We start from the raw sequence: 57671 nt of genomic DNA, 5'->3' as shown, positions 1-57671 counted from the left end.
TGGCTGCCGGCGATCCGGTCGCGTAGTGCGCCGGCCCGTGACCCGTCGCGGACCAGGGCCCAGCGGGGGCCGCGGGCCACGGTCCTGGCCGAGCGGGTCAGGACCTGTCGTTCCTGGAGGAAGTCCAGCCAGCCGGCGAACAGTCGGCGGCCTGTCTCCGCCACGGGCAGCGCGCTCACCTCGACGGGCCGCTCACCGGGGCCGAGCAGGGAGTCCAACAGCGCGGCGAGAAGCGTCTCGGTCAGCTCCGCTTCCCGCTCGGGGACTTCCCGCCCGTCGGCGCCTCGCGGCGTCCGGGCCTCGCCCGGGGCGGGTGCGGAGGCCGGGGCGGGCAGGAAGGCCGCCGCGATCTCCCGCGTACGGTCACCGACGACGGCGGCGAGGGCGTGCGAGACCGCGGGGTGGGCCTGGAGCACGGACTCGATCTCGCCCAGCTCTACCCGGAAGCCGTTGATCTTGACCTGGTGGTCGATGCGGCCCAGGAACTCGAGCGTGCCGTCCGGCCAGTAGCGTCCCTGGTCGCCGGTGCGGTACCAACGCCCGTCCGATGCCCGGGGGAAACGTTCCCTCGTCAGCTCGGGGTCGCCTCGGTATCCCTGCGCCACGCCGGTTCCGCCGATCCACAGCTCTCCGGGCACCCAGTCAGGGCAGTCCCGGCCGTGCGGGTCGACGACCCGGAACCGCTGGTTGGCCAGCGGCCTGCCGTACGGGATGGAGCGCCAGTGCGCGGACACGACGGTCACCTCGTGGGCGTTGGACCAGATCGCGGCCTCGGTGGCGCCGCCAAGGGCGACCAGCCGGCATCGGCCGTCCGTCGCGCGGTCCAGCCGCCCGGGCAGGTCGAGGCCGATCCAGTCGCCCGAGAGCAGCGCGAGGCGCAGAGGCGCCGGAAGACGCGCCCCGTCGGACGCGGTGAGGAGCATGTCCATCAGCGCGGGCACGGAGTTCCACACGGTGACGGCGTGGCGCTCGCAGAGCGCGAGCCACCGGTGGGCGTCGCGTCGGTCGGTCTCGTCGACCAGCACGAGGGCGCCACCCTCGGCGAGCGGGCCGAAGACGTCCCACACGGAGAGGTCGAAGTCCAGGGCGGAGACGGCCAAGACGCGGTCCGCCGGCCCCAGACCGTACCGCTCGTCGATGTCCTCGACGGTGTTGACCGCGGCACGATGGCTGACCTCGACGCCCTTGGGCGTGCCGGTGGAACCGGAGGTGAAGATCACGTACGCGGTCTCGTCGACGGACACCTCCACGGTGGCGTCCAGCGGCGCCGCCCGGAGGGCCTCGGCGAGGGACAGGAAGGGGGCCGCGGACCTCGCCGGCGGCGTCGCCCCGGTGCCGTCCAGGACGAGCACACAGCGACTCAGTGCGTGGATGCGGTCCCGGCGCTCGGCGGGCTGGTCGACGCCGACGGGTACGTACGTGCCGCCCGCCGCGAGGATGCCGAGCACCGCCGCGATCTGGTCGGGACCCTTGGGCGCGGTGACGACGACCGGGCTGCCCGGCCCGACTCCCCGTGCGGCGAGCGCACCGGCCACGCGCAGAGCGCGGTCCGCCAGGTCGCCGTGGCTGAGACGGCCGTCCTCCCCCCACAGCAGCGCGGGGTCCCCGGCCCGGTCGGCCGCCCGCTCGAAGAACGCCTGGTGCAGCAGACGACCGCTCTCCCGCCGGGTCACGGAGTTCACCTCGGTGCGACATCGCAGCTGGGACTCGGGCAGGGGTATGTCCGGCGGGAGGTTCCAGTCGGTGGTCGCCAGGCGCCGCACCAGGCTGGTGTACGCCGCGAACATGGTGGCGGTCACGCCCTCCGGGAAGAGCGCCTCGACGACGTCCCAGGCCAGCAGCAGACCGCCCTCGCGGGTGCCGTACACCTGGTGGTCGAGCCAGACCTGGGGGGTCTGGGAGATCATCCAGGACAGCTCGCCGAAGCGGGCGGCGAAGTCGTCGGGCACCAGCGGGGCGCCGAGGTTGCAGGCGAAGACCACGGGCGCCGTACGCGGGGTCCCGGTGTCGGTGCGGACGAAGTCGCGCAGCACGTCGACGCCGGTGTACGCGGCGTGGCCGACGTCGTCGTGCAGGCGCAGCTGGATCGCGCGGGCCCGGTCGGCGAAGCCGGCGTCCGCGGGCAGGTCGACCTCGAGGAGCAGCAGGCTGGTGAAGTCGGCCACGATGCGCTCGATGTCGGGATGGAGGTCCTGGTCGCGGTCGAACAACGGGATGTTGAGCAGGAACCGCTGCTGTCCGCTCCATCGCACGAGGATCTCGGAGAAGGCGGTGACCAGTAACACGGCCGGGGTCAGGCCGTGTTCGGCGGCCCGGCGCTGAAGGACCCGCCACTCCTCGGGAGTCAGGGTGTGGCTCCGCCGTGCGAAACGCGGCACGCCGATCTCGCCGGGGTCCACCGCCAGCGGGAGGGCGGGCCCACCGGGGAGTTCCGGCAGGCGCCGCTGCCAGTACTCCCGCGCCCGCTCACGCCTGGCCGCCCGGGACGCGGCGGTGTCGGCGAGATACTGGGGGAAGGTGTACCGCGGTTCGGCGGTGCTCGCGGGGTCGGCGTAGAGCGCTGCCAGGTCGGAGAGCAGCACTCGGATGCTGTGCACGTCGGCGACCAGCAGATCGGCGTTGACGTGGATGCGCTGCGTCCCGCCGGGGTGGAGGCTCAGCTGGACGTCGAGCACCTCGCCCGCGGCGACGTCGAGCACCCGGTGGGAGAGACGTTTCCGCAGATCCAGCAGGGCGTCTTCGGCGGTCCCGGCCGGGAGCTTCGTGAGATCGTGGACCGTCAGGCCCGGCCAGGTGACGCTCTCGGCGATCCGCTGTGTTCCGTCGTCCGTGAACGAGGCGCGCAGCATGGGGTGCCGGCGGACGAGAGCGGCAACGGCCCGCTCGAGGCGGTCCGCCACCACGTCCCGGGTGTCGATCTCCAGGTAGGCGTGGCACCCGACACCGCCGAGGGGCCGGTCGGCGCCGCGGCCGATCCAGTAGGCCTGCTGCACGGCGGTCAGCGGGAACGGCGCGCGCTCGTCGACGGGGGCGACCGAGCCGGGCGCGGGCTCCGGCTCCGCCCCCGGTTCCGGCTCGCCCGCCGCCCCGCGCGAGGCGAGCAGTCCGTACCAGGCCCGGAGCCGCGGGTCCTGGGCCATCTCGGTGAAGTCGACGCCCGCGCCGGACCGGTTCATCCGGTTCACCAGGGACATCAACTGGAGTGATTGTAAGCCCAGTTCGAAGAGGTTCGCGTCATCGTCCTCGGGGCCCAGTTCGACCCCGAGGAGCGCGGCGACCTCCTTGCGGAGATCCACCTGCTGCCCTGCCGTACTGCGTGACATCCCTACCCCCGTGTGTCGGACGGTGTGTGACGGACGAGCACTCGCCATCGTGCCTTCAGGCCGCCACATGCGCGGCGATTGTCCAGAATTCGGCGTACCGGCCGCCGCGCCGGACGAGTTCCTCGTGCGTGCCCTGCTCGGCGATCCGGCCGTCCTCCAGGAAGGCGATCAGATCGGCGCTCTCGACGGTGCTGAGGCGGTGGGCGACCATGATGGTCGTACGGCCCGCCATGAGCCGGTCGAGACCCTCCTGAACGGCCGCCTCGCTCTCCGGGTCGAGGGCCGAGGTGGCCTCGTCGAGCAGCAGCACGGGGGCGTCCTTCAGCAGGGCGCGGGCGATCGAGACCCGCTGCCGCTCGCCTCCGGACAGCGCGGCGCCGCCCTCGCCGACCTGGGTGGCCCAGCCGTCGGGGAGCCGACCCACCACCTCGTCCAGGGACGCCGCCGCGGCCGCCGCCCGCACCTCCTCGGGGGTGGCGTCGGACCGGCCAATGCGGACGTTGTCCTCGATGGTGCCCTCGAAGAGGTAGACGTCCTGGAAGACCATGGAGAGCCGGGACATCAGCTCCTCGCTGTCGATGTCGCGTACGTCCACCCCGCCGAGGCGCACCACGCCCGAGTCGACGTCGTGGAACCGGGCGACGAGCTGGAGCAGGGTGCTCTTGCCGGCGCCCGAGGCCCCGACGACGGCTACCCGCCGGCCCGGCTCGACGTTCAGGGAGAGCCCGTCGAGGACCTGGCGGTCACCGCGCCGGAAGCTGACCGACTCCAGCTGGACGCCGTCGTGGGCCGGAACCGCCGGCCGCTCGGCGCGCGGCAGCGGGGGCTCGGTCAGGACCGCGTCGATGCGCTCCAGCTCGCCCCGGGAGACCCGCATGATGCCGCCCAAATCGGCGAGGGACAGCAGGGGTTCGACACAGCGTGCCGCCAGGACCATGATCGCCAGCAGCTCGGGGGCGCCGAGGCCGCCGTCCAGCGTCAGATACACGCCCAGCGCGAGGACGGCGGTGAAGACGGCCTGGACGGAGAAGGTCAGGCCGAGCATGCCGGGCACGCCGCTGAGGGCCGCGCGCCGGCCGCTGCGCCACTGCTCGTGCAGTGCGTCGTCCAGGAGGCCGAAGCGCTCGCCCGTCCGGCCGCCGGCGCGCAGCACCGGCTGGGCGCGGACGAACTCGACGACTCGGCCGGCGGCCTCGTCGCTGCTGCGCGCCCGCTCGGCGTCCTGGCGGGCGGTCGCCTTCGACGTCCAGCGCTGCACTCCGGCGATCAGCGGGGCGGCGACGAGGCCGGCGAGGGCGAGGCGCCAGTCGAAGAAGAAGAGCACCACGACCACGGACAGCGGGATCAGGGTGGCGTTGATCAGGGGCCGCAGCCGGTGGGCCGGTACCGACATGACCTCCATCACGCTGCGGCTGGTGAGCCCGGAGACGTCCCCGATCCGGCCGGGGGTGAACCAGCCCAGCGGCAGTCTGGCGAGGTGGTCGCCGAGGCGGTGGTGCAGGCCTCGGGAGAGCTCACCGCCGGTGCGGAACCCGGACTTGTCACTGAAGTAGCCGAGCACGGAGGTCACGAGGACGGCCACGGCGAAGGCGGCCAGCCACGGCCAGGCGTCCTGCGCGTCGCCGTCGAGCAGGGCCCGGAGCAGCGGGATGAGCAGCGCGTAGGACAGGCCCTCCACGACGGCGCAGACGGACATGAGCGCCACGGCGCGACGCAGGGGGCCCGAGTGCCGCTCGCCCAGGACCCTCAGCAGCAGCCTGATCATCGGTGGATCTCCCTCTTCTGGCCGGCACGCGCGCGCCGGGCACGCCACATGGCGGTGAACTTCCCGTTCAGGGCCAGCAGTTCGTGGTAGGTACCGCTCTCCACGATCCGCCCCTCCTCCATGACCACGATCCGGTCGGCCCGGGCGACGGTCTCCAGCCGGTGGGCGATCACCAGTTGCGTACGGCCCTGGACGAGGTTCTCGAGGGCGGCGCGGATCTCGGCCTCGGTCTTGGCGTCGGCGAAGGACATCGCCTCGTCGAGGACCAGCACCGGGGCGTCGACGAGCAGGGCCCGGGCGATGGAGAGGCGCTGCGCCTCGCCGCCGGAGAGTCCCACGTCCTCGCCAATCACGGAGTCGTATCCGCGGGGCATCGCCTGGATGCGCTCATGGATGCCCGCCACGCGTGCCACCCGCTCGACGGCGGCGCGGTCGGCCTCCGGGACGGCGAGGGCGATGTTCTCGGCGATGCTGGCGCGCAGCAGCCGGACGTCCTGGAAGACGAACGAGACGTGGCGGTACAGCCGCTCGCTGGGGATGTCGCGAAGGTCGACGCCGCCGAGGAGCACGGACCCGCTGGTCGGGTCGGAGAACCGCGGGACCAGTTGGGCCAGCGTGGACTTTCCGGCGCCCGAAGGGCCGACGAGTGCGGTGGTGGTGCCCGGTTCGAGGACCAGGTCGATCCCCTGGAGCACCGGGCGGCCGGAGTCGTAGGCGAAGTCGACGCCGCGGAACTCCACGCGGTCGCCGCGCGGTTCGGCCGGCGTGACCGGCTCCGACAGCGGCGGTACGTTCAGCATGTCCCGGATCCGCTCGGCGGACCGTTCGGCGGCGTGCACGTTGTCCAGGCCGTGGCCGAGCGCGGCGATGGGCGCGGTCAGTGCGACGGCGAGCAGCGGGAACGGCAGCAGATCGGCGGGGGGCATGGCGTCGGCCGCGATCAGTGCCGTACCGCCGGCGAAGACGAGCAGCAGGACGAACGGCGGGGAGAGCACCAGGGCCGCCAGCGAGGCGAGGCCCGCGGCGTCCGCCACGTAGGTGAGGAAGAAGTCGGCGAAGTCGTCCGCGGCCTTGCGGTAGCGCCGGTGGGCCTGCCCGCCACCGCCGAACGTCTTGACGACCGAGATGCCCTCGACGAACTCCACGGAGGCGGCGCCGATGCGCCCCATGGCCTCGCCCATTCTGCGGCCCTCGCGCTGTCGGTCCTCGCTCTGCAGCAGGCGCTGCAGCAGCAGGCCCAGGAGCACCGGCACGAGTGCGACGAGCGTCAGCCGCCAGTCCACCCAGGCGAGATACCCGAACGAGGCGAGCGGGACGACAACGGCGGAGGTCGCCTCGACGGGTGTGTGGGCGATCAGGTGGTGCAGTTGGTCGACGTCGCCCTGCACCACACCGTTGATCTCGCCCGAGCTGCGGCGGGAGTACCAGCCGAGCGGCACCTTGCCGAGGCGCTGGGCGAGCAGCCGCCGCAGTGACAGCTGGAGCCGGCCGTCGACGAGATGGGCGATGCCGCCGGACGCGGCGGCGAGTACGACGCGGACGAGCAGGCCGGCGACGCCGAGCCAGACGGCGAGCCAGGCGGCGCCGTGGTCCACCGGTCCGGGGGCGAGCAGCACACGGCCGAGTTCGACCACCGCGATCAGCGGTGCGAGGCCGGCGAGGGAGCTGACGATCTGGAGGACGAAGACGGCGACGAGGCTGGTGCGGTAGGGGCGGAGTAGGCGCAGGAGCACCTGTCGGGAGGTCGCGGCCGGACCTCCCGGGTCGTTCTCCGGACCGCCGCCGTCGACCACCTCCCCACCATCGACACGGCTGTGCAGACCCTCTGCCGTGGCCATGGGATTCCCCACCTTTCAGGCACGACCGTCCGATCAGGGAGCGGGCAGCGCTGTCACGACCGGACGGCAAGATCCATGAAGACAGCAATAACTTTACAAGTATAAGAACCGGCCTCGCAAGCGGACCGAGAAACGCCGCCGGGCCGCTTCCGGGGTCCTTGGCGCCCGCGCCGGCAGGCGAATCGCGGCGCGGAGATTCCATCCAGAAGATGCCCAGAAGTGGCCTGAAATGATCGTGTGAACCCCTGTCCGGGGCGGCCATCACCCTCACCACAGGAGAGCTGGGACGCGTGCGCTTTCTACTGCTGAGCGGGCTCGGGCCCGCAAACCTCAATTCGCCGTATCTGGAGGGATCGCTTTTCACGGCGAACCCCTCCGACGCGGCCCGGGAGATGCTCCGGAGGGCCGGAAGCGCGGACCTCGATCTGCGGCGGCTCGCCTTCACCCAGCACGGGCGCGAGTACGCCCTGCTCAGGCCGCGCTCGGCCACGACACCCCACCTGACGACGGTTACCCTCCTGTCGATCCTCGAGAGCAGCGGCCACAGTTTCGAGCGCCTGGACCTAGGGGACGTCTGGGAGGGTCACGCGAAGGCGCCGGAGGGCGACGTCGACGTGGTGCTCCTGTCGACCACGTACATCTGGAACGGCCCGATCCTGGGCTCGGCCGTGCGGTGGGTCCGGGAAAACCTCCCCGGCACGCCGATCGTGGCCGGCGGGCAGTTCACCAACCTCAAGTTCACGGCGGCCATGCGGGACTTCCCGGAGATCCTCGCGGTGGTCCGCGGCGACGGCGAGATCGCCCTGCCCAAGACCCTGGACGCGCTGGCGGGCCGGGGCGAGCTGAGCGCCGTGCCGAATCTCGTGTGGCGCGACGGGGACACCATCCGCGTCAATCCGGTCGAGTACGTCGACATCGACGACTTCCCGTCGCCGCAGGTCCTCGGCGATCAGGCGATCGTCCCCTACGAGTCCATGCGGGGCTGTCCATTCGACTGCAAATTCTGTTCGTTCCCCGCGGCTTCACCCAAATGGCGATACAAATCCGCCGAGAAGATACGCGACGACTGGATCTCCTATGCCGACCGGAACGGCGCGGACGTCATTTCGGCGATGGATTCGACCTTCACCATTCCACCGACCCGGCTGCGTCGCCTCCTGGAGATCCTCCCGAATTCAGGTGTACCGAGGTGGGAGGGGTTCAGCCGCGCCAACACGCTCAATTCGGCGGACGTGGTGGCCGGTCTCGCGGCCTCGCACTGCTTCCAGTTGCACATCGGTTTCGAGTCGATGAACGACCGCACGCTGAAGCGGATGAGCAAGCGGGTCTCGGTCAAGCAGAACCGTCGGGCCGTCGAGCTGCTCAGCCAGAGCGGGATGTCGTACTACGGCCTCTTCATCGTCGGTTACCCGGGCGAGGACCCGGAGATGTTCCAGGACACGCAGGACTACCTCCTGCGGGAGTACTCCGGGCACTACGCGCTCTCCAAGTTCTCCATCACCGACGAGACCATGCCGCTGTGGCAGGACCGGGAGGAACTGCAGATCGTGGCGGACGATCCCACCGATCCCGCCTCGCCCTGGTCCCACATCGGCATGGACAGCGCGCAGGCGGCCCGGCTGCAGAAGGAGACCCTCGACAAGGTACGGCTCACCAACGACAAGACCGTGCTCAGTCTCTGGCAGCACGACTACCAGCACTGGCTGATGCCCCGTCACGACCACGCCACCAACATCGCCGTGGAGAAGTGCCTGGAGCGGATGGCCATGGCGCCCCTCGACTACACCGACCCGGACGAGGGGGCCGCCGTCATCCGTGACAGCCTCCACCGGCTGACGGACTTCGGTGTCGAACTCGCCCCACCGGGTCGGCGGTTGGCCTGCGATCCGGTCTGACACCGGCACCTCGGACACGACGCGCGGCGGGCTCCCGGCCCGCCGCGCGTCGTGTCTGTCCCGGGGCGCGTCACAGCACGCCTACCTCCATGACCGGGTCCGCGGAGACCACGCCCGCGGCGGGTACGTCGTCGGAGAAGGTGACGACCGTGTCGGGCAGATGCCGCCCCAGCGCGTCCATGACGCCTCGGGTGGGCAGCACCTGCGCGGCCCGGTGCACGCCCCGGGGCACACGTCCCCGGGCTACCTCCCGGGCCGCGACCGCGCCCACCACGCCGGTCATCGCCGAGCCGTCCGCGCCGCGGATCACCGCTCGGCGCACCGGGGCGCCCTCGGGGCCGGGCCGTTCCAGGACGCCGCACAGCACGTGGTACGGCGAACGCCCCAGGGCGTCCAGCGTGCTGGCCCGCACCACGCCGGCCGCCTGCGCCTCCAGACCGCCCGCCCGGTCGTCGCCGGACCGATAGCGGTTCAGCGCGTCGAGCAGGTGGTGACCGTCGAAGCCGTTGTACCAGCGGGCCTCGGCGAGGCCCAGGGCGCGGGCCTGGCCCACCAGCTCCTGGGTGAGATAGGGGTACACGGTGACCGGATGCGGCACACCCGCCACCACGCGCTCCTCAGCGCCGCGCAGCACGCCGCGCACCACGTGCCCGTCGCGCCACTGGGCGCGCGGTGTGCCGTAACCGCGGTCCAGGCTCAGCAGGTAGTCCATGGCACCGGTCCGGGTGAACGCGCCGAGCGACACGTAATATCCGGTGAACCGGGCGGCCCCCAGCGGGGCCCGCCCGTCCGTCAGGAGCCGGGGCAGCAGCCCGGACAGGCCCGGCGAGAGACCGGCCGACAGGACCGCCGTACGCTCGCCCGCCGGGGCGGGAGCGGGGCCGCAGCCGTCCATCACGTCCACGTAGTCGGCCCCCGCGGCGGCCGCCGCCCGGCGCGGACGGTCGGCCAGCTCGTAGGCGGGCCCCGCACAGTGGAGCACCACGTCACAGCCCTGGGCGAACCGTTCGAGGCTCGCGTCGGACCGGGCGTCGGCCTCCCTCGCCTCGGCGGCCCCGCCGAGGGAGGCCGCGCAGCGCTCCGCCGCCTCGGGGTCCCGCCCGCCGATCCTCAGCCGGAACTCTCCCTCGGCCGCGAGCACCCGGGCGGCGGCCGCGCCGACCGCTCCGTACCCGCCCAGGACGCCGATCAGGGGCGCCTCACCGCTCACCGGCCGTCCTCCGCGAGCAGCGCGCGCGCCACGGCCTCGGCGTTCGGGAGCTGGACGCAGCTGAAGTGGTCACCGGGCACGTCCACGACGCGCAGTCCCGCGCCGCACACCTGCTGCCAGTAGTCCGTCATGTCACGGTGCATGCCGGGGAAGATCTCCGCCTCGCCCGTCTGGCGGACGAACGTCGCAGGCAGCTCGCAGGGCGTCGCCTCGTGCGAGGCGACGGACACGAGGCTGTGCTTGACGATGCGGTACAGCCTCGACAGCCGCTCCTCGGAACGGAGTTCGGCGTTCCCCACCGGCATCGACGCGCCGATGGCGCGCAGCCGCTCCTCCTGGGACCGCTCGGCGAGCGCCCGGAAGACCCGCAGCGCCTCCCGTCCGGGCCCGGTCAGGGCCGACTCCGGCCGGTCGACGAGGCTGCCCTGCGGGACTGTGTTCGCGAAGTGCTCGGTGGTGGCCCGCACGAGCTCGCGCGTCGCCGACTCGTCCCGGGGGTAACCGAGTCCGACCGGGTCCGCCCGCATCAGCCGGGCGAAGATGTACTCGGCCAGCAGGTCGTCCTCCACGAGGTACGGCACCCGGTAGCTGCTGATGACGGTGAGGCCGGTCACCTCGGCGCCGGCGGCGGTCAGCCGGCGGGCGAGTTCGGGCACCAGCAGACCGCCCATGCAGTAGCCGACGAGGTGGATCCGCCCGAGCCCTTCGGCGAGCAGGGCCCCGGCGTGCCGGTCGGCCAGCTCCGCCACCTGAGTGCGCGGATCCGCCTTCAGGAACGCCTCGATGTCGTCGACGACGAGACCGGCCAGGGGGAGCCGGTCCCTCAGTGCGCCGATCACCGCGCGGTAGGGGATGAGGGTGCCCGTCCCGTCGTGCACCAGGACCCGGGTGGCGGTGTCCGCCGCACCGGCGGCACCGTCGCTGACCCGGACCAGCGGTGAGGCGGAGGCCGCCCCGGCGAGGCCCGGGACACCGCCGCGCGTGGCGCCGAGGTGCTCGGCCAGCGCCGCCACGGTCGGCCGGTTCATCACCAGGCGCAGCAGGTCGTCCCATTCCAGGTCGGCGGCCTCGGGAAGCCGTTCGCGCATCTTGGTGACGAGCCGCGCCACGAGGAGCGAGTCGCCGCCGAGATCGAAGAAGTTGGCGTCGCGGCCCACGAAGGTGACCGGCAGCACGTCCGCCCAGAGCGCGGCCAGGGTCCGCTCCATGCCGGCGCGCGGCGCGTCGCCGCCCTCGTCGACCCGCCCCCGTGCCGCGGAGGCGGTCCACGCGTCGAGGCGGGCGCGGTCGACCTTGCCGTTGCCGGTGAGGGGTATGCGGTCCACGACCTGGAGCTCGGCCGGAATCATGTACGAGGGAAGCCGGTCGCGCAGATGGCCGACGAGCGCCTCGGGCCGGAGCCGGGTCCGGTCGGCCTTGAAGCGGGACGCGAAGACGTGCTGGCCGATACGGGACAGCGGGCTGTCCTCCTCGGGCAGGCAGAGGGCGACCTCGGCGCCGGCCTCGCGGAGCATCCGCAGCCACTGCTCGCGTCCGAAGAAGGTCTGCCCCGTCTCCCGGCGCTCGTCCTCGAAGCCGTGGAGACCCGCGTTGAACTCCATGGAGGTCATGACGTGGTACGCGTCGCGGGTCGCCTCGATGAAGACCAGCCAGCCGCCGGGCGCGAGGAGTTCCCGCAGCCGGGCGAGGACGTGCTCGGCGTGCACGGAGTTGTGCAGGACGTTGGCCAGCAGGATCACGTCGAACGAGTTCGGCGTGAGGCCCTGGGCACGGTAGTCGCGGTTGAGGTCGAACAGCCCGTAGCGGACCCAGGGATGGTCCCGGAACTTCTCCTGGGCGGCGGCGAGGAAGAAGTGGGACAGGTCGGTGAACAGGTAGTCGACGTTCAGACCGTCGAGCGCGGGCACCAGGACCGTGCTCGTGCCACCCACCCCGGCGCCGATCTCCAGGAGCCGGAGCGGGTCGGGGCCGTTGTGCCGCTGGGCGATCTCGCGCATCGCGGCCACCACGACCGCGTTGTTGTGGCGGCTGATCAGGTTGTCGCGGTACGCCGCCTCGGCGGTCTCCAGGCGGCCCTCCGGGAAGAGCAGCGTCTTGAGGTCGATCTCGTTGCGCACGAGCGGGGCGAGGTTCTGCTCGGAGACCCGGTGGTAGCGGACGAGTTCGGCGCCCCAGCGGATCCGGGGTTCGAGCGCGTCGATCCGGTCCAGGACGGCCTCGTGCTCCCCCGGTGCGTCCTCCCGCAGTCCGCGGTAACGGCCGGTGTCCGGGTCCTGGAGCACCCTGCCTTCCCTCTCCAGGGCGGTCAGCCAGCGCCGTACGAGGTAGTGGTTCTCGGGGGCCGCGCCGACGGCCTCGATGACCTCCTCGGCGGTGTGCTCCGCCGTGGCGTCGGGGAACAGCCCGCAGGACCGGAAGAGGACCGCCATCGACTGGAGGGCGGAGAGATCGAGCAGTTCGACCATCTCGGCCACCTCGTCCGCCTCCACGGCGCGGACGGCTTCGGTGACGCTCGTGGCCGCCTTGTCCCGGAGCGCGGCGGGGAGCGCGGGCGCGTCGGTCCGCACGGGCTCGGCGAAGGCGACGAGCCGGCGGGCGGTGCCCTCGCCCTGGACGATGGCCGCGGCGGTCTCCACGGCGGGAGAGGTCTGGAGCGCCGCCTCGACCTCGGCGAGCTCGACACGGTGGCCGTTCAGCTTCACCTGGCGGTCCACACGGCCGAGGAACTCGATCGCACCGTCGTCCAGGCGCCGGCCCATGTCGCCGGTGCGGTACAGCCGTTCGCCGGTGACGGGGTGCGTCACGAACCGCTCGGCGGTGCGCTCGGGGTCACCGAGGTAGCCGAGGGCGAGGCCGGCCCCGGCGATGTACAGCTCGCCGGTGACGTGGGCGGGGCACTCGCGCAGCAGCGTGTCGAGGACATGGAAGCGCTGGTTGGCGAGGGGCTTCCCGTACGGGATGCTGCGCGCTCCGGGGTCGACCGTGGTGACCGGATGACAGATCGACCAGATGGCCGCCTCCGTGGCCCCGCCGAGGCTCACCACGTTCAGCCCAGGAACACGGCGCCGAACGGCGTCAGGAAGGGTGACGGGTATCCAGTCGCCCGACAGCATCGCCAGCCGCAGCCGGGAGACGTCCACACCGGGTTCGGTACGGAGGTACTCCTCCAGCATCTGCATCTGCGCGGGCACGGAGTTCCAGACGGTGACGGCGTGGTCCGCGAGCAGCTCCGCCCAGTGTCCGGGATCGCCACGGCGCCCGGCGTCGGGCAGGACCAGCGCACCACCGGTCGACAGGGGGCCGAAGATGTCGTAGACCGACAGGTCGAAGCCGAGCTGGGCCAGTCCGAGCACGCGGTCGTCGGCGGTCACCGAGAAGCGGGAGTTGATGTCGTCGACGGTGTTGAGCGCGGCGGCGTGACTGATCATCACGCCCTTGGGGGTGCCGGTGGACCCCGAGGTGTAGATGACGTACGCGAGGTCATCGGGCGCCGCCCGGTGCCCGCGGGCCGCCCGGTCCCGCGGGTCGACGGGATCGAGGGTGTCGACGGTGACCTCCCGCGTGCCCGCGGGGAGGTCCAGGGAGGGCAGCAGCGCGGACTGGGTGAGCACGAGGTGTGCCTCGGCGTCGGTCAGTACGGCGTTCCGGCGCAGGGCCGGCTGTGTGGTGTCCACGGGCAGGTAGGCGCAGTCGGCGAGCAGCACGCCGAGGACGGCGACGACCTGTTCCCAGCCCTTCTCCATCACGATACCCACGCGTTGTCCCGGCCGGCCGCCGGCGTCGAGGACGGCGTCGGCCACGGCCCGCGCTCTGCCGAGGAGTTCGGCGTAGCCGAGGCTGCGCGAGGAGGTCACCACCGCGGTCCGGTCGGGGGTGCGCTCCGCCTGGTCGACGACCGCGGTGTGCAGGAGCTGGTGGCGGCGTGCGGCGGTGGTGTCGTTGGCCTCGGCCACGCGCTGCGCCTGCCGGGCGGGGAGGGCCAGCGGGTCGGCGTCCTCCCAGACGGCGGAGGTGTCGAGGAGCCGCGCCACGAGATCGGCGAAGGCGGCGAACATGTCGTCGACCATGCCCTCGGGGAAGACGCCCTCGCGGACGTCCCAGTGGGCGAGGAGGCCACCGGCGTCGTTCATGACCTGGCAGTCGATCCATACCTGGGGGGTCTGGGTGATGCCGTGGACCAGCTCGCCTCCGGGCATCAGCGAGGAGGCGGACTCCTCCCCCGCGGAGCCGCTGACGGTGCTGGTGAAGGTGACCGGCAGCAGTGCTTCGGCACGCCCGCGGCGGCGGGCCAGCTCCCGCAGCACCTCGACGCCCGAGCAGAGCCGGTGGTCCATGTCCTCCCAGAGGCGGCCCTGCACGGTCCGCATGCGGTCGGCCAGCGTCGTGCCTTCGGCGAGGTCCACGGCGAGCAGGCTCGTGGAGCTGAAGTCGCCGACGACGCGGTCGACATCGGGCAGCAGCGGGAGCCGGTTCTGCACGGTGAGGCTGAGGGTGAAGCGGGGGTGGCGGCTCCAGCGGCCGACCGTCTCGGCGAAGGCCTGCAGGAGGACAGTGGAGGCGGTCACTCCGGCCTCGGTGGAGCGTCGGGTCAGGGTCTCCCACTGCGCGGGCGTCAGCCGCAGCCCGTGCCGGGTGAAGCGCGGCGGGGCGCTGAGCGAGTCGGTGCGCAGCGGCAGGTCGGGGGCGGCCGGCAGGTCGTCGATCCGGGACCACCAGTAGTCGCGGTCGCGCCGGTAGCGGGTGCCCTCACGCGCCGCGCCCGCGGCGAGCACGTAGTCGCGGAACGTGCCGCCCCGAGGCTCGAGCCGCGGGGTACCCGTACACAGGTCCGCCAGCTCGGCGAGCAGCAGCCGGATACTGCTGTAGTCGCAGATGAGCAGGTCGACGGCCACGTGCAGGACCAGGGCCTCGTCGGTCTCGGTGGCACGCAGGTCGAACAGGGGCCACTGCTCGGTCGGCCGCACCTGGTGCGACATCTCGCTCCGAGTCGCCTCCAGCGCACGCTCCCGGACCTCGGCGGCAGCGCCGCGCAGATCCTCGCGACGGACCTGGTAGTACGGAACCTCCGGCAGCACACGCTGGTACCCCTCGGCGGCGACCACCGCGCGCAGCATGGGGTGACGCCGAATCAGCTGGTTCCAGGCCTCCTCGATCCGATCGGCCCCCCAGTGCGGGAGAGCGATCTCCAGGTAGCCGTGGCAGGCCACACCGCCGTAATCGAACGCCCCGCTCCGCCCGAGCAGGTACGCAGCCTGGACATCCGTGAGCGGGAAGGGTTCGTGCGCCGCCGCGGGATCGGCGACGACGGCGGGCCCGTACTCCTCGACGCGCAGCAGAGCGAGGACGGCGTCGCGGTGGGTGCGGAGCGTCTCCAGTCGCTCTGACGTCATCACCCCCTGTGGGGCGCGATAGCGGAGCTTCCCTCCCTCCTCGTACATCACCACTCCGGCCGTTTCCAGTTCGGCCACGAACTCCCCGACATTCATGATCCGTCGCCCCTCCTCGCCCCTTGAGCGCGCACTCTGCTGAAACAGCCACGCGAGGATGTCAGCTTGGTGCATCGGCACTGGCGAAGTTCTGGATGTCCGTCTGGCCCGTAGTCGTCGGTCAGCCGCATCAGGAACGACTCCAGGCCGTCGGCGTCGATCTGTCAGTCCATGCCGGTGCGGGGCACGTCGGGCAGACGGACCTCGCGGGCGTACGGGACGGGGCCGGCCGGGTCATCGGCGACCGTGACCGGGAAGTCGTAGTTGAGGCCGTGCCAGTCGAGCGGGACGGCCATCGTCTCCAGGTCGCCCGGGCGCTCCGGCAGTTGGACGCCGTAGAGCTTACGCATGTCGGCGGGGAAGCCCCGGCCGTAGACCGGGTCGAGCCACCAGCGGTTGGTGTGGCCGTCCATACGGACGGCCGCCGCGAGGTCCTCCGGGCGGGTGGAGGCGGCCTCCACGGTCGAGTGGTTGGTCACGAGCCCGACCCGGGCGCCCGGCGCCGCCGCACGGATCGCCTGCGCGGCCAGTCCGTGGCCGAGGAGCAGGTGGTAGGAGGCGTGCACGGCGGCGGTGAAGTCGGTGAGGCCGGGGGCCATCCGCCCTTCGAGGTGGCCGATCCAGCCCGAGCACAGGGGTTCGTTCAAGGTGACCCAACGGGTGACCCGGCCGCCCAGCCGTCCGGCGACGACGGAGGCGTAGGCGGCGAGGTGTTCGGCCGTGTCGCGGCTGGTCCAGCCGCCGCGGGCCTGGAGGGCCTGGGGAAAATCCCAGTGGTAGAGGGTGATGTTGGGGGGTGATGCCGGCGTCGAGGAGGCCGTCGACGAGCCGGTCGTAGAAGTCGAGGCCGGCCGCGTTTGACCGGCCCGTCGCCGGCGGGCAGGACGCGGGGCCAGGCGATGGACATGCGGTAGGCGTACGGAGGCGAAGAGGACCTCGCCCCAGGCGGTCATGAAGGCGCAGACCGCGACTGCCACGATGCCCGGGACGGCCGCCAGGACGACGACCCTGAAGAGAGCGCCGAGCGACCCGCAGCCGTCCACCTTGGCCGCCTCGGCAGGGAGAAGGTGAGGTAGGTGAGGATCAGGCCGAGGCGGGAGCCGAGGAGGGCGATGCCGGTGGCCTTGCCGATGTTGACGTAGATGAGGAACAGCGGCAGCAGGAACAGGATGCCGGGGAACATCTGGGTCGAGAGCACCGTGACGGTGAAGACCCGCTTGTGGAGCACGTGGCCGGGATGAGCGATCCCGGCCACTGCGCAGGGAGATCCGATGGCCGACGGCCCGCGGTGGGCGCCGCCGGTGGGTCGCCCCCGGTCAGCGCGCGTCTCCTGTCGTCGAGAACGTGATGATGTCCCCGTGCGCGAAGTCGCCCGGTGGAATGCCCGGGTGGTGGCTCTCCGGGCGTGAGTGCGGGGCGGTGACGCCCAGGGCGAGCCGGGAGACGATGCGGTAGCGGTCGCCCCGGTAGACCGAGTGGACGTACTCGACCGGATGACCGGCGGTGTCAGTGGTCAGGCGCTCGATCAGCAGGGCGGGTGAGAGAACCGGGACGTCGAGCACGCCGGCTTCGGCCTCGTTGACGACGGTCGGCTCGATGGACTGCACCGCCTGGTCGACGTGGACCTGGTGGTGCTCCCGCAGGTGGTCGTACAGGTCTCCTGCCTCCAGCTCCTGCGGAGTGAGGGAGGGGACCAGGTCGGCGGGGATGTGCAGGTGCTCTATGGCCATCGGCGTTCCGTCGACCAGCCGCAGCCGGGCGATGTAGACCACCTCGGCAGCCGGGGAGACACGCAGCTTGCGGCCGATGCGGGCGCCCGCGCGGATGGTGTCCAGTCTCAGCAGCCTGCTGGACCAGGTGCCCCCGGCCCTGGGGACGGCGAAGGCGGCGTCGTCCGAGACCAGTTCTTGGGTGATCTTGGCGGGGGCGACGAACATGCCTCGGCCGTGTTCGCGTACGAGCTGGCCGGTGGCGACGAGTTCGTCGACGGCGGCGCGCAGGGTGGGGCGGGAGACGCCCAGTTCGGCGCTGAGCGTGCGTTCCGAGGGGATGGCGTCGCCGGGTCGGCGTACCTCGATCAGGCCGAGGAGGAACTCCCGGACCCGCTCCCGCTTGAGTACGGCACCTGAGGGGTTGCTCTCCATGACTCCGACCTCTCTGCCTCGCCGCCCACAACTGGTCTGGTGGTAAACGGCAGTTTAGGCGTTCACCGTTACCCCGCCTACCGAAAAACCCTTGTTTCCCGGGGGGTTGACGCCCAGATTGGTCTATGCCACCTTCGAGCCACACCGTTGCCCAGTTGACCAACTGGTCAACTCTCCCTTGAGGTGAATCCAGTGAAGATCCGCTTCATCCCCACTGCCGCGGCACTCGCGGCCGCTTGTGCGCTCACCGCCTGCAGTACCTCCTCGTCCGGCTCCGACCGGGCGGCCGGCCCGGACACACTGACCGTATGGATCATGAAGGACAGCGTCACCGACGCCTTCCTCCAGCGATTCGAGAAGGACTTCGAGCGGCAGCACAAGGACACGGTCCTGGACGTCCAGATACAGGAGTGGGACGGAATCGGCGAGAGGATCACCGCCGCGCTCGCGAGCAAGGACGCCCCCGACGTGATCGAGGTGGGGAACACCCAGGTCGCGCAGTACGCGCAGAGCGGCGGCGTCCTCGACCTGAGTGACAAGGTCGGGGAACTGCGGGGCGGTGACTGGCTCCCCGGCCTCGCCGAGCCGGGGAAGATCGACGGCAAGCAGTACGGCGTTCCCTGGTACGCGGCCAACCGCGTCGTGATCTACAACAAGGATCTCTTCACCAAGGCCGGGATCACCTCCCCGCCCAGGACCCGTGACGAGTGGCTGCGGATCACCGGAAAGCTGAACCGGGGCAAGACGCAGGGCATCTATCTGCCCGGTCAGAACTGGTACACCCTCGCCGGCTTCATCTGGGAGGAGGGTGGAGAACTCGCCGAGAAGAACGGTGACCGGTGGAAGGGCTCGCTCGACAGCCCGGAAGCTCTCCGGGGCATGGATTTCTACCAGCGGCTCCAGGCGCTGGGCCAGGGCCCCAGGGATTCCGACGAGGCCAAGCCGCCGCAGGCGGACGTATTCGCCAAGGGGGACGTCGCCCAGATCATCGCCGTTCCCGGCGGCGCCAAGATCATCGAGCAGGCCAACCCGGCCCTCGCGGGCAAGCTCGGCTTCTTCCCGATCCCCGGCCGCACGGCGGGCAGACCGGGAACCACCTTCACCGGCGGTTCGGATCTGATCATCCCCGCCGCCTCCGCCCACCCCGACGCGGCCTACCAAGTGGTCAAATCGCTCGCCGGGGAGAAGTGGCAGAGGGATCTGGCCAAAACCATGAGCTACGTGCCCAACCGGACGTCGCTGGCCGACGCCCTGGAGGACGACGAGGGCACCGCCGCCATGGCCGCGGCAGCCGCGCGCGGGCGCGCGACGCCCAACTCCCCGCAGTGGGCCGCCGTCGAGGCCACCAACCCGATCAAGGAGTACATGACCGCGGTGCTGACCGGAAGCGACCCGCGGAAGGCCGCGACGGACGCCTCGGACGCCATCAGCAAGACGCTCAACTCATGAGCGGCGCCTGGTCGGGGAAGAGAGCATGACGCGCCCCGCCACCCGTCCCGGCACGGCAGCCGGCCCGGTCGCAGAAGCGACAGCTCATGCTGCCGCGCCCGCGTCGGCTTCCGCGTCGGCCGGACGCAGACGCGCCGTTCCCGGCGCCCTGTGGCCCTACCTGCTCATCGCCCCCACGGTCGTCGGCATCGCCTTCCTCCTCGCCTACCCCCTCGCCCGCAATCTGCTGATCTCCCTCCAGCACTACGGGATGGCCGAACTGATCCGGGGAGGCGCGGACTTCGCCGGCCTGGAGAACTACCGGGAGATCCTGCGCGACGGCGAGTTCTGGCAGGTCGCCCGGCGCACGCTGTGGTGGACCGGGATCAACGTCGTACTCATCATGGTGATCGGCACGGTCGTCGCGCTCATGCTCCAGCGGTTGGGCAAGCGGATGCGGACCCTGGTCCTGAGCGGACTGGTGCTCGCCTGGGCCAGCCCCGTCATCGCCACGACCACCGTCTTCCAGTGGCTCTTCTCCTCCCGCCTGGGAGTGGTCAACTGGCTGCTGGTCCGGCTGGGGTTCGACTCCTTCCAGGACTACTCCTGGCTGGCACACGGGCCGGCGGCCTTCACCGTCCTGGTCCTGCTCGTCGTGTGGCAGTCCGTGCCGTTCGTCGCCATCACCCTGCACTCCGCACTGACCACGGTTCCCGCCGAACTCTTCGAATCGGCCCGCATCGACGGCGCCGGCGGCTGGCGCACCTTCCGCTCGATCACCCTGCCTCTCCTCAGGCCGATCTTCGGACTCCTCCTGAGCCTCGAAGTCATCTGGGTCTTCCGGTGCTTCGCCCAGATCTGGGCCGTCACCGGGGGCGGTCCCGGTGGAGCGACCACCACCCTGCCGGTCTACTCCTACCAGGTGGCCCGGTCACTGCACCGCTACGACCTCGGAGCCGCCGCGGCGACCCTCACCGTACTCATCCTGATCGCCGTGCTGATCCTCTACTTCCGTCAGATGTTCCGGCAGGAGGCCGAGCTGTGAGCCCCGTCCCCGCATCCAGGTCCGGCACGCTGCGGCGGCTGCCCCTGAACGCCGGCGCGCTGGTCGTCTTCGTGCTCTGCGTCTTTCCCGTGTACTGGATGGTCCTCACCGCCTTCAAGCCCACCCCCGACATCCAGGCCGAGACGCCCGTCTTCCTGCCCACCTCGCTGACGCTGGAGCACTTCTCCGCAGCGGTGAACGCCGACGGGTTCTGGTCGTTCTGGCGCAACAGCCTCATCGTCACGGCCGGCTGTGTGCTGCTGGCCCTCGTGGTCGCCCTCGCCTCGGCCTTCGCGGTGGCGCGGCTGCGCTGGAAAGGCCGCCGCGGCTTCGTCCTGATGGTGTTCATCGCGCAGGTCGCGCCCTGGGAGGCGCTCCTCGTCCCGATGTACGTCATCGCACGCGACACCGACATGCTCGACCGGCTCGCCACCCTCACCCTCGTCTACTTCGTGATCACCCTGCCGTTCACCATCGTCACCCTGCGAAGCTTCCTCACCGCCATACCCAAGGAACTGGAGGAGGCCGCCCAGGTCGACGGCTGCACCCGCGCGGCCGCGTTCCGCCGGGTCACCTTCCCGCTCCTCGCGCCCGGTCTGCTCGCCACTTCGCTCTTCGGGTTCATCACCGCCTGGAACGAGTTCGCCTTCGCCAACATGCTGATCATCAAGAACCAGGACGACCGCACCCTCCCGGTCTGGCTCTCCTCGTTCTCGAACGTCTTCGGCACCGACTGGGGCGCCACCATGGCCGCCTCCACGCTCTTCGCGCTGCCCGTCCTCATCCTCTTCCTGGTGCTCCAGCGCCGGGTCGCCACCGGCTTGGCCGGCGGCGCGGTCAAGGGATAGGAGGCACCGTGTTCCCACCGACCGCAGACCCCGGACTCGTCCCGAGCCCTTCGAAACTCAGCCGGTCCGCCGGGGCTTTCACCCTCGACGACACGACGGCGATCCGCGTCACCCCAGGGGCCGGGCCCGCCGCCGCCCTCCTGCGCACCCTGCTGGCCCCCGCGACCGGTCTGCCGCTGCCCCTCGCCCCGGACGGCCGGATCGTCCTCGTCCTCGACCCCGGGCTCACCGACCTCGGCGCGGAAGGCTACGGCCTGACCGTCAGCGGCGAAGCAGTGCTGCTCCGTGCCGCGGGTGCCGCCGGGCTGCGTCACGGGGTCCAGACCATCCGGCAACTCCTGCCGGTCGCCGCCCTCAAGACGGAACCGGTACGCGGGGTACGGTGGTCCGTCCCCGCCGTCGAGATCACGGATGCCCCCCGGTACGCCTGGCGCGGCGCGATGCTCGACGTGGCCCGCCACTTCCAGCCCGTCTCCTTCCTGCGGCGCTTCACCGACCTGCTGGCCCTGCACAAACTCAACGTGCTGCACCTGCACCTGACGGACGACCAGGGCTGGCGGATGCCCATCACCGCGTACCCCCGGCTCACGGAGGTCGCGGGCGCGCCTCATGGCGGCGCGTACAGCCGCGAGGAGTTGCGCGATCTGGTGGTGTACGCCGCCGACCGGGGCGTCACCGTCGTACCGGAGATCGAGATGCCGGGCCACGCGCGTGCCGCCCTGGCCGCCTACCCGCACCTCGGCAACTTCCCCGAGCGGCGACTGGACGTCTGGAAGAGCTGGGGCGTGTGCGACACCGTCCTCGGTGTCACCGACGAGGTCCTCGACTTCTGTCGGACCGTACTGGACGAGGTCATGGACCTCTTCCCCTCGCCCTACATCCACGTCGGTGGTGACGAGTGCCCGACCACCGAATGGCACCGCTCACCCACCGCCCTGCGGCGCGTGGCGGACGAAGGGCTGGACGGCCCCGACGCGCTCCACGGGTGGTTCATGGCGCGCGTCGGAACCTTCCTGACCGGGCGCGGGAGGCGGCCGCTGGGGTGGACCGAGACCGGCCGCGACCTGCCCGAGTCCTTCGCCGCCCTGGTTTGGCGTGACGAGGAGCACGGGCTCGCGGCGGCCTGCCGCGGCCAGCCCGTGATCATGGCGCCGCACCGCTCCACGTACCTCGACTACCCGCAGTCCGCCCACCCCGACGAACCGCCCGGCCAGGTGGGCGACGCGGTCGACCTGCGGGCCGTGTACGCCATCGAACCCGCCCCCGCCCACTGGGAGGCGGCGGCCGCCGCCCGGGTGCTCGGCACCCAGGCGCAGCTGTGGACCGAGTACGTGGCCACCGCCGCGCACGCCGAGTACCTCGCCTTCCCCCGGCTGTGCGCGCTGGCCGACACCGCCTGGTCCGGCGGCCGCGACTGGCCCGGATTCCAGGCACGGCTGCACCACCACAGAACCCGGCTCGACGCTCTCGGAGTGCCGAGCCGCCCCTCCGCGATCCTTCGTCCTGAGAGGACCACCAGGTGACCAGCATCAGCACGAGCAAGAGAGCGCGCACCACACGGATCCGCGCGGCCCTGGCCGCCGCCCTCGTGACCGGCCTCGGCTGCGCCACCCTGTCGGCGGCGCCCGCTGCCGCCGCCGGCGAGTCACTGACAGTCCAGTACCGGCAGAGCGCCACCGGCAGCGACCAGGCCGAGCCCTGGTTCAAGGCGGTCAACACCGGCACCTCGCCGGTCTCCCTCAGCCAGGTCAAGATCCGGTACTACTTCAAGGCCGACGCCGGCGCCTCGTACACCTTCGCCTGTTCCTGGGCGGTCAAGGGCTGCGGGAACATCACGGGCACCTTCGGCACCCTCGCCCGGCCGACCGCCACCGCCGACCGCTACCTGGAAATCGGTTTCACCGCCAGCGCCGGCACCCTCGCGCCCGGTGCGAGCACCGGCGACATGCAGCTGCGCTTCCACCGCTCCAACTGGCAGCCGCTGAACCAGAACGACGACTACTCCTTCGGGCCCACCCAGACGTCGTACGGCAACTGGTCCAAGGTCACCGCCAGCGTCGGCGGTACGCCGGTGTGGGGGACGGCGCCCGAGGGCAACGACCCGGGGCCCGGTCCGGACCCGACCGATCCGCCGACCGGGGGCGCCACGCTCTTCGACGACTTCAACTACACCTCGCACACCGATCCCGCGATCGGCGCCCACGGCTGGAGCGTACGGTCCAACGCGGGCGGGCCGGGGGTGCCGGGCGCGACCTGGGCGGCGCAGAACGTCACCTTCGCCAAGGAGGGGACCAACTCGATCATGAACCTGGAGACCTCGACAGCCGGGACGCCCGAGTCCACGAAGCACACCGAAGTCCTCACCAAGGCGATGAAGTTCAAGAACGGCACCTACGCGGCCCGGGTGCGCTTCTCCGATGCGCCGAAGTCGGGTCCCGACGGCGACCGCGTGGTGCAGACGTTCTTCACCATCAACGACCTCAGGGCCCCGATGGCCGACGACTACGCCGAGTACGACTTCGAGTACCTGCCCAACGGCGGCTGGGGCGAACCCGCCAACATCCTCTACACCACCTCGTGGGAGACCTACCGGCCCGACCCCTGGGAGGCCGTCAACCAGCACTCGGAGTCCCGCACCAGCTATGCCGGCTGGCACGACCTCGTCGTCACCATCAACGACAGCAACATCACCTACTACGTCGACGGCCAGGAGTTCGGCCGTCATGACGCCCGCTACCTGCCCGAACGGCCGATGTCCATCAACTTCAACCAGTGGCTCATCGACCTGGCGGGCCAGACCAGCACCACTCCCCGCGCCTACGACCAGAAAGTCGACTACGTACTGCACGTCAAGGACCAGGTGCTGACTCCGGCCCAGGTCGCCACGAAGATCGCCGCCTACCGGGCCGCAGGCACAACCTTCGAGGACACGGTGCCCGCAAGTCAGTGACCACCCGCGGCGGGCGGACGCAGCCTGTGCGTCCGCCCGCCACGCCCGCGAGGCCGACCTGCCGCGACGCGCTTGTCCTTCGGCCGCCGGCGCTCTTGCGGGTCAGTAGCCCCTGGGCTTATCCGCTCGACGCCGCGCATCTGCTCTGCCCGCGCAGGGCGGTCACTCAGCGCCCCATCGGCCGCGCGAACCGCCCGAACCGCTCCGGCAGGCATCGCCGCCACGGCCCGCACGTGATGGCCCTGACCGACGGGCCGGGGCGTCTGGCGTGGGCAGCGGCCGCCCGGCCCGGCCGCACTCACGCCATCGCCGCCGCTGACCGCGACCGCATTCCGGCCCACCTGCACATCGAGGCCTACCAGCACACGATCCCTACCGCAGGCGGCCCACGACCGGCACAAGCGCCCGGAACTGCGTCACCGGTCCGGGATCGGCTGGGTGAGGTTCACCGGGTTGCCGTCCGGGTCCAGGATGTGGGCGACGCGCTGTCCCCACGGCATGTCGTTGGGGCCGCTGCGGACCGAGCCGCCCAACGCGACCACCCGGCCGAGCGTCCCGTCGACGTCGTCGACACCGATGCTGAGCAGGACCCGCGGTGCCGCCCCGGTATCCAGATCCGTCTTGGCCACCAGCCCGAGGTCGGTGTCGCCGATGCGCAAGCCGAGGTAGAAGGCCGGCCCTTCCTCCGGCACCCGGAAGATCTCCTCGGCGCCGAACAATTTCGTATAGAAGCGGGCCAGGACGTCCTGGTCGGTAGTCAGGATCACTGGCTGGATGGTGGACATGGCACTCCTGTCGAGAACGGTCGTGTCGCTGTGCAGACCGCGCCAGGACGGCGAACTCATCGGTGGAAGCGCCCCGCCAGTCGATCTACGCCCCAGACCGCCGCCCGAGACGCCCGCGCGCTCACGGGGCGGACACAACAGAGGACCGCGGACCAGTCCGCTCGGCGTCGTGCCTTGTTCATGTGAGGGCGGCGGGGAACCCGCATGCCCACCCATGGGCGTCGCGCGATCCGATGGCTGGACGTCCTGGACCTGCCAGGGGCTTGGCCACGAGGGATGATCCCCTGATGGACCAGGTGCGGATCTCGACGACGCGGTTGCCGTGCCGGCGGGGCGTGTCGCGCGTTGGAGGTCGGCCGGCCTTGCGGTTGGCGAGATGACTGGGAGGGAGGGGGAGGCTGAGTGGCCTCAGCGGGCCCGGTGATACGCCTCCCCGCCTCCGAGCCGTCCGGCATCGATGCCCTGGGCGTCCGGCGAGCCGACCTGGCAACGGCCTTCGACAGCTCCGGCATTGTGTCCGCCCGCTCCCCCGGTCACAGGGTATTCGGTGGATCCGGCCGATCGGGCGGGCTCGGCATGCCGAGGCCCGTGAGGGCGCCGACCGGGTCGAGGTCGGGGGTGCCGCGGGGCCACCAGTCGTCGTGGCCCGGCTCCGACTCGTACGCGTACCACAGCCCGTCGCGGCCGAGGCGCAGCTGGAGGTGTCCTTGGGGGTGCGTGAGGGTGTTGTGCCAAGGGCGGAAGGCGGGGAGGTCGGCGGCGAGGAGCAGGGGGCGGGCCCGGTCGAAGCGGCCGGCGGGCGGGTCCCAGAGCTCCTCGAGTACGGTCAGGCCCGCGAGCCCGCCCTGCCGCCAGGCGGCCACCGCGCGGGCCAGGTCGGCCGGGGTGCGGCCGGTGACGGTGGCGAGCGAGGAGTACAGCGCGCGGGTGCTCGCGGTCAGGCCGGAGCCGGGGCGGGCGGCGGCGAGGCGGACTGCGTCCTGCCACAGCGTCAGGCCTCCGACCGGATCACGGCCGGTGGTGAGCAGCGCGTGGGCGCGGGCTGCGGCGTCGGTGGCGAGCTGGTCCAGCGCGAAGGGGTCCGGGCCGCCCGGTGCCGCCGGGTACGCCGGGGGCTGTTCGGGGTGTGGTGGCGGGGGCAGCGGCGGTGGCGGCGCGGGGGGTTCGCCGCGGGCCAGGACCTCCGTGGCGCGGACCCCGGGGAAGGCCGCCGGCGCCCGGTCCTGGGCGGCGCGGGCCGCGCGGGCGGCGCTGAGCCGGGACAGCGCGTCCAGCAGCTGCCGTTCGCCCCGGCCGCGCAGCAGAAGCAGCACGAAGGGGTCGGCGTCGAGCAGCCGCGCCGTCTGGTAGCAGAGCGCGGCGGCGTGCTTGCAGGGGTGACCTGAGTCGGGGCAACTGCACTGCGGGGCGAGGTCGCCAGGGCCGGGCAGGAGGGGGACCCCGCAGTCGGCGAGGGACTGCGGCAGCTCCTTGTCGAGAAGCGCCGCGATGTGTCCCGGGCGTTCCGCCGCGGCGTCCAGAAACCTCTCCCAGTCGGCGTCGCCGAGCGTCCGCAGCCGCACCTGTACGCGGTAGGGCCGGGGGCGGCTGCCCTGCACGTACGCCAGCACGAGCCCCGGCGTGACGGTGATCGCGTCGACGTGCCCCCGCTCGGCGTACCCCCGGCCGCGCGCCAGCCGGTTGGCGTCCAAGGCGCCCTCTTCCAGCGCCGTCACCCAGGCATTCCCCCACCAGGTGCCGGCGAACGCCGCGTCTTTCCCTGCGGGGCGCGCGGGAAACGCCGGGAAGGTCCGCCGCAGGTCGCCGTCGCGGCTGGGGGCGGCCATGGAGCGGGGGGTGGGAACGAGGGTGGTGTCGGTGGTGACGGCGGGGGCGTGCTGCTCGTCCGGGGCGGAGGCGGGGGTCGGTTCGCCGGGTGGGCGTCCGGGAGTGGTGGGTCCGGGGGCAGCCGCCCCCCGCTCGGGCACCTCGTCCTCGTCCGGCCGGCGCTCGGCGGAGCCGGACGCTTCCGGCGGGAGCCGGAAGGCGCCCGCCAGCATTTCCCGGAGTTCGCGGGCGCGGGCTGCGGCGCCGCTCCGGTCCTCCCGGGAACCGGCACCGGCGGCGCCCCGCTCGCCGCGGCCGCGGCGAGCAGCACCTGGTCCGGCCTTGCCGCCCCGTGCGCCCCCGCGCTCGCGGGACGTCCGCCCGTCCGGTACCCCGGCTGTTCCTCCCGCTGTGCCTCGGCGTGCCGCGCGCAGCGCCTCGCGTGCCACATCCGCGGGGCGGGCGGAACGCGGCTCGGTCCCGGCCCGCCGCAGCGCGGGACGCTCCGCGTCGACGGGCACGGCGGAGCGGGAATCGACCCCGGGCTGCCGCGGTCCGGCGTGCTCGGTGTGGCCGGGGCAGGATGAACCTGGCTCGGCGGCCGCGCCCCGCAGCCCTGAGCGCTCGGTGTCGGCGGAACGCTCTGGACCCGACCCAGCAGCCGCGCCCCGCAATCCTGGGCGCTCGGTGTCGGCGGGAATGTCAGCCCCCGGCTCCAGCTCCGCCCCCCGCCCTCCAGCGCGCCCCACGTCGGCAGAACCCGCAGAGCCTCGCCCCCTCTCCGCGCCCCGCCGCCCGCGACGCTCGGGGTCAATCGGCCCAGCGGACCTCGGTTCGGCTCCCCCGCCCCGCCCTCCAGCGCGCTCCCCGCCGACAGGGCGGGCAGAACCCGGCTTCCTCTCGGTCTGCCGCGCCGCGGAGTCCCCCGCGTGCCCGGCACCGTCCGTGCCCCGGCCGCCGAGGGTCTGCGTCGGTTCCTCGCCCCTCTCCCCCGGCGCGTCCTCGGCGTCGGGCCCCGACTCCTGCGTCCGTTGAGACGCACGGGCACGTCGCAGTGCCTCGCGGGCGATGTCGCCGGGGCGTCGGGGTTCTGCGGGACCGGCCGGTGTCTCCTGTGCGCCGGACGGTGATGTCTCCGCCGCGCCCACGGGCCGCCGCCCCGAGGGGTACCCCGGCTCCGTCCCCGGCCGCGTCGGCTCCCGCGAGCCGGCCTCCGCCGCCCCGTCCCCCGTCCGCTTCACCTCCGTGGGCCCGCCCGGCTCACCCTCATCACCCGGCAACCATCCCGCCCCCCGCCGTTCCCGTGCCTCCCGGAGCGCGCGGCGGGCTTCCTCGGACGGGCGCGGGGTCATGACGGCCTCCGGAGGGACACCAGGTCGGACAGGTCGCGGTCCGTCAGTTCTGTGAGGGCGGCCTCGCCGGAGCCGAGGATCGCGTCGGCCAGGGCGCGCTTGGACTCCAGCATCTCGGCGATGCGGTCCTCGACCGTGCCCTCGGTGATGAGACGGTGGACCTGGACGGGCTGGGTCTGGCCGATGCGGTAGGCGCGGTCGGTGGCCTGTTCCTCGACGGCGGGGTTCCACCAGCGGTCGAAGTGGACGACGTGGCCCGCGCGGGTGAGGTTCAGGCCCGTGCCGGCCGCCTTCAGGGACAGCACCAGGACGGGCGTCGCGCCGCTCTGGAAGCGGTCCACCATGTGCTCCCGTTCCGGCACGGGCGTGCCGCCGTGCAGCAGCTCCGCCGGGACGGCGCGCTCGGCGAGGTGCGCGGTGATCAGGCGGGCCATGCCGACGTACTGCGTGAAGACGAGTGCGGAGCCGTCCTCCGCGAGGAGGGTGTCCAGCAGCTCGTCCAGCAGGGCGAGCTTCCCCGACCTGGCGGCCTGCCGGTCGCCGCCGGACAGTGCCTCCTTCAGGAACAGGGCGGGGTGGTCGCAGATCTGCTTCAGCGAGGTGAGGAGCTTGAGCACCAGGCCCCGGCGTGCCATGCCCTCGGCGGTCTCGATGGCCAGCATCGACTCGCGGACCACCGCCTCGTACAGCGCGGCCTGTTCGCGGGTGAGCGGTACGGGATGGTCGGTCTCGGTCTTGGGCGGCAGTTCGGGGACGATGCCGGGGTCGGACTTCTTGCGGCGCAGCAGGAAGGGCCGGACGAGGCGGGCGAGGCGCTCCACGGCCTCCTCGTCCTCGCCGTTCTCCACGGCGCGCGCGTGCCGGGCGCGGAAGGACTTCAGCGGACCGAGGAGGCCGGGGGTGGTCCAGTCGAGCAGGGCCCACAGCTCGGAGAGGTTGTTCTCGACCGGGGTGCCGGTGAGGGCGACGCGCGCGGGTGTCGGGATGGTGCGCAGCGCCTTGGCCGTGGCGGAGTAAGGGTTCTTGACGTGCTGGGCCTCGTCGGCGACGACCATGCCCCACTTCTGCTCGGCGAGGGCGGGTGCCGCGCTGCGCATCGTGCCGTACGTGGTGAGGACGAAGCCGCCGGGCAGGCCGGTCAGGGTGCGGTCGGGGCCGTGGAAACGGCGGACGGGGACGCCGGGGGCGAACCGGGTGATCTCCCGCTGCCAGTTGCCGAGCAGGGAGGCCGGGCAGACCACCAGTGTCGGTTCGCTGCGGGCGCGCTTGAGGTGCAGGGCGATGACGGTGATCGTCTTGCCGAGGCCCATGTCGTCGGCGAGGCAGCCGCCGAGGCCGAGGGAGGTCATGAGGTCCAGCCAGGCCAGACCGCGCAGCTGGTAGTCGCGCAGGGTGGCGCGCAGCCCGGGTGGTGGTTCGGCGGGGCGGACGCCGGCCGTCAGACGGTCGCGCAGGGCGGCGAGCGCGCCCGAGGGAACCGCCTCGACGGTCTCGCCGTCGACCTCGGCGGTGCCGGTGAGGGCGACGGACAGGGCGTCGACCGGGTCGAGCAGGCCGAGGTCGCGTGTGCGGGCCTTGCGGACGAGGGCCGGGTCGACCAGCACCCACTGGTCCCGCAGCCGGACGACGGGGCGGTGCGCCTCGGCGAGCGCGTCCATCTCGGCCTCGCTGAGCGGGTCGCCGCCGAGCGCGAGCTGCCAGCGGAACTGGAGCAGGTCCTCGCTCTCGAAGAACCCGGTGCCGTCGGTCGCCGAGCCGGGCGCGGGCCTGACGACCGCCGTGGCGGCCAGGTCCTGTGCGAGGTCCCGCGGCCAGTGCACGGCCACGCCGGCCGCGGCGAGCCGGGTGGCGGCGACGCCGAGCAGGTCGCTGAGCTCGTCCTCGGACAGTGCGAGCACGTCGGGCACGTCCTGCTCGCCGAGCCGGTCGAGCGGTGGCCAGACCCGGGCGGCCCGGCGCACCGCGAGGGCGGCGTCCACGCGCGCGCGTGGTCCGAAGGCGTCGTCCGCGTCCCCCGCCCACAGGGCCGCCGCGTCGGCGACCAGGGTGGGGTCGGCGAGGCTGTGCACCTGGACGATGGCGGCGCCCGCACTGCGCAGGCCGGCGTCGGGTCCGCCGTCGAACAGTGCGTACGCCGACAGGTCCAGCCGCAGCGAGATCCGCACGCCCGCGTCCATGCCGGCGGCGACCTCGGCGGCCCAGTCGTGTGCGTGCGGCAGGTGCTGGGCGGTGCTCGCCGCGAAGGGTCTGCCCGCGGCGTAGGGCGCGGCCGGGGTGCGGGGCAGGGTGTCGGCGACGGCGTCCAGGAAGGCGCGCACCAGTGCTTCCGGTTCGGGCAGCCGCAGCGGGCCGGGGCCGGGCAGCGGGACCGCGTGCCCCTCGTAGGGGAGGGCGGCGGCGACCGCCCTCAGGTGGGCGATGTCGTCCTGGTCGAGCGGGCCGGCGCGCCAGGCGTCGTGTCCGGTGGGGGTCAGGCCGGGCAGCAGGCGGCCCCGGGCGGTCAGCCGCAGCGCGTGCAGCGCGGCGGCGCCCCAGCAGGCGGTGGCGGGGTGGGCCGCCGGGTCGTGCCGGGCGCGGGCCAGCAGCGGGAGCGCCCCGCCGACCGGGAGTGTCAGCGCCGGGGTGGTCCTGCGGCGTGCTCCGGCGCCGTGCCGTCGTACGACCCTGAGCTCCGTGTGCTGCGCTTCCGCTTCGGGCAGCGGGCCGCCCTGGGGGTCCCAGAAGGCGACCGTGCTCTCGCGCGGCAGGGGCGCGGGCAGGAAGACGGCCGCGAGCCGGGCGGGGACCGGACCGGCGGCGGCATCGGTGTCGCCCGTCCGCCCGGCCACGGCAGCCGTGCCGCTCATACGTCCTGTCACCTCCCGTCCCGTGTGTCGGCTCATGTGTCTTCGACTCTACGGGCGGGGTCTGACAATCGGCCCCGGAGCCCGGCCGACGCGGGACGATCCAGGCCGACCCGGCCGACGGGGACCCGGCCGCCCGGAGCCCGGCCGACGCGGGACGACCTTCACGCCGCGCCGACCGGAGGACCCGGCCGGCGCGGGGCGACCTTCAGGCCGACCCCGCCCGGCGACCGGCGGGCAGGGGTGCTACGGCACGGTGCGGGAGACGACGTACACCATGACGTGCTCCGGATTGGACAGGTTGACCACGACGTCCTGGGTGGGCGCCGGGTTCTTCTGCCGGTGGACCAGACCCCACCAGCGGCCGTCGTCCGGGAACCGCCAGCCGCTGACCTTCTGGTCGCGGGCGCCTATCGTCACGTGACCCTTCGTCAGGTCGCCGCGGGTGACGCCCATGCCGGTGAGGAACGCGTCGAGGCCCGCGGCGGTGGTGCCGAACTGGACGTAGAGCCGGCTGGTCTTCCAGTTGTTGGTCTCGTAGTAGGCGATGCGGTCCGCCGGGTGCGGTATCGGCACCTGGTAGAGGCGGCGCTGCACCTTGGACGGCCAGCCTGCGGTGAGGCCGGTCGCCGAGTACTTGGCCTCCTTGTCCTTGCCGCTGTCACGGCTCTGGTTCGCGGAGATCACGAGGTAGCCGGCCGGGATGCCGATGAGCAGCACGATGATCAGCAGGGTGAGCGCCCTGCGGCGGATCATGTGCCGGCGGTCCTCGACGGGACGGGGCGGGCGGTTGGGCCCTGCCGGCTGCGGTGCCGCGGTCATGCCGACCCCTCGGTGGTGCGGCCCAACTGGTCGGTGCCGCGCCGGAACTGGACGTACCGCTCGTAGCGCTCGTACCGCTCCACGCGGCGCCGCTTGGCGCGGCGGAAGCGGCGGGCGACGAGGCGGGCGAGGTCGGCCGCGCCGACCATGCCGGCCTCGGGGCCGAGCTGGGCGCGGGCGATGCGGGCCTCGGGGCGGTAGCCGCGTCCGGTGAGGTTGCGCCGGAAGGCGTCCCGCGCGGGGCCGATCAGCAGGTCGTCGGCGGCCGAGACGCCGCCGCCGATGACGAAGCAGGACGGGTCGAGGGCGGCGGCGAGGTTGGCGATGCCGACGCCGAGCCACTGCCCGATGTCCTGGAGCAGTTCGATGCACATGGCGTCGCCCTCGCGGGCCAGCTCGGTGATCATCGGGCCGGTGATGTCGGAGACGTTGCCCTTGACGTGCTCGATGATCCCGTAGGCGACCGGGGAGTCGGCGGCGGCCAGCTCACGGGCCTCGCGCACGAGGGCGTTGCCGGAGCTGTACTGCTCCCAGCAGCCGCGGTTGCCGCACGGGCAGCGGTGGCCGCCGGGCACGACCTGCATGTGCCCGAACTCGCCCGCGACGCCGTACTTGCCGCGCTTGACCTGGCCGTCCTCCAGGATGGCCCCGCCGATGCCGGTGCCCAGCGTGATCATCACCAGGTGGTCCTCGTCGCGTCCGGCGCCGAAGCGCCACTCGGCCCAGGCGGCGGTGTTGGCGTCGTTGTCCACCAGGACGGGGACGGAGAGCCTGCTCGTGATGCGGTCCCTGAGGGGCTCGTTGCGCCAGGACAGGTGCGGCGCGAACAGCACGCGGTTGCGGTCGGCGTCGACCCAGCCGGCCGCGCCGATGCCGACGGCGTGCACGTCGTGCCGGTCGGACAGGTCCAGGACCAGTTCGACGATGGTGTCCTCGACGACCTTGGGGCTCTTGGACTTGTCCGGGGTCTCCGCGCGGAGCTTCTCCAGGATGTTGCCGTCGGCGTCGACCACGCCCGCCATCACCTTGGTGCCGCCGATGTCGATGCCCACCGTCGGCACCCGGGGTGCGGTCAGGTGGGAGCGGCGCTCCCGGGTGCCGACGGTGCGCAGGACCGGCGCTCGGCGGGAGCCGATGGGGGCGGTGAAGTCGCGGTAGGTGCTCATCGTCGCCGATTCTGCCTCACGCTCACGCTGAGTGTGGGCCGGGGCAAGGACGGTGCTGCCCGACGGTGCCGGGTGCGGCTGGTCGCCGGCTGATCGCGCGGTTCGCCGCGACCGTTCGCGGCGGCGTTGCGGTCCGGCGGCTTCGCAGTTCACGGGCCGTTCGCGGATCAGCGCCCCACACTCCGTCCCCGCGCGGAGAGGGCACGATCACTTTGTCCGGACATTGAGACGAACATGGGGCGCGGACGCGCCGGGGTGCGGGCGGGCTCAGGGCCGTACGAGGAGCTGGAACTCGAAGGAGTAGCGGGACGGCCGGTACGTGTGCGTGCCGTACTCGACCGCGCGGCCGGTGTCGTCGAAGGTGACGCGCTGCATGGTGAGCAGCGGCGCGCCCTCCCGCTCCCCGAGCCGCTCGGCCTCGGTGGCCGTGGCGGCGCGGGCGCCGATGGTCTGGCGGGCGCTGTGCAGGGTGATCCCGGCGGCCCGCATCAGCCGGTACAGGCCGGTCGCCTCCAGCTGGCCGGTGTCCAGGTCGAGCAGGCCGGGCGGCAGGTAGTTGCACAGGTAGGCCATCGGCTCACCGTGCGCGAGCCGCAGCCGCTCCACGCGGTGCACGTCGCTGTCCTCAGCGACGGCGAGCGCCGCCGCGATGTCGGCGGAGGCCGGTACGACCGTGTTGACCAGGACTTTCGTGCCCGGGAGCTGTCCCGCCGACTCCAGGTCGTCGTAGAGGCTGCTCAGTTCCAGGGGGCGCTTGACCTGGCTGTGCACGACCTGTGTGCCGACGCCCCGGCGCCGCACCAGGAGTCCCTTGTCGACGAGGGACTGGATGGCCTGGCGGACGGTGGGCCGGGACAGGCCGAGCCGGGCCGCGAGCTCGATCTCGTTGCCGAGCAGGCTGCCGGGGGTCAGCGCGCCGTGCTCGATCGCGGCCTCCAGCTGCTGCGACAGCTGGAAGTACAAGGGCACCGGAGAGCTGCGGTCCACGCTGAGATCGAGCTGCACGGTCGGGTCCACTCCTGGTTTCGGCACGGCCCGAGCGTAGCTCCGTGCGTTGTTGACGGGAAGTTGTGTAGTTCGGTTGTCCGGACATACGCATTGACAGGGGCGGGGCGGGGCCGCAGTTTGTTTCCATGCGCATCGGGGTCATCGGTACGGGCCGCATCGGCACCATCCACGCGAACACGCTCAGCCGGCACCGGGACGTCGGGTCCCTGATCCTCACGGACGCCGACGGTGCGCGGGCCCAGGAACTGGCGCAGCGGCTCGGCGAGACGGCCGCCCCCGGCGTGGACGAGATCTTCAAGTGGGGCGTGGACGCCGTGGTGATCACTACGGCGACACCGGCGCACGCCGAGTTCATCGGGCGGGCGGCGCGGTCGGGGCTGCCGGTGTTCTGCGAGAAGCCCATCGCGCTCGACCTGCCGGGCACGCTGCAGGCGATCGCCGAGGTGGAGGCGGCCGGGACGATCCTGCAGATGGGGTTCCAGCGCCGCTTCGACACCGGTTACCGGGGCGCGCGGGACGCGGTGCGGTCGGGGCGGCTCGGGCGGCTGCACACCGTCCGGGCGATGACGTCCGACCAGGCGCCGCCGCCGGCCGCGTACCTGCCGCTGTCCGGCGGGCTGTACCGGGACACGCTGATCCACGACTTCGACATACTGCGCTGGGTGACGGGGCGGGAGGTGGTCGACGTGTACGCCGCCGGGTCCGACGCCGGGCCGCGGATGTTCCGGGAGGCCGGTGACGTCGACACGGCCGCGGTGGTGCTCTCGCTCGACGACGGCACTCTGGCGACGGTCACCGGGACGCGGCTGAACGGCGCCGGTTACGACGTCCGCATGGAGCTGGCCGGGGTCGCGGTCGCCGGTAGCCGGTCATCGCTCCCCGGCTCACCACCCCCCTCATCAAGGCCCCCGGCAGCCACTCGCCCGGTGGGCCGTCGAGGGTGAGGCCGGGTGCGCGCTCCAGCAGGCTGCGGATGGCCGTGCCCGCTTCGACGCGGGCCAGTGTCGCGCCCAGGCAGTAGTGGATGCCGTGACCGAAGGCGACGTGGCCGCGCGGGTCGCGGCGGATGTCGAAGCGGTCGGGGGCGGGAAAGTGGCCGGGGTCCCGGTCGGCGGCGGCGAGACCGATCAGCACCGGCTCGCCCTGCCCGATGGCCGTGCCGCCGATCTCCAGCGGCTCCGCGGCGTACCGGAACGTCGCGTTCTCCACCGGGCCCTCGTAGCGCAGGGTCTCCTCCACCGCCGCGTCGGTCAGGCTCGTGTCGGCCCGCAGCGCGGCGAGTTGCTCCGGGTGCGTGAGCAGCGCGTGCACCGTGTTGGTGATGAGGTTGACCGTCGTCTCGTGGCCCGCGATCAGCAGCACGAACGCCATGCCGCGCAGCTCGCCCGGGGAGAGCCGGTCGCCGTCCTCACCGGTGGTCCGGATCAGGTCGCCGGGCGGGTCACCGGGTCCGGCGCACCGCTTGTCCTCGATCAGCTCGGTCAGGTACGCGGCGAGCCGCACGTATGCCTCGTACTCACTCTCGGCGCTCGTGGGCGCCACCGCCTCCGTGGACATCCTGCGGAACGCGGTGCGGTCCATCTCGGGCACGCCGAGCAGTTCGCAGATGACGGTGATCGGCAGCGGGTACGCGAAGGACTCCACGAGGTCGGCCCGGCCGCGCGGCAGCATCGCGTCGAGCAGGTCGTCGGTGATCTCCTGGATCCTCGGGCGCAGTCCGGCCACGCGGCGTGCGGTGAACGCGCGGGAGACGAGTCCGCGCAGCCGGGTGTGCTGGGGCGGGTCCGCGACCAGCAGATACGTGCCGATCAGCTGCTCGTCGAGGAACGTCCGCCCGAACTTCCCCGCGTCCTTGGAGAGCCGGGGGTCGGCGAGCGCGGCCCGCGCCTCCGCGTGCCCGACGACGAGCCACACCAGGTGGTGACCGTCGGGCGCGGGCATCCGCACCCGGTGCACGGGACCGCGCTCGCGCAGCCGCGCGTACACGGGGTACGGGTCGCGGCGGAACTGCGCGCCGTACTCGCCCAGGTCGATCACCTCGGTCATGTGCCCTCCCCCCGGCCCGTTCCGGTCCCCGCACCCCTGCAACGACCGGCGCCCCCGGCTAGTGCCCGTCGGGCCCGCCCGCCTGCTCCTCCAGCAGCCCGGCATCGTGGGCGAGCAGGGCGATCTGCACGCGGTTGTTGAGGCCGAGCCGGGACAGCACGTGGGAGACGTGGGTCTTGACGGTGGCGACGCTCATGAACAGCTCCGCGGCGATCTCGGCGTTGGCGAGGCCGCGGCCGACCGCGACGGCGACCTCGCGTTCGCGGTCGTTCAGCAGGGCGATGCGCTCACGCGCGCGTGCCCGGCGGGTGCCGGCCGCGCCGCCCGCCGCGTGCCGCATCAACTGGCGGGTGACGGCGGGCGACAGGACGGGATCGCCCGCCGCGACCCGCCGTACCGCGTCCAGGATCTCGGCGGGCGGGGTGTCCTTGAGGACGAATCCGGCGGCGCCCGCGCGCAGCGCCCGCAGCACCTGCTCGTCGGCGTGGAAGGTGGTCAGCACCACCACCTGCGGGGCGTCCTCGCGGGCGCGGAGCAGTTCCGTGGCCGTGATGCCGTCGACCGTCGGCATCCGGATGTCCATGAGGACGACGTCCGGGCGGGTGCGGTCCACGAGCGCCTCGGCCTCGCCGCCGTCACCGGCCTCGCCGACGACCTCGATGTCGTCCGCGCCGCCCATCATGAAGGACAGCCCGGCCCGCACGAGGGGGTCGTCGTCGACGAGGAGCAGTCGGATCGCAGTCATGGCCTACGCAATCACGGTGGTGGACGGGGACTCGGGGCGCCGGGTGCCGTATCCCTGAGCCCGACCCTGGGCGCGCAGCACCACGCCGTGCCGGGTGCGCAGTACGCGCAGTTCCCACCAGACCACCGCCGTCACCGAGGCGGGGCCGCCCAGGCCGTAGTGGGAAGGCGGGTGCGGTCCCTGGCCAGGCGGTGCGTACGGCCCCTGGCCGGGTGGCGGTGCGTACGGGCCGCCGTTCGGGGGTGGCGGATGCGGTCCGCCGTACGTCGGCCACTGCGGCTGGTACGGATCATGGGGTCCCCCGAAACTCACGCCGGCTGTTCCTTCCGAGAAGCGCGGTGCTGAAGCTGGACCAACATAGCCAGCGCGACCGGCAAGGCAAACGCCGCTGGCCCGCGCGGAGATGGGGGCGGCGCGGTCAGTTCCACGGCAGCCACGCGCGTACCCCGAAACCGCCGTCCGCCGTGGAGCCGTGCTCCAGCGTGCCGCCGGCCAGCGTGGCGCGCTCGGTGAGTCCGATCAGGCCCTGCCCGGAGCCGGGGACGTGCGGGACCTCGCCCTCGGGTGCGGGGTTGCGCACGGACACGACGAGCCCGTCGCCCGGCCCGCCCGTGACGGTCACCGCCACCTCGGCGCCGGGCGCGTGTTGCGGGCGTTGGTCAGGCCCTCCTGGGCGATGCGGTACGCGGTGCGGCCGACGACGGCGGGTACGGACTCGGCGTCGTCGACCCGGTGGTCGAGCGTGACCTTCATGCCGGCCTCGCGGGACTCGGCGACCAGCGCGTCGAGTGCCGCGAGGGTCGGCTGGGGCCGGCCGCCGGCGTCGTCGGCCTCCGCGGCGCGCAGGACGCCGATGATCTGCCGCAGGTCCTGCAGGGCGTCGTGGGCGCTCTCCCGGATGACTCCCGCCGCCCGCGCGACCTCCTCGCGGGGCGCGTCGGGCCGGAACTCCAGGGCGCCCGCGTGCACGCTGAGCAGCGTCAGCCGGTGCGCGAGCACGTCGTGCATCTCGCGTGCGATGGCCTCGCGGGCGAGCCGCTGGGCCTGCTCGGCGCGCAGCCGCGCCTCCGTCTCGGCGCGCCGGGCCCGGTCCCGCAAACTGAGCATGAGCTGCCGCTTGGACCGCACGAGCATGCCCCAGCCGATGGCCGACACGATCAGCAGGCCGGTGAAAGCGAGCACCGCCGGGTACGACAGGTCGGGGTCCGGGCGCAGCCGGAAGAACACCGGGAGCAAGGCGAGGGACACGCCGCCGATCCACGCCACGTACCGGAAGGGCCGGTGCACGGCGAGCGTGAACAGGGAGATCAGTCCGGCGCCGCCCGCGGTGTTGGACAGCAGCCCGACGGGGAGCATGGCGATCGCGAGCCCGAGCGGCCGGCGGCGGCGCAGCCACACGGCGCCGCAGGACAGCGCGCCGATCACCTGGTCGACGGCGGCGACGGGCTCCGGGAGGTTCGGGTCCTCGGCCATCGACTCGGCGGCGAGCAGACCCATGACGACGGCCAGCGCGAAGCAGGAGAAGTCGACGATCCAGTCGCGGGCGGTGCGCCGGGGACGCCCGGACCGCCGGGCGCCCGGGTCGAGTTCGTCGGCCAGCGCGGACGGCAGCAGCCACCGGCGCGCGGCGGGAAGGTCGGCGGGGGTCCGGGGCTCCGCCTGGTCACCACTCACGGTCGGCAAATCTACGCAGCGCGGGCCCGGCGCACCCGCGGGTGCGCCGGATCACCGACCAAAGTCGCGGGGCCGGGTACTTTCGGCGCGGCGGGCGGCCCGGACCTGCTACTTGCGCCGCGGGCGGCTCGCCCCACGGCCGATGACAGCGGGAGGTCCGCGCGGCGAGGGTCTCAGCCATGAAGCAGTTGCTGGAGTTCCTCGGTTTCATCTCCCTGGTGCAGGGCGTGATGGGCCTCGTGCACGAGTTCACCGACTGGAAGTGGGGCCTCGTGCAGAAGCTCGGCTTCCTCGACGGGCACGAGCTGTACGCGAGCATCGCCCTGTTGTTGCTGGGCGTGGCCCTGTTCGCGGCCGCGGAGAGCCGGAAGACCGGCTGAGGGCGGCGGGACCGGCCGGGCACGGAGACAGGATGAGCGCGGGGACCGGCTGATTACGGGGACCGGCCGGGCGCTGTTCCCGGGAGGGCGACGTCCGTTCGCCGCCGGCACGCGCGTGTGCCGACGGCTGGGATGGGGGCATGACCTCACAGGAATTCACGACCTCACAGCAGTCCACTGCGCCGCAGGAATGGGTTGCGGCGCAGGAGTCCGCCGCGGCACGGGAATCCCTCGCCGCGCGTCCCCTGGCCGGCAAGGTGGCCCTGGTCACCGGCGGCAGCCGGGGCATCGGCGCGGCGACGGCGCTGCGGCTCGCCCGGGACGGCGCGGACGTGGCCCTCACCTACGTCAACGGCAAGGACGCCGCCGCGGACGTCGTACGGGCCGTCGAGGCGCTGGGGCGACGGGCGGTGGCGCTGCGCGCGGACGCGGCGGACGCCGAGGAGGCCGGGGGCGCCGTCGAGCGAGCCGCCCAGGCCCTCGGCGGGCGGCTCGACGTCCTGGTGAACAACGCCGGCGTGGGCGTGCTCGGCCCGCTGGAGAGCCTCACCCTCGCCGACGTCGACCGCGTCCTCGCGGTGAACGTGCGCGGCGTGTTCCTCACGACGCGGGCCGCCGCGGCCCGGATGACGTCCGGCGGGCGGATCGTCACCATCGGCACCTGCATGACGCAGCGGGTGCCGGGGCCGGGCGGCACGCTCTACGCCATGAGCAAGGCGGCGCTGACCGGGCTGACCAGGGCCCTCGCGCGGGAGCTGGGCCCGCGCGGGATCACCGCGAACGTCGTCCACCCGGGGCCGACCGACACCGACATGAATCCGGCGGACGGCCCCCACGCGGCCGGTCAGGCGGCCATGACGGCGCTCGGCCGCTTCGGGACGGCGCAGGAGGTGGCGGCGACGGTGGCACACCTGGCGGTGTCGGCGTACGTCACGGGGGCCGAGTTCTCGGTGGACGGGGGGCATGCGGCGTAGCCCGCGGCGCGGGAGCCCGTGGCACACGGGCCGGGCCCGAGGACTGGACGCCGGCGGCCTCTCAGCCGCCCAGCTCCCGATGGCGCGCGGCAAGCCGTGCCGCTCCCGTCTCCGTCAGCGAGCCGTGCAGGCGCAGGCGGGAGATGCCGCCGTCCGGATAGATGTCCACGCGCGCGTGCGTGCCGACGGCCGGGGCCCGAAGGACGAAGCGGTGGTTCGTGTCGGGCTGGAGGCGGGTGCGGGGCAGGATCTCCACCCAGTCGCCGTCCTCGCCGTCCCGCACGGACACCGACGCCCAGCCCGCGCTGTTGCCCTTCAGGTACGCCGTGTCGATCTCGACGGCGCGGATCTCGGACTGGGTCGCCAGCCGGTAGCGGATCCAGTCGTTGCCCTGGTCGCGGCGGCGGCGCGTCTCCCAGCCGTCGTCCATCTTGCGGGAGCGGCCCGGCTGGATGGTGTTGGTGGCGGGCGAGTAGAACAGGTCGGAGGCGTCCTCGACCCGGCCGCCGTTCTCCAGAGCGACGACGTCGAAGGTGCCGAGCGCGGCGAGCCACGCGGGGTCCGGTGCGACCTCGCCGTACACCCGCAGGCGGGCGATGCCGCCGTCCGGGTGCTGGTTGAGGCGGAGGTGGGTGAAGCGCTGTTCCACGGCGACCTCGAAGCCGTTCGCCGCGTGGCCGCCGACCGGGGTGCGCGGCACGAGCGTCGTCCACTTCACGTCGCCGGTGAGGAGTTCCTCCGGGGACGGGGAGCCGGGCACGCGGGCGCCCTCGACCGACACGGCCTGCGGGTAGTTGCCGCGGAAGTGGGCCGTGTCGACGACGATGCCGCGGATCACGCCGGGCGCGCCGAGGCGGATCAGCGCCCAGTCGTGGTCCTCGGCGGTCGGCCAGGGGTGGTCGGCGGAGCTGCCGCGGCGGCGCCGGGTCTCCCAGCCGTCCATGATCTTGCCCTTGTGCCCGAAGTGCTCGGGGTCGAACTCGGCTCGCCCGGGCACCAGCAGGTTCTCGCGCTGGGCGAAGAACTCGTCGTTGGCGGCGATGACTCCGGCGCCGAGCCGGCGGTCGGCGAGGTCGGCGTGGTGGGTGAAGGGGAAGTCGGCGGTGCGGTAGTCCGCGTACGGGTCACCGCCTCCGTAGGGGTTCGCGTCGCCGGTGAAGCTCGGAATCGCCGTCACGGTGATCTGGTCCTGCCTTTCGGGAGTCGGGCTGCTGGGTGTCAGTCGGTCCGGGTGAGGAGGTGGCCCTTCGGTGCGGTGAACTCGCCGTCGACGGCGATGCGTTCGCCGCGCAGCCAGGTCTGCTTCACGACGCCGTGCAGGGTGCGGCCTGCGTACGCGGTGACGCGGTTGCGGTGCTGGAGGGCGGCGGGGTCCACGGTGAACGTCTCGTCGGGGGCGAGGACCGCGAAGTCGGCGTCGTGGCCGGGGGCGATGGCGCCCTTGCGGCCGTCGAGCCCGACCAGGCGCGCGGTGCGCGCCGACATCCAGTGGACGACGTCCTGCAGGGTGTGGCCACGCGCGCGTGCGGCGGTCCACACGGCGGGCAGGCTCAGCTGGAGGCCGGAGATCCCGCCCCAGGCGGTGGCGAAGTCGCCGGTCTTGAGGTCGGCGGTGGACGGCGAGTGGTCGGTGACGACGCAGTCGATCGTGCCGTCGGCGAGCGCCTGCCACAGCAGGTCCTGGTTGGCGGCCTCGCGGATGGGCGGGCAGCACTTGAACTCGCTGGCGCCGTCGGGGACTTCCTCGGCGGTGAGGGTCAGGTAGTGGGGGCAGGTCTCGACGGTGACGCGGACGCCGTCGGCCTTCGCCTCGGCGATCAGCGGCAGCGCGTCGCTGGAGGACAGGTGCAGCACGTGCACGCGTGCGTTCAGCCGCCGGGCCTGGGCGAGGAGGTTGGCGATGGCGGTGTCCTCGGCGTCGCGGGGGCGGCTGGCGAGGAAGTCGGCGTACTTCGGGCCGCCCTGCTGCGGGGCGGCGGCGAGGTGGTGCGGGTCCTCGGCGTGCACGATCAGCAGCCCGTCGAAGGCGGCGATCTCGGCCAGGGAGCGGGCGAGCTGGTCCTGGTCGAGGTGCGGGAACTCCTCCACGCCGGACGGGGACAGGAACGCCTTGAAGCCGAAGACTCCGGCGTCGTGCAGCGGGCGCAGGTCCGCGACGTTGCCGGGCAGGGCGCCGCCCCAGAAGCCGACGTCGATGTGCGCCTTGTCGGCGGCGACCTTCTGCTTGACGCGCAGGTGGTCGACGGTCGTGGTGGGCGGCAGGGAGTTCAGCGGCATGTCGACGAGGGTGGTGATGCCGCCCGCCGCCGCGGCGCGGGTGGCGGTCCAGAAGCCCTCCCACTCGGTGCGGCCGGGGTCGTTGACGTGCACGTGCGTGTCGACCAGGCCGGGCAGCAGCACGTCGTCGCCGAGGTCCTCCAGGCGGGCCCCGGCCGGTGCGGGGGCGTCGTACGGCAGGACGGCCGTGATCGTCCCTCCGGACACCGCGACGGACGCGGCGCGCGTCCCCTCGGGCGTGATGACGCGCGTCGAGCGCAGCACCAGTTCAGCGTCGGACACCCCAGCCCCTCTCTCTGCCGCCGTCCGTTTCCGGTCACGGGGGTACTTCCACCCAACGGAATTCAACGTTCTGTTGAAGGAGTCTTCACTCCCGTCCGCACCCCGTCAAGGGCACACCGCCTCCCGGCATGCCGGACGAACCCGCTCTGGACGTTTCCACAAAGCGGAATTAGTATTCCAGAAAGCAGAACGTAGCTCCGCACAAGCGGGGAGTCAACCGGCTGCCGGGTAGGCTTCTGCCCTTCCCGCCAGTCCCGAAAGGAACGCGCCGTGCCGACGTCCAGCGCCAGCACCACCGACTCCGCCCGGTCCGCCGCCCCTGGCGGCGTGCAGTCCCTGGAGCGCGCCTTCGACCTGCTCGAACGGATGGCGGACGCGGGTGGCGAGGTCGGCCTGAGCGAGCTGTCCGCCAGCAGCGGGCTGCCGCTGCCCACCATCCACCGCCTGATGCGCACGCTGGTGGCCTGCGGATACGTACGCCAGCAGCCCAACCGCCGCTACGCGCTCGGCCCGCGCCTGATCCGGCTCGGCGAGTCCGCGTCCCGGCTGCTGGGCACCTGGGCGCGCCCCTACCTCGCCCGCCTGGTCGAGGAGACCGGCGAGACGGCGAACATGGCACTGCTCGACGGTGACGAGATCGTCTACGTGGCGCAGGTGCCGTCCAAGCACTCGATGCGCATGTTCACGGAGGTCGGCCGGCGTGTCCTGCCGCACTCCACCGGCGTGGGCAAGGCCCTGCTGTCGGGCTTCCCGCCGGAGGAGGTGCGCGCGCTGCTGTCCCGTACGGGCATGCCGGCCGCGACGGACAAGACCATCACCACGCCGGAGGGCTTCCTCGCGGCGCTGGAGGACGTGCGCCGGCGCGGGTACGCGGTCGACGACAGCGAGCAGGAAGTCGGGGTCCGCTGCCTCGCGGTCCCGGTGCCCGACTCGCCCACCGCGGCGGCCATCTCGATCTCGGGCCCGGCGGGCCGGGTCACGGAGGCCGCGCAGGAGAAGATCGTGCCGGTGCTCCAGCAGGTCGCGACGGAACTGGCACAGGCGCTCGCCACCTCCGGCGGTCCGGCGGCCTGACCCTCTCTCGCCCGCAGGGGCGGCAGGGCAGAGCCGCCGCCACTCGCCGCCCCCGGCCGCGCCGCGCCCCCGCCCTCAGCCGCGCTGCGGCTCGCCCAGCAGTTCCACCGCCGTACGGACCTGCGCCAGGCCCTCCGACAGGGCACTGACGGAACCGATCGCCGCGGCGATCAGCAGCAGCGACCTGTGCAGCCGCGGGATCTCGGGGACGGCGCCGGCCGGCAGGGCTGCGAGCGCGGCCAGTTCCTCCTCGGCGACAGCGCGGTCCGGGAAGTCGGCGGGGTGCGCGGCGAGTTCGCGGGTCAGCCGGGACACCGCCGTCCGCAGTTCCGCCACTCTCGGGTCCTCGTCGCCGCCGGTCACCGGCCGGTGTTCCGCGCTCCGCAACATGGCTCTCCCCCTCGCGCACGGTTGTGCGCCGTCTCGTACTCGGCCCCCGGGGCGCCCCCGTCGTTGGTCAGGCGCCCGGGGACGCCGGTCAGTAAACGCCACCCGGGACGCGCCGCGCCACCGCGCAGGCCGAAATTCAGCCCCTCGAAACCGGCCGCTCGCCGGGACGTCGGACGGCGGGTCGGGTATGCAGGGCGCATGACCTACGACGAACCACAGATCGCCGGGCTGCTGCTCGCGGCGGGCGGCGGCCGGCGGCTCGGCGGGCGGCCCAAGGCGCTCCTGCCGCACCACGGGCGCCCGCTGGTCGAACACGCGGTCGGCGTGCTGCGCGCGGCGGGCTGCACGCGCGTGCACGTGGTCCTGGGGGCAGCGGCGGGCGAGGTGCGCGAGCGGGCCGAACTGGCCGGCTGCGTGCTCGTGGACAACCCGGAGTGGGAGGCCGGCATGGGGTCGTCCCTACGTACCGGGCTCGCCTCGCTCGCCGGGACGGGCGCGCGGGCGGCGCTGGTGTCCCTGGTCGACCAGCCCGGCATCGGGCCCGAGGCGGTGGCCCGGGTGCGCGCCGGGTACCGGGACGAGACGTCACTGGTGTCGGCGGCGTACGCCGGGGTGCGGGGGCACCCGGTTCTCTTCGGCGCGGCCCACTGGGCCGGTGTCGCGGCGAGCGCGACCGGCGACCGGGGGGCGCGCGCCTACCTGGCGGAGCACCAGGCGGCGATCATGCTGGTCGAGTGCGGGGACGTGGCCGAGGTGTACGACATCGACACCGAGGCCGACCTCGGCCACCTTCGGTGAACGGGGTGGCACTGAGCGCCACCTTGGCTCGATCCGGAGAATCTCGATATCAACAAAACATTGAACTTCCACCATGAGGAAACTAGTATCCACTGTTCAGAAGCGCCCGAGGGGTCCACGGGCGTCCATCGCCGTATCCGGCAGCACCCGGGAAGACTGGCACCCGGTGCCACGCTCGCTGAAGGAAGTGACAGCTCATGTCCGCACCAGCGCCGTCCCCGCTGGCCATCGTCGACGCCGAGCCCCTGCCCCGGCAGGAGGAGGTCCTCACCGAGGCGGCCCTCGCCTTCGTGGCCGAGCTGCACCGCCGGTTCACGCCCCGCCGTGACGAACTCCTCGCCCGCCGTGCGGAGCGCCGCGCCGAGATCGCCCGCACCTCCACGCTCGACTTCCTCCCGGAAACCGCCGCGATCCGCGCGGACGACTCCTGGAAGGTGGCCCCCGCCCCCGCCGCCCTGAACGACCGCCGGGTCGAGATCACCGGCCCCACCGACCGCAAGATGACCGTCAACGCCCTCAACTCGGGCGCGAAGGTCTGGCTCGCGGACTTCGAGGACGCCTCCGCGCCCACCTGGGAGAACGTCGTCCTCGGCCAGCTCAACCTGATCGACGCCTACACCCGCACCATCGACTTCACCGACGAGCGCACCGGCAAGTCCTACGCGCTGCGCCCCGCCGAGGAACTCGCCACGGTCGTCATGCGCCCGCGCGGCTGGCACCTGGACGAGCGTCACCTCACCGACGCCGACGGCCGCCCCGTCCCGGGAGCCCTGGTCGACTTCGGGCTGTACTTCTTCCACAACGCCCAGCGGCTGCTGGACATGGGCAAGGGCCCGTACTTCTACCTCCCGAAGACCGAGTCGCACCTGGAGGCCCGCCTCTGGAACGACGTGTTCGTCTTCGCCCAGGACTACGTCGGCATCCCGCGGGGCACCGTTCGCGCGACCGTCCTCATCGAGACGATCACGGCCGCGTACGAGATGGAGGAGATCCTCTACGAGCTGCGCGACCACGCCTCCGGGCTGAACGCCGGCCGCTGGGACTACCTGTTCTCCATCGTCAAGAACTTCCGGGACGGCGGCGCCAGGTTCGTGCTGCCGGACCGCAACGCGGTCACGATGACGGCCCCGTTCATGCGGGCGTACACCGAACTCCTCGTGCGCACCTGCCACAAGCGCGGCGCGCACGCCATCGGCGGCATGGCGGCGTTCATCCCGTCCCGCAAGGACGCCGAGGTCAACAAGGTCGCCTTCGAGAAGGTCCGCGCCGACAAGGACCGTGAGGCGAACGACGGCTTCGACGGCTCCTGGGTCGCCCACCCCGACCTGGTGCCGATCGCCATGGAGTCCTTCGACAAGGTCCTCGGCGACAAGCCGCACCAGAAGGACCGGCTGCGCGAGGACGTCGACGTCAAGGCCGCCGACCTCATCGCCGTCGACTCCCTCGACGCCAGGCCGACGTACGCGGGTCTGGTCAACGCCGTGCAGGTCGGCATCCGGTACATCGAGGCCTGGCTGCGCGGGCTCGGTGCCGTCGCCATCTTCAACCTGATGGAGGACGCGGCCACCGCCGAGATCTCCCGCTCCCAGATCTGGCAGTGGATCAACGCCGGGGTGGTCCTCGACAACGGCGAGCACGTCACCGCCGACCTGGCCCGCAAGGTCGCCGCCGAGGAACTGGAGACCATCCGCGCCGAGATCGGCGCGGAGGCCTTCGCGGCCGGCAACTGGCAGCAGGCCCACGACCTGCTGCTGACGGTCGCCCTCGACGAGGACTACGCCGACTTCCTGACCCTCCCGGCGTACGAGCAGCTCAAGGGCTGAGCCGGAGGCGCGTTCACCGCTCCGAGTGGCCCAGGGTCTTTCCCGGGGCCACTCGGTCGCGTACGGCCCGCTTCACCGCCGTCGGCTCCGGGAAGCCGTGCTCCCGGCGGTCCCACACCACCTCGTCGCCCACCCGCACGACGAAGACGCCGCCGGTGCCGGGCTTGAGCGACAGCTCGGTCAGCTCGGACTCGAAGGTCGTCAGCAGCTCCTGCGCCAGCCAGGCGGCGCGCGGCAGCCAGCGGCACTGGGTGCAGTACTCGATCTGCACCCGGCGGATCCCGGACGTCATCCCGGATGCACCGACCAATCCTGTTCCGCGGGCGGCTTGCCGTGCAGGTCGGGGACCCGCTTGAGCCAGTCCGGCCGCCCCTGCCGGGTCTTCGCCGCGCGGCGCGCGTTCTCCGCGGCCAGCTCCTCGCGGCTGGGGAAGTCGACGGGCAGCCAGTCCGCGGACGACCGCACACGCGCGTGCAGATGGGCGACGTACGCCTGCCGGACCTCGCCGGGTGTCGTGAAGCCCTCCTCTTCGGCCAGCCAGGCGTCGGGCACCTCGGCGACCACCTCGCGCAGCAGTTCCTCGGTCACGCGGGGGGCCAGGTCGGCGTCGGCGGCGCGGGTGTCGGGCGCGTAGCGGCCGAGGGCGTGGTGGCGGAAGTCGTAGGCCTTCCCGGGGGCGGACAGGTCCCAGCGGTGGTGGAAGACCAGGGCCGCCCCGTGGTCGATGAGCCACAGGCGCGGCGGTGCGACACCGCGCGTGGGCCACACCATCAGGTTGGAGCTGTGCACCGTGCGGTCGACGTTCAGGGTGAGGGCGTCCAGCCAGACGATCCGTCCCGCCTCCAGCGGGTCGACCGGGAAGTCCTCGGCCACCTCGGGCGTGAAGTCCTCGGCGCCCGGCAGGTAGTCCATGCCGAGGTTGATCCCGGCGCTGGAGGCATGCAGGTCGCGCACCTCCTGGTGCGGCTCGGCACCGGCGATGGCGGGATCGAACCGCACCAGCACCAGTTCGGGAAACCGCAGCCCGAGCGCGCGGGCCAGCTCACCGACGATCACCTCGGCGACCAGCGCCTTGCGGCCCTGCGCGGAGCCGGTGAACTTCACGACGTACGTGCCCAGGTCGTCGGCCTCGACGATCCCGGGGACGGAGCCACCTGAGCGCAGGGGTGCGATGTAACGGGTCGCGGAGACCTCTCTTAGCATTTTTCCGGGACACCCGCCTCTTCAGCCTCGAAATCCATGGTCGACCTCGGAGGTGTGCAGCAGCGGACATCGCCCGCATCAGCCCCCGTCGATGGCCGTCCGCCCCGTGCTTCCGGCCTCCGGCATGAAGGGGGCATAGTAACCGGGTGACCGCTGGTGAGGAGTGCCCGAGCCGCCGTGCCAAGGTCACCGTCCTTCGGTGCCGCCTCCCACTGCCAGTCCTTGGCCCCCTTGACGCGCGGCGGGATGATGCCGGCCTTGGCCAACGCGGGCTCCCAGATGAGGGGTGGTGGCCGGCCCAGCCGTCAGTTCGAGGCACTGCGCTAGCCTGAGACGATGGCTCAGGATGAAGATGCTCCGCTGGTCGTAGTGATGGGCGTGTCAGGCTCCGGCAAGACGACAGTAGGGATGTCCCTGGCGCAGTCCTTGGATGTGCCGTTCGCAGAAGCTGACGACTTTCACCCGCCTGGAAACGTAGCCAAGATGCGGGACGGGATCGCTCTCAATGACAAGGACCGGGGCCCCTGGCTCGACGTCATCGCGGAGTGGCTGCTTGAGCAGCGCCCACGAGGCGGGGTGATCACCTGCTCGGCACTCAAACGGCGCTACCGCGACCGCCTTGCGTCAACCTCGCCGTCCGTGTTCTTTGTCCACCTGCACGGCTCGGCGGAGCTCATTGCCGAACGCATGGCAGCGCGCCGAGGGCATTTCATGCCGGTGTCCCTTCTCCAATCCCAGTTGGACACGCTGGAGCCGCTGGCCGCCGATGAGCAAGGGGCACTCGTCCCCATCAGCGGTACGGTCGAAGAAACCACACGACTGGCACTCGCCGCCGTACGACAGAGGTAGTGTTCGAAGGCGCATCTTCGACAGCGCCCGCCTCCTCCCACGAGGAGGACCCCGGTTCGGCTCCTACAGGTCGATGACGACTTTGACGTCATCCGGTTGCCGCTGGAACGCCTCGATGGCGCGTTCAAGAGGCACCCGCCTGGTGATCAGACGTTCCAGCCAGGGCAGGTCCGCCTTCGCCAGTGCGTCGGCGGCTTGGTGGTAATGCCGCAGGTTCGCGTTGACGGATCCCACGACGGCGTCGTTCTCCAGCACGATGTCCCGGTTGATGGAGCCGGCGTCCACGGTGATGCGGCGGCCGGCGGGCGACACACCGGTCAGGCACACCACCCCGTATGAGGCGGTCCCGGTCAGCGCGGCGAAGACCAGGCCGCTGGCTCCCGTGGCTTCGATGATGACGTCGGGGCACACTTTGCTGATCACCTGTGCGACGTCCTCGCTGTGGTAGATGGCGCCCAGATCGCGTACCAGCGGAGGCTTCGGCCCGTCGCTCACGCGGTCCAGGACATGTACGTCCAGACCACGCTGCGTACCGAGCAGGGCGGCCAGCAGGCCGATCGGTCCGGCGCCGGTGACCAGATCTCGCCGAGGCTCGAACCAGGCGCGCCCACCGACACGCTCCACCTGCTCCCACGCCTTCGCCACGACTGAGGTGGGCTCCATCAGCACGCCGACATGCTCCAGATGCGGCTGCAGCTTCACCGCGTAGTCGGGCTCGACGCACCACAGCTGGGCGCCGTAGCCGTCGATCTCCTTGATGCCACGCTCGGTGTAGCGGCCGTTGCGGCACATGTCGAACTCACCATGGGCGCACGCCCCGCAGGGGACGGGATCGGGTCGGCGTACCACCCCGGCCACCAGATCACCGGCCGAGAACCCGCCGCCGGGTGGGGCCTGCTCCACCCGGCCCAGTGACTCATGTCCGAGGATGATCCAGTCTCGGCCCGGCGGCGCCCATCCGTACTCACCGCTCGCAATCTCGTGGTCCGTCCCGCACACACCCACCGTCAGGCCCCGTACCAGCAGCTCCCCGTCCACCGGGGACGGATCGGGCAGCTGCCGTTCTTCCAGTGAGTTCTTCTGGCCGGGCCGTACGGTCAACGCACGCATCGGTTGTCCGCCTCTCTCATCGCTCGTTCGTCGTGTCTGTCCGTTCGTCACCTCAGCTGCGGCCTGTCGACCGGGTGCCGGCCGAGGCGGGTCGCGATCAGTTTGCGGATGGTGATCACGGCCGCTGCGGCGGCGATGCTCTCCCACGATGGTTCGTCGGCGAGCCTGATCAGTCCGGCAGCGGTGAGGAAGTCGAGCAGCACGCCCATCGAGACGCGTGCCTGCCTGGTGGACACGTACGCCACGCATGCGCTCAGCAGCCCCGCGGCCGTTGTCAGCACGGCCGCTGGGTGCAGCCAGGCGGTCATGATGTGGCGGCCTTGTTGTTCTCGTCGAGTTCGGCGCGCTCGTTGGCAATCTCCCGGCCCAGGAAGTAGTTGAGCGCGGTACGAATCGCGGCGATGGCGGCCAGTTGACCGATCTCCGCGAAGCTCGGCGCCACGGCCGTGCGCAGTACGTCACCCGCGAGCTGGAATTCGAGGCCGAGGACAAGGAAGCGGCCCAGGCTGAGGCGGATGCGATTAAAGCCGGCCACCCGCCGGCCAGTGCGCATTCCAGCCAGCACGAACTGAACGAAGGCCCATACAGCCCCAATGAAAATGATCAACGCCCCGGCGGACTCGATCAATCTGACGAGAAGACCAATCACGTCCCGCAGGGTCGACTCGGGCAGCAGGTCAATCGACAGGGGCATGCTCACGCCGGTACCCCTCATACCAACCAGCTCACCTGCCGTACGAGCGCCTCACCCGCGCGGTCCACGGACGGACCGCGTTCCGCCGGCGCAAGAGGCGGTGGCCAGGCGGGGACGCTCCCAGGCGCCCTCACCATGCCGACGGCGTGCGCGTGGCCTCCGGCGGGCCGGCTTCTCTGACGGTCTCCTGACCCTCTCGTTCGGCGTCGACCAGAGCCTTGACGCGTTCTTCGGAGGTGTCGTGGAACTGCTCGAATGTCACCCGCATCGGTGGCCGACCGTGCCGTCCGGCCCAGTACGGACGGTCGACTACGTGCGGCCGGGCATGTAAGCGATGCGTAGTCCCTGACGAATTCCTACGCCTCGACGGGAGACTCCTGTGTCCTTGAGAAGTAGTTTTCCCTGCCGTTGGCGTGGAGCGGCGATCGTCTTTCTGGCCGGATGCCTCATGGCTGCCGCCGGCTGCGGCGCCACCCAGGGCGAATACAATCCGCCGGGCGCCAATGCCCGCATCGGCTCGATGCTCATCCGCTACGCCCACATCGCCGAACCCCCCGACGGGCCCTGGGAGCCGGGAGATGACGCCCCGCTGTACGTGTGGCTGTTCAACCAGGGCCAGCGCCCCGACAGGCTGCTCGGGGCCGAGACGACAGTTGCACGGTCCGTCGACATCGTCACCGCCGAAGGCAGCACCCGCGGCCCGGTGGACGTGCCTGTCGGCAAGCTCGTCGCGCTGAACGATGAGCGGCCACATCTGCTGCTGCGAGGGCTGCGCGAGCAACTGCGGGGTGGCGACTACGCGTGGGTGACCCTGCGCTTCGAACGGGCCGGCGAGATCGCCCTCCAGGTACACGCGCAGCTGCCGACCTATGTGGAAGAGGACGCCACCGAGGCGCCCGGGCTCACCTCTCCCTCGCCCGGTTCCTGACCGGCAGGGGGGTACGGACGCACGCAAGGCGAAACTCTGCGCAGGCTCGCGTCGGACTGTGCGGTCAGTGCATCTGGTCGTACGTCCAGCGTCCAGCCAGGGCCTGCTCGACCTGCTGAGCCAGTTTCGTGAGCCGGGCGCGCTCGGCGGCGTGGAAGTCCTGGGCAGCGGTAGTGGATCGCAGCCGGGCGAGTACAGCGACGATGGGAGGGTGCTGCTCGGGTGTGCTGGTCCAGGCCAGTTCACGCAACAGCATCAGGATGCGGGCCAGGACGGCGGGCTCGGCGGCGCCGTAGCGCAAGGGCTGGGCCACTGCCAGATCAAGGAGGTTCTCCAGGTCCGGGCGTTGCAGCACGACCCTGACCTGGTGGTGGTCGTCGCGCAGCAACCGCGGGCCCAGGCCGCGGCGCGCCAGGTCGCACACCAGCGCGGAGGAGTGGGACAGGCCGTGGACTGCGGTGGTCGGGTCGTTGATCCCAGGGGAAAGCGCTTTGGCGACGATGTCGGTGAGCTGGCGGAGTCCGAAGGTGACGTCCTGGGCGTCGGTGCGTTCGGCGCCAGTGGAAACCGCTTCGGAGGTTCTTCGGAGCAAACGCGTCCAGGTCTGGGGAGAGAAGGGCTCCCCCGTGCGGGGCCAGGCGGCTCCCAGGGGCGTGCCGGCGATCAGGGAGCTGCCGGGGAGGCGGTCGACGAGCAGGACGGCGTCGGCCTCGGCGGCTGCCTCCAGGAGAGCTTCCTCGTCCACGGCGGTCAGGAAACCGGACCTGCCGACGGGCAGGGGCAGCGCGTCGGCGGGCGGTTCCGGTGGCGTGCCCGAGTCCCTGGCGGCGGGGTCTTTCTCGGGGAGAAGCCGGTGGATGGTGTGGTCGGCGGCGGAGTGGACGCTGCGCATCATCGTCTCCACCCGGATTTCGCGTGCCAGGTGGGACAGGAACAGTACGAGGCCGAGCACGCTGGCCAGGGCGAGGAGGAAGGCCCCGGTGACCGACAGGTGGGGGACGAACACGACTTGTTCGTCGTCGCCGGTCCGCACGGTGCGCAGTACGGTCAGGGCGTAGGTGAACGTCGCGAGGAACAGTGCCAGGGTCGTCTGGACGTACCGGTCCGCGGTGAACGTGCGCAGCAGCCGCGGGGAGAACTGGCTGCTTGCCAGTTGCAGCGTCACCACCGTGAGCGAGAAGGTCAGCGCCGTGACGCTGATCAGGGAGCCGGCGATCGCCTGCAGTACGGTACGCGCGGCGTCCGCGCTGCCTGCGAACAGGTACTCCGTCAGCCAGGGCGGGATCTCGTGCTGGATCCGTGCGTCCAGACGGGGCAGTCCCACACCCGCGGCGACAGCGAGGACGACGCCAAGCGTCGGCACCGGCCACAGCTGCGCACGGAGCGTGTCACGCATGGGCGGAAGCGGTGTTCTCAGGCCCGGCGAGCAGTCCACGGCCGCTGAGCGTGACGGCCCGGACATCACCCTGTGCGGCGTCGAGGACCACGTCCTTGATCTGGGCGGCTGCCTCCCCGCCCAGGGTGACCACCGGTTTCTTGGTGATCTCCCTCGCCTGCAGGTAGCCGCTCATCCGGGGCCTCCCTGCCTACCCCCGCGGTGGGGCGCCGTCGGCGATGACGCCGCCCCTGCGACGTCGTGTGTGCACCGTGAGTACGGCGACGAAGGCCGCAATCAAGCTCACGGCGGCGAAATGATCAGCCATATCCACCAGTCCACAAGCCGCAGCTTCTGAACGACTGCAGGGCCCGCCTCTCCTTCAGCTTGCGGCCGGATGCGCGGCCTGTCGACCCCGCACGGCCGTGCACCCCCCGTTCCGGGGGCGGCGTTACGGGCACATCGCAGCCGTCTCGGGGCGAGTTCGTGCTCTTCGGCCATGTCCCCAGCTGGGCCGTCCGGGGCATCGGGCGTCCGGGTGACACATGGCCGTGGCCGGAAAGGGAAATCCGGCGGCATGGTGGACACTCTGCTGACGGTTGCCGGTGCGCTCGCCCTCGTAGTGGCGGCGCTCTCCGCGCTCATCCAACGGCTGCCGCTGAGCGGGCCGCTGCTGGCCCTGCTGACCGGGATCGCCTTCGGTCCAGCCGTGCTGGGGGTCCTCGATCTGCCCACCGTGGTGGAGGGACACAAAGAGCTGCACGAGGTCTCCCGCATCCTGCTGGCGGTCTCGGTCATGGCCGTGGCTCTGCGCTATCCGGTCCGCGCCGTGCGGTCACGGATCAGACCGGTGGCGGTTCTGCTCAGCGCAGCCATGCTGGGGATGTGGCTGCTGACCACGACAGTGTCGGCCGCCGCCCTGGGCATCGGCTTCGGCGCGGCGGCACTGCTGGGAGCCGCCCTGACCCCCACCGACCCCGTCCTCGCCTCCAGCGTGGTCACCGGCGAACCCGCCGAGAAGGGCGTCACCGCCCGGACCAGGCAGCTCCTCTCCCTCGAATCGGGCGCCAACGACGGACTGGGGCTGCCCCTGGTGCTCGCCGCCGTGGCCATCGCAGGGCCCCTCACCGGCACCGGGGCACTGCTGGAATCCCTGTGGCAGGTTCTGGGCGCGGTCGCCTTCGGGGCAGCGGCGGGATGGCTGGGCGGAAAGGCGCTGCGCGCCGCCGCGGAACGCCGCACCATCGAGTCCGGCCCCCTGTTGATCTACACGATCCTGCTGGCCCTGTTCGTGCTCGGCGCGTCGGGGCTGCTGCGTCTCGACGGCATCCTGGCCGTCTTCGTCTGCGGCCTGGCCTTCAACGCGACCAGCTCGGCGAGCGAACGCGCCGACGAGAACAAGATCGACGAGGCGGTCAACCGCCTCATGGTCCTGCCGCTGTTCACTGCCCTGGGAGCGATGATCCCCTGGCGCGAATGGGGCGAGCTGGGATGGTGGCGAGCACTGCTGCTGGTCCTGGGCGTGCTGCTGCTGCGCCGGCTGCCGGTCCTGCTCGCGCTCAAGCGGCCCCTCCTCCTGACCTGGCGGGACGCCGTCTTCCTGGGCTGGTTCGGTCCCATCGGCGTCTCAGCGTTGTTCTACCTGACCATGGAGGCCCACCGGCTCGGGGCGAACCCCCTGGTACTGGCCGCCGGTACCCTGGTCGTCGCCGCCAGCACCCTCGTCCACGGCATCACCACCACCCCCAGCCTGGCTCTCCACCGCAAGGCCGCCGACCGGGCACCCGACGCGGCGCAATGAGCCATGACGCGCCCTCGGCCGCGCTGTCCGGCCGCGGCTGCCGACCACACCGCTTCACCCCGGAACCGCTCCCCCGCCTACAACCCCAACCCCCGCACAACCGCTGCCAGCCGGCGGTCGACCCGCCCGCTTGGGTACCGCATGCGTCGGTCAGCCGATGGGGCGCCTTGTGCGGACAGCCGGGCCAGGGGGTACCAGTGGGGACATGCTCTTCGACTCCTGGGACGGCCTCGTCCGCGTTCTGATCATGGCGGGCCTCGCCTATCTCGTTCTGATCGCCGCGGTCCGCGCGTCCGGCAAGCGAGCCTTGTCGAAGATGAATGCCTTCGATCTGGTCGTCACCGTGGCGTTGGGCTCGACCTTGGCGACGATTCTGCTCAACCGCCAAGTGGCGCTCCTCGAAGGCGCCGCCGCCCTGGGGATGCTGGTGGCGTTGCAGTTCTTCACCGCTTGGGCCTCGGTCCGCTCCGGGAAGGTCCGGCGCCTGGTGAAGGCCGAGCCGACCGTGCTGCTGTACCAGGGCCGCATGCTGTGTGAAGCGATGAGGCGCCAGCGAGTGACACCCGACGAGGTGCGGCAGGCCGTCCGTGCTCAAGGGATCGGCGATATGGAGGACGTGCAGGCCGTCGTGCTGGAGACGGACGGCAGCTTCAGTGTGATCACCCGCTCCCAGTACGGTTCCGGTACCGCCCTGGACAATGTCGAGCGTCCTCGTCGCCATCCTTCATGACCCGGGCGTTACGCTCATGCCCCTGACCTGTGGCCGGGCGGAGCGCGGACGCGTGAAAGGCCGCGTGAAAGGCATAGTGAGCAGAGTGGGCGGCTGACGTGGGCGGAACTTCCGAGCAGGACTCTGTGCGTGAACGTCTGGCGCAGGAGCTGCTGGACCGGCTCACGCCAGTGATGAGCGCCCTGGGACTGCTGTTCCTGCTCGTCGTCGTCGGTGAGCGCATGGCTGGACCGGGAACGGCGATGCATGTCGCCATGACGGTGACCGGCTGGCTGCTGTGGGCCGCCTTCGTCACCGAGTTCATCGCCCGCCTGATCCTGGCGGAGCACCGGGGAAGGTTCCTGCGCCGCAACTGGTGGCAGGTGATCTTCCTGGTCCTGCCCTTCCTGCGGGTGCTTCGCCTGATGCGCTCTCTTCGCCTCCTGCGCACCGGCCGAGTCCTCTCCTCGACCGTGCGGTCCTCACGGTCGGCGGGACGGCTGCTCAGCGACCGGGTGGCGTGGCTGGGCATGATCACCCTGATCGTGGTGCTCGCCACAGGGGAACTGCTGTACGAGTTCGACCGCCCGGCCGAGTCGTTCGCGAGCACCCTGCACGCCACGGCGCTGATGGCGATCAGCGGCGAGCCGGCGGGAGCCACCACCGCCTACGGCAAGCTCATCGAACTCGTACTGGCCCTTTACGCCGTCACGGTGTTCGCCTCCTTGGCCGGCGCCTTCGGAGCCTACTTCGTGGGTAACCCCCTCCGGACGCCACCCGGCACTCCACCGGCTGAAGAGAAGCGGCAATAACGGCGGACAGGCGTCGATCTGCTGTGCATGCCGTCGAGCGTCAAGGGAACCCGGGCCTCGAGCGAGGAAGGACCGACTGGGTATGCCTGACATCGAGCCGAATCCCCCGAGCCCTGTCAGTCTGGCCTGGAACAAGGTGGCCGGCTACGACAGCTACGAAGAAGCTCAGGCCGCGGTCGACCGCCTGTCGGACAAAGGTTTCCCGGTGGAACGTCTCGACATCATCGGCACCGATCTGCGGCTCGTGGAGCATGTGACGGGACGGCTCACCAAGGGACGGGCCGCCGCCGCAGGGGCCGTCGGAGGCGCCTGGTTCGGTCTCCTCATCGGCTTGCTCGTGGGCCTGTTCACACCAGGTCCGGTATGGCTGGGGCTGCTCCTGGGCGGGCTGCTCTTCGGCGCCTTGTGGGGTGCCGTACTGGGCTGGGCCGGCCATTCCGCCACCGGTGGCCGTCGTGACTTCTCGTCCACACGCGCACTGGCTGCCTCGCGCTACGACCTCATCGCACGGGACGGCCATGCCGAACAGGTCCGAACCATCCTGCAGAGCGAGGGCTTGTCGGGCACCTCGTGATACGCATCCTGGCCCTTGTGGGTGCGCGCACCCGTACCGGGCGGACAGCCGACAGGTCGCCACACATGCCCGGTGACCGTGGTCCGTCCAGGCGACACCGGCAGCCCCCTGACAATCGTGTCGTTGCTGGAGCGGACCCGGCCGGTGGTTCGCGGGAGGCATTGAATTCCGCGCATCACGAAGCTGACCTGCTGGGCGCGCTCGGAGGTCGGTCACGGTGCCCACCATCCCGGAACAGTCCCCACCGGCCCGGTGACGGCGCCTCCGAACTTCGCCGGCAGCGCCGTGGGCCCCGTCTTTGTCACCCGGTTGGCCTAGGCGACGGGAGCCGTTCTCTCAGCCGGTGAAAACGACGGGAAAGCTGCGGCAATATGCGGTCCCTCGCGTCCGGAAGACTGAAATCGCCCACTCCGGGAAACGCACTCGGCGCAGCGAACGGAAATCATCCGGCGCGCTGAACGGTGAGAGACGGGGTACACAGCCAGTAACGAGGTAACGGTTACGCTGCGCGGCCCCGGCCGCCCACACCCTTGGAAGGGACCACCATCATGTCGACTCATCACGCCACCCCCGCAACCGGCCGTACCAGGGTGCAGCAGGCCGCGCTCGCCGTCGGCGCCGTGTTTCTCCTGGTCGGCATCCTCGGCTTCATTCCCGGCGTCACCACCGATTACGACACCATGAAGTTCGCCGAGCACCATTCCGAGGCCAAGCTTCTGGGCCTCTTCCAGGTCTCGATCCTGCACAACATCGTCCACCTGCTGTTCGGTATCGCCGGCATCGCCATGGCGCGCACCGCGTCGACGGCCCGCACCTTCCTCATCGGCGGCGGTGCGATCTACCTGGTCCTGTGGATTTACGGGCTGATCATCGACCACGACAGCGCCGCGAACTTCATTCCGGTCAACACGGCCGACAACTGGCTGCACTTCGTCCTCGGCATCGGCATGATCGCTCTGGGCGTTCTCCTCACCCGCCGCACCGCAGCCACCACTCGCTGATCCGGGGCACTCCCAGCTACTTGCCGGGCGACGCGACTGCGACCGGCGACGTGCCACGGATGACCGGGACGTCGGCCAACCGAGACGGAGACAGGGCCATGCGAGTCCCTCCTGTCTGCGCAGTGCCTGCAGAGAGCACTGCCCCGTCACGCAGAGCGCTGACCGTGCCTCTGCGGCCGACGTCCTGGTCGTGTCTGCCTGCCTACCGTCGCACCGGCAAGTGCGCGTCATCGACGAAAACGTGCGAGCCGTTTCGGGCGAAGACCTGCGCGGGGCCCGAATCAACACCTTGTTCGCCGGCATCGAGACTCCGGACGCAGAGGCCCCGCGCTGCGGGCCCTCATAAGAGGCCATTTCAGTTGGTGAGTCTACGGTGGCATATGAGGGTGGCTGAGATGGCAGCGAAGGCGAGGAAGTGCTCGGGCTTGCGCTCGTAGC

The 57671-nt window shown here is 72.0% G+C and carries 43 protein-coding genes and 4 pseudogenes (1 of these 47 running past the window's edge); 19 read left to right on the top strand and 28 right to left on the bottom strand.

Annotated features, from left to right (window positions below; genetic code table 11):
- The 3 genes in view from AB0M97_RS21475 to AB0M97_RS21465 are tightly spaced (at most 55 nt apart) and all read right to left on the bottom strand, a layout consistent with a single transcriptional unit that may run on beyond the window.
- On the bottom strand, positions 1-3323 hold the 5' portion of the coding sequence (locus tag AB0M97_RS21475; protein ID WP_365962519.1) for an amino acid adenylation domain-containing protein. Its footprint begins 1201 nt before the window's first position; the window shows 3323 of its 4524 coding nt (coding positions 1-3323); its start codon is at positions 3321-3323; its stop codon lies off the left edge, out of view.
- Between the two features lie 55 nt (positions 3324-3378).
- On the bottom strand, positions 3379-5088 hold the full coding sequence (locus tag AB0M97_RS21470) for an ABC transporter ATP-binding protein (protein WP_365962518.1): 1710 nt from the start codon (positions 5086-5088) through the stop codon (positions 3379-3381).
- Positions 5085-6926, bottom strand: a complete 1842-nt coding sequence (locus AB0M97_RS21465; protein ID WP_365962517.1) for an ABC transporter ATP-binding protein — start codon at positions 6924-6926, stop codon at positions 5085-5087. The genes AB0M97_RS21470 and AB0M97_RS21465 overlap by 4 nt, the downstream gene beginning before the upstream one ends.
- Positions 6927-7216: 290 nt before the next feature.
- Between AB0M97_RS21465 and AB0M97_RS21460 the strand changes: the two genes are divergently transcribed.
- Positions 7217-8821, top strand: a complete 1605-nt coding sequence (locus tag AB0M97_RS21460; RefSeq protein ID WP_365962516.1) for a radical SAM protein — start codon at positions 7217-7219, stop codon at positions 8819-8821.
- A gap of 70 nt (positions 8822-8891) precedes the next feature.
- Here AB0M97_RS21460 and AB0M97_RS21455 read toward each other — a convergent pair whose 3' ends face one another.
- From AB0M97_RS21455 to AB0M97_RS21435, 5 genes and pseudogenes are all read right to left on the bottom strand, one after another.
- On the bottom strand, positions 8892-10031 hold the full coding sequence (locus AB0M97_RS21455) for a saccharopine dehydrogenase NADP-binding domain-containing protein (RefSeq protein ID WP_365962515.1): 1140 nt from the start codon (positions 10029-10031) through the stop codon (positions 8892-8894).
- A complete protein-coding gene (locus tag AB0M97_RS21450; protein WP_365962514.1) occupies positions 10028-15517 on the bottom strand; it encodes an amino acid adenylation domain-containing protein in 5490 nt (1829 codons plus the stop codon). The genes AB0M97_RS21455 and AB0M97_RS21450 overlap by 4 nt, the downstream gene beginning before the upstream one ends.
- Before the next feature lie 167 nt (positions 15518-15684).
- Positions 15685-16424 (bottom strand): annotated as a pseudogene (locus AB0M97_RS21445) (family 1 glycosylhydrolase); the annotation flags it as partial.
- A gap of 10 nt (positions 16425-16434) precedes the next feature.
- A pseudogene (locus AB0M97_RS21440) lies at positions 16435-16736 on the bottom strand (carbohydrate ABC transporter permease); the annotation flags it as partial.
- Between the two features lie 97 nt (positions 16737-16833).
- Complete coding sequence (locus tag AB0M97_RS21435) at positions 16834-17661, bottom strand: GntR family transcriptional regulator (protein ID WP_365962513.1); 828 nt, start codon at positions 17659-17661, stop codon at positions 16834-16836.
- A gap of 192 nt (positions 17662-17853) precedes the next feature.
- Between AB0M97_RS21435 and AB0M97_RS21430 the strand changes: the two genes are divergently transcribed.
- The 5 genes from AB0M97_RS21430 to AB0M97_RS21410 all read left to right on the top strand — a co-directional run bounded on the left by AB0M97_RS21430 (position 17854) and on the right by AB0M97_RS21410 (position 23932).
- Positions 17854-19110 (top strand): extracellular solute-binding protein, encoded by a 1257-nt coding sequence (locus AB0M97_RS21430; protein WP_365962512.1) that lies wholly within the window; start codon positions 17854-17856, stop codon positions 19108-19110.
- Between the two features lie 25 nt (positions 19111-19135).
- Positions 19136-20134 (top strand): sugar ABC transporter permease, encoded by a 999-nt coding sequence (locus tag AB0M97_RS21425; protein WP_365962511.1) that lies wholly within the window; start codon positions 19136-19138, stop codon positions 20132-20134.
- A gap of 98 nt (positions 20135-20232) precedes the next feature.
- Positions 20233-20982, top strand: coding sequence for a carbohydrate ABC transporter permease (locus AB0M97_RS21420; protein ID WP_365962574.1), 750 nt, complete (start codon positions 20233-20235; stop codon positions 20980-20982).
- 8 nt (positions 20983-20990) lie between these two features.
- Entirely contained in the window at positions 20991-22505 is a 1515-nt protein-coding gene (locus AB0M97_RS21415; protein WP_365962510.1) for a beta-N-acetylhexosaminidase, read from the top strand.
- Complete coding sequence (locus AB0M97_RS21410) at positions 22502-23932, top strand: cellulose binding domain-containing protein (protein ID WP_365962509.1); 1431 nt, start codon at positions 22502-22504, stop codon at positions 23930-23932. The genes AB0M97_RS21415 and AB0M97_RS21410 overlap by 4 nt, the downstream gene beginning before the upstream one ends.
- A gap of 416 nt (positions 23933-24348) precedes the next feature.
- On the opposite strand, the gene AB0M97_RS21405 is transcribed toward AB0M97_RS21410, so the two are convergent.
- The 6 genes from AB0M97_RS21405 to AB0M97_RS21380 form a co-directional block, all read right to left on the bottom strand.
- The gene (locus AB0M97_RS21405; protein WP_365962508.1) at positions 24349-24717 is read right to left on the bottom strand and encodes a VOC family protein; all 369 of its coding nucleotides are present in this window, start codon (positions 24715-24717) and stop codon (positions 24349-24351) included.
- Positions 24718-25250: 533 nt separating this feature from the next.
- Positions 25251-27593, bottom strand: coding sequence for an SWIM zinc finger family protein (locus AB0M97_RS21400; protein WP_365962573.1), 2343 nt, complete (start codon positions 27591-27593; stop codon positions 25251-25253).
- A 278-nt stretch (positions 27594-27871) separates the two neighbouring features.
- Positions 27872-30721: a DEAD/DEAH box helicase gene (locus AB0M97_RS21395; RefSeq protein WP_365962507.1), complete on the bottom strand. Its 2850-nt coding sequence runs from the start codon at positions 30719-30721 to the stop codon at positions 27872-27874.
- A 243-nt stretch (positions 30722-30964) separates the two neighbouring features.
- The gene (locus tag AB0M97_RS21390) at positions 30965-31540 is read right to left on the bottom strand and encodes a sugar kinase (protein WP_365962506.1); all 576 of its coding nucleotides are present in this window, start codon (positions 31538-31540) and stop codon (positions 30965-30967) included.
- Complete coding sequence (locus tag AB0M97_RS21385) at positions 31537-32706, bottom strand: ROK family glucokinase (RefSeq protein WP_365962505.1); 1170 nt, start codon at positions 32704-32706, stop codon at positions 31537-31539. Before AB0M97_RS21385 ends, AB0M97_RS21390 begins: the two co-directional genes overlap by 4 nt.
- Before the next feature lie 267 nt (positions 32707-32973).
- Positions 32974-33711 (bottom strand): GntR family transcriptional regulator, encoded by a 738-nt coding sequence (locus AB0M97_RS21380; RefSeq protein ID WP_365962571.1) that lies wholly within the window; start codon positions 33709-33711, stop codon positions 32974-32976.
- Positions 33712-33839: 128 nt separating this feature from the next.
- Here AB0M97_RS21380 and AB0M97_RS21375 point away from each other — a divergent pair.
- Positions 33840-34562: pseudogene (locus tag AB0M97_RS21375) on the top strand (Gfo/Idh/MocA family oxidoreductase); the annotation flags it as partial.
- On the opposite strand, the gene AB0M97_RS21370 reads toward AB0M97_RS21375, so the two are convergent.
- From AB0M97_RS21370 to AB0M97_RS21355, 4 genes and pseudogenes are all read right to left on the bottom strand, one after another.
- Positions 34507-35760 (bottom strand): cytochrome P450, encoded by a 1254-nt coding sequence (locus AB0M97_RS21370; protein WP_365962504.1) that lies wholly within the window; start codon positions 35758-35760, stop codon positions 34507-34509. The pseudogene AB0M97_RS21375 and the gene AB0M97_RS21370 overlap by 56 nt on opposite strands.
- 58 nt (positions 35761-35818) lie before the next feature.
- Positions 35819-36505: a response regulator transcription factor gene (locus AB0M97_RS21365; RefSeq protein ID WP_365962503.1), complete on the bottom strand. Its 687-nt coding sequence runs from the start codon at positions 36503-36505 to the stop codon at positions 35819-35821.
- Between the two features lie 3 nt (positions 36506-36508).
- Complete coding sequence (locus tag AB0M97_RS21360; RefSeq protein ID WP_365962502.1) at positions 36509-36817, bottom strand: hypothetical protein; 309 nt, start codon at positions 36815-36817, stop codon at positions 36509-36511.
- 106 nt (positions 36818-36923) lie between these two features.
- Positions 36924-38188 (bottom strand): annotated as a pseudogene (locus AB0M97_RS21355) (histidine kinase).
- A gap of 170 nt (positions 38189-38358) precedes the next feature.
- Between AB0M97_RS21355 and AB0M97_RS21350 the strand changes: the two are divergent.
- Positions 38359-38559 (top strand): hypothetical protein, encoded by a 201-nt coding sequence (locus tag AB0M97_RS21350; RefSeq protein ID WP_365962501.1) that lies wholly within the window; start codon positions 38359-38361, stop codon positions 38557-38559.
- Positions 38560-38699: 140 nt separating this feature from the next.
- Entirely contained in the window at positions 38700-39533 is an 834-nt protein-coding gene (locus AB0M97_RS21345) for an SDR family oxidoreductase (RefSeq protein WP_365962500.1), read from the top strand.
- Between the two features lie 61 nt (positions 39534-39594).
- Here AB0M97_RS21345 and alc read toward each other — a convergent pair whose 3' ends face one another.
- Together alc and allB are read right to left on the bottom strand one after the other, a co-directional pair.
- On the bottom strand, positions 39595-40710 hold the full coding sequence (alc, locus tag AB0M97_RS21340) for an allantoicase (RefSeq protein ID WP_365962499.1): 1116 nt from the start codon (positions 40708-40710) through the stop codon (positions 39595-39597).
- A 41-nt stretch (positions 40711-40751) separates the two neighbouring features.
- Positions 40752-42092, bottom strand: a complete 1341-nt coding sequence (gene allB, locus AB0M97_RS21335; protein WP_365962498.1) for an allantoinase AllB — start codon at positions 42090-42092, stop codon at positions 40752-40754.
- A gap of 270 nt (positions 42093-42362) precedes the next feature.
- On the opposite strand from allB, the gene AB0M97_RS21330 reads away from it, so the two are divergent.
- Positions 42363-43166 carry an IclR family transcriptional regulator gene (locus tag AB0M97_RS21330; protein WP_365962497.1) on the top strand — a complete coding sequence of 268 codons (804 nt, stop codon included), beginning with the start codon at positions 42363-42365 and terminating at the stop codon, positions 43164-43166.
- A gap of 75 nt (positions 43167-43241) precedes the next feature.
- On the opposite strand, the gene AB0M97_RS21325 is transcribed toward AB0M97_RS21330, so the two are convergent.
- A complete protein-coding gene (locus AB0M97_RS21325) occupies positions 43242-43556 on the bottom strand; it encodes a DUF5955 family protein (protein WP_365962496.1) in 315 nt (104 codons plus the stop codon).
- A 198-nt stretch (positions 43557-43754) separates the two neighbouring features.
- Between AB0M97_RS21325 and AB0M97_RS21320 the strand changes: the two genes are divergently transcribed.
- Together AB0M97_RS21320 and aceB are read left to right on the top strand one after the other, a co-directional pair.
- Positions 43755-44354, top strand: coding sequence for a nucleotidyltransferase family protein (locus AB0M97_RS21320; protein ID WP_365962495.1), 600 nt, complete (start codon positions 43755-43757; stop codon positions 44352-44354).
- A gap of 197 nt (positions 44355-44551) precedes the next feature.
- Positions 44552-46177, top strand: a complete 1626-nt coding sequence (aceB, locus tag AB0M97_RS21315; protein WP_365962493.1) for a malate synthase A — start codon at positions 44552-44554, stop codon at positions 46175-46177.
- A 13-nt stretch (positions 46178-46190) separates the two neighbouring features.
- Here aceB and AB0M97_RS21310 read toward each other — a convergent pair whose 3' ends face one another.
- Both AB0M97_RS21310 and AB0M97_RS21305 read right to left on the bottom strand, forming a co-directional pair.
- Positions 46191-46469, bottom strand: a complete 279-nt coding sequence (locus AB0M97_RS21310) for a SelT/SelW/SelH family protein (protein WP_365962492.1) — start codon at positions 46467-46469, stop codon at positions 46191-46193.
- A complete protein-coding gene (locus tag AB0M97_RS21305; protein ID WP_365962491.1) occupies positions 46466-47380 on the bottom strand; it encodes a HipA family kinase in 915 nt (304 codons plus the stop codon). The genes AB0M97_RS21310 and AB0M97_RS21305 overlap by 4 nt, the downstream gene beginning before the upstream one ends.
- 336 nt (positions 47381-47716) lie before the next feature.
- On the opposite strand from AB0M97_RS21305, the gene AB0M97_RS21300 reads away from it, so the two are divergent.
- Complete coding sequence (locus tag AB0M97_RS21300) at positions 47717-48229, top strand: gluconokinase (protein ID WP_365962489.1); 513 nt, start codon at positions 47717-47719, stop codon at positions 48227-48229.
- A 63-nt stretch (positions 48230-48292) separates the two neighbouring features.
- On the opposite strand, the gene AB0M97_RS21295 is transcribed toward AB0M97_RS21300, so the two are convergent.
- Genes AB0M97_RS21295 through AB0M97_RS21285 form a run of 3 tightly spaced genes read right to left on the bottom strand, consistent with a single transcriptional unit; the run spans position 48293 to position 50033 of the window.
- A complete protein-coding gene (locus tag AB0M97_RS21295; RefSeq protein ID WP_365962570.1) occupies positions 48293-49339 on the bottom strand; it encodes a glucose 1-dehydrogenase in 1047 nt (348 codons plus the stop codon).
- Between the two features lie 47 nt (positions 49340-49386).
- Positions 49387-49647 (bottom strand): hypothetical protein, encoded by a 261-nt coding sequence (locus tag AB0M97_RS21290; RefSeq protein WP_365962488.1) that lies wholly within the window; start codon positions 49645-49647, stop codon positions 49387-49389.
- Positions 49644-50033 (bottom strand): DUF1622 domain-containing protein, encoded by a 390-nt coding sequence (locus AB0M97_RS21285; RefSeq protein WP_365962569.1) that lies wholly within the window; start codon positions 50031-50033, stop codon positions 49644-49646. The genes AB0M97_RS21290 and AB0M97_RS21285 overlap by 4 nt, the downstream gene beginning before the upstream one ends.
- Before the next feature lie 448 nt (positions 50034-50481).
- Here AB0M97_RS21285 and AB0M97_RS21280 point away from each other — a divergent pair, with 448 nt between their 5' ends.
- Positions 50482-50961, top strand: coding sequence for a copper chaperone PCu(A)C (locus tag AB0M97_RS21280; protein ID WP_365962487.1), 480 nt, complete (start codon positions 50482-50484; stop codon positions 50959-50961).
- A 64-nt stretch (positions 50962-51025) separates the two neighbouring features.
- Here AB0M97_RS21280 and AB0M97_RS21275 read toward each other — a convergent pair whose 3' ends face one another.
- On the bottom strand, positions 51026-52357 hold the full coding sequence (locus tag AB0M97_RS21275) for a DUF2254 domain-containing protein (RefSeq protein WP_365962486.1): 1332 nt from the start codon (positions 52355-52357) through the stop codon (positions 51026-51028).
- Complete coding sequence (locus AB0M97_RS21270) at positions 52350-52532, bottom strand: PRC-barrel domain-containing protein (RefSeq protein ID WP_365962485.1); 183 nt, start codon at positions 52530-52532, stop codon at positions 52350-52352. The genes AB0M97_RS21275 and AB0M97_RS21270 overlap by 8 nt, the downstream gene beginning before the upstream one ends.
- Before the next feature lie 381 nt (positions 52533-52913).
- Between AB0M97_RS21270 and AB0M97_RS21265 the strand changes: the two genes are divergently transcribed.
- The 5 genes from AB0M97_RS21265 (at position 52914) to AB0M97_RS21245 (ending at position 57233) form a co-directional block, all read left to right on the top strand.
- The gene (locus AB0M97_RS21265; RefSeq protein ID WP_365962484.1) at positions 52914-54137 is read left to right on the top strand and encodes a cation:proton antiporter; all 1224 of its coding nucleotides are present in this window, start codon (positions 52914-52916) and stop codon (positions 54135-54137) included.
- Between the two features lie 205 nt (positions 54138-54342).
- A complete protein-coding gene (locus AB0M97_RS21260) occupies positions 54343-54867 on the top strand; it encodes a YetF domain-containing protein (protein WP_365962483.1) in 525 nt (174 codons plus the stop codon).
- Between the two features lie 125 nt (positions 54868-54992).
- A complete protein-coding gene (locus AB0M97_RS21255) occupies positions 54993-55658 on the top strand; it encodes a hypothetical protein (protein ID WP_365962482.1) in 666 nt (221 codons plus the stop codon).
- Positions 55659-55740: 82 nt separating this feature from the next.
- Positions 55741-56232, top strand: coding sequence for a general stress protein (locus tag AB0M97_RS21250; RefSeq protein WP_365962481.1), 492 nt, complete (start codon positions 55741-55743; stop codon positions 56230-56232).
- A gap of 548 nt (positions 56233-56780) precedes the next feature.
- Complete coding sequence (locus AB0M97_RS21245; protein WP_365962480.1) at positions 56781-57233, top strand: DUF4383 domain-containing protein; 453 nt, start codon at positions 56781-56783, stop codon at positions 57231-57233.
- The last annotated feature ends 438 nt before the right edge of the window (positions 57234-57671 follow it).

The sequence above is a fragment of the Streptomyces sp. NPDC051207 genome (assembly GCF_040682395.1).
Lineage (GTDB): Bacteria > Actinomycetota > Actinomycetes > Streptomycetales > Streptomycetaceae > Streptomyces.
Note: the sequence above shows the minus strand (reverse complement) of the source record. Positions and strands in the feature narration are given on the sequence as shown.

Bases quoted from the DNA above. Each gene is read 5' to 3' on its own strand.
- AB0M97_RS21470 (WP_365962518.1), bottom strand. From the start codon at position 5,088: ATGATCAGGCTGCTGCTGAGGGTCCTGGGCGAGCGGCACTCGGGCCCC.
- AB0M97_RS21465 (WP_365962517.1), bottom strand. From the start codon at position 6,926: ATGGCCACGGCAGAGGGTCTGCACAGCCGTGTCGATGGTGGGGAGGTG.
- AB0M97_RS21450 (WP_365962514.1), bottom strand. From the start codon at position 15,517: ATGAATGTCGGGGAGTTCGTGGCCGAACTGGAAACGGCCGGAGTGGTG.
- AB0M97_RS21435 (WP_365962513.1), bottom strand. From the start codon at position 17,661: ATGGAGAGCAACCCCTCAGGTGCCGTACTCAAGCGGGAGCGGGTCCGG.
- AB0M97_RS21425 (WP_365962511.1), top strand. From the start codon at position 19,136: ATGACGCGCCCCGCCACCCGTCCCGGCACGGCAGCCGGCCCGGTCGCA.
- AB0M97_RS21420 (WP_365962574.1), top strand. From the start codon at position 20,233: ATGGTCCTCACCGCCTTCAAGCCCACCCCCGACATCCAGGCCGAGACG.
- AB0M97_RS21405 (WP_365962508.1), bottom strand. From the start codon at position 24,717: ATGTCCACCATCCAGCCAGTGATCCTGACTACCGACCAGGACGTCCTG.
- AB0M97_RS21395 (WP_365962507.1), bottom strand. From the start codon at position 30,721: ATGAGCGGCACGGCTGCCGTGGCCGGGCGGACGGGCGACACCGATGCC.
- AB0M97_RS21390 (WP_365962506.1), bottom strand. From the start codon at position 31,540: ATGACCGCGGCACCGCAGCCGGCAGGGCCCAACCGCCCGCCCCGTCCC.
- AB0M97_RS21385 (WP_365962505.1), bottom strand. From the start codon at position 32,706: ATGAGCACCTACCGCGACTTCACCGCCCCCATCGGCTCCCGCCGAGCG.
- AB0M97_RS21370 (WP_365962504.1), bottom strand. From the start codon at position 35,760: ATGACCGAGGTGATCGACCTGGGCGAGTACGGCGCGCAGTTCCGCCGC.
- AB0M97_RS21365 (WP_365962503.1), bottom strand. From the start codon at position 36,505: ATGACTGCGATCCGACTGCTCCTCGTCGACGACGACCCCCTCGTGCGG.
- AB0M97_RS21350 (WP_365962501.1), top strand. From the start codon at position 38,359: ATGAAGCAGTTGCTGGAGTTCCTCGGTTTCATCTCCCTGGTGCAGGGC.
- AB0M97_RS21345 (WP_365962500.1), top strand. From the start codon at position 38,700: ATGACCTCACAGGAATTCACGACCTCACAGCAGTCCACTGCGCCGCAG.
- AB0M97_RS21325 (WP_365962496.1), bottom strand. From the start codon at position 43,556: ATGTTGCGGAGCGCGGAACACCGGCCGGTGACCGGCGGCGACGAGGAC.
- AB0M97_RS21320 (WP_365962495.1), top strand. From the start codon at position 43,755: ATGACCTACGACGAACCACAGATCGCCGGGCTGCTGCTCGCGGCGGGC.
- aceB (WP_365962493.1), top strand. From the start codon at position 44,552: ATGTCCGCACCAGCGCCGTCCCCGCTGGCCATCGTCGACGCCGAGCCC.
- AB0M97_RS21310 (WP_365962492.1), bottom strand. From the start codon at position 46,469: ATGACGTCCGGGATCCGCCGGGTGCAGATCGAGTACTGCACCCAGTGC.
- AB0M97_RS21305 (WP_365962491.1), bottom strand. From the start codon at position 47,380: ATGCTAAGAGAGGTCTCCGCGACCCGTTACATCGCACCCCTGCGCTCA.
- AB0M97_RS21300 (WP_365962489.1), top strand. From the start codon at position 47,717: ATGGCTCAGGATGAAGATGCTCCGCTGGTCGTAGTGATGGGCGTGTCA.
- AB0M97_RS21295 (WP_365962570.1), bottom strand. From the start codon at position 49,339: ATGCGTGCGTTGACCGTACGGCCCGGCCAGAAGAACTCACTGGAAGAA.
- AB0M97_RS21290 (WP_365962488.1), bottom strand. From the start codon at position 49,647: ATGACCGCCTGGCTGCACCCAGCGGCCGTGCTGACAACGGCCGCGGGG.
- AB0M97_RS21285 (WP_365962569.1), bottom strand. From the start codon at position 50,033: ATGCCCCTGTCGATTGACCTGCTGCCCGAGTCGACCCTGCGGGACGTG.
- AB0M97_RS21280 (WP_365962487.1), top strand. From the start codon at position 50,482: ATGGCTGCCGCCGGCTGCGGCGCCACCCAGGGCGAATACAATCCGCCG.
- AB0M97_RS21275 (WP_365962486.1), bottom strand. From the start codon at position 52,357: ATGCGTGACACGCTCCGTGCGCAGCTGTGGCCGGTGCCGACGCTTGGC.
- AB0M97_RS21270 (WP_365962485.1), bottom strand. From the start codon at position 52,532: ATGAGCGGCTACCTGCAGGCGAGGGAGATCACCAAGAAACCGGTGGTC.
- AB0M97_RS21265 (WP_365962484.1), top strand. From the start codon at position 52,914: ATGGTGGACACTCTGCTGACGGTTGCCGGTGCGCTCGCCCTCGTAGTG.
- AB0M97_RS21260 (WP_365962483.1), top strand. From the start codon at position 54,343: ATGCTCTTCGACTCCTGGGACGGCCTCGTCCGCGTTCTGATCATGGCG.
- AB0M97_RS21250 (WP_365962481.1), top strand. From the start codon at position 55,741: ATGCCTGACATCGAGCCGAATCCCCCGAGCCCTGTCAGTCTGGCCTGG.
- AB0M97_RS21245 (WP_365962480.1), top strand. From the start codon at position 56,781: ATGTCGACTCATCACGCCACCCCCGCAACCGGCCGTACCAGGGTGCAG.